This window comes from Ruegeria sp. AN11 (assembly GCF_056536005.1).
Window position 1 is genome coordinate 3,442,501 of sequence record NZ_JBQFJD010000001.1, and the last position, 57,671, is coordinate 3,500,171.

The 57,671-nt window shown below is 58.1% G+C and carries 44 protein-coding genes, 1 tRNA gene and 2 rRNA genes (2 of these 47 only partly in view); 19 read left to right on the forward strand and 28 right to left on the reverse strand.

Features of this window, described 5'->3' with window-relative positions:
* From ACR3EQ_RS17125 to ACR3EQ_RS17135, 3 genes are all read left to right on the forward strand, one after another.
* Positions 1–1,789, forward strand: a 23S ribosomal RNA gene (locus ACR3EQ_RS17125); it begins 1,052 nt to the left of the window's first position.
* A gap of 198 nt (positions 1,790–1,987) precedes the next feature.
* Positions 1,988–2,102 (forward strand): 5S ribosomal RNA (gene rrf, locus ACR3EQ_RS17130).
* A gap of 119 nt (positions 2,103–2,221) precedes the next feature.
* Positions 2,222–2,298: transfer RNA gene (locus ACR3EQ_RS17135), tRNA-Met, on the forward strand.
* Here the strand turns inward: ACR3EQ_RS17135 and ACR3EQ_RS17140 are convergent.
* On the reverse strand, positions 2,255–3,040 hold the full coding sequence (locus tag ACR3EQ_RS17140; RefSeq protein WP_480491797.1) for a recombinase zinc ribbon domain-containing protein: 786 nt from the start codon (positions 3,038–3,040) through the stop codon (positions 2,255–2,257). The genes ACR3EQ_RS17135 and ACR3EQ_RS17140 overlap by 44 nt on opposite strands.
* A gap of 91 nt (positions 3,041–3,131) precedes the next feature.
* On the opposite strand from ACR3EQ_RS17140, the gene ACR3EQ_RS17145 reads away from it, so the two are divergent.
* Positions 3,132–5,075, forward strand: a complete 1,944-nt coding sequence (locus ACR3EQ_RS17145) for a DUF3604 domain-containing protein (RefSeq protein ID WP_170615785.1) — start codon at positions 3,132–3,134, stop codon at positions 5,073–5,075.
* A gap of 306 nt (positions 5,076–5,381) precedes the next feature.
* Here the strand turns inward: ACR3EQ_RS17145 and ACR3EQ_RS17150 are convergent, their stop codons facing one another.
* Positions 5,382–6,416 carry a LacI family DNA-binding transcriptional regulator gene (locus tag ACR3EQ_RS17150; protein ID WP_480441787.1) on the reverse strand — a complete coding sequence of 345 codons (1,035 nt, stop codon included), beginning with the start codon at positions 6,414–6,416 and terminating at the stop codon, positions 5,382–5,384.
* Positions 6,417–6,623: 207 nt separating this feature from the next.
* On the opposite strand from ACR3EQ_RS17150, the gene ACR3EQ_RS17155 reads away from it, so the two are divergent.
* From ACR3EQ_RS17155 to ACR3EQ_RS17175, 5 genes are all read left to right on the forward strand, one after another.
* Positions 6,624–8,846 carry a DUF1989 domain-containing protein gene (locus ACR3EQ_RS17155; RefSeq protein WP_480491328.1) on the forward strand — a complete coding sequence of 741 codons (2,223 nt, stop codon included), beginning with the start codon at positions 6,624–6,626 and terminating at the stop codon, positions 8,844–8,846.
* A 36-nt stretch (positions 8,847–8,882) separates the two neighbouring features.
* A complete protein-coding gene (locus ACR3EQ_RS17160; protein WP_480491330.1) occupies positions 8,883–9,854 on the forward strand; it encodes an ABC transporter substrate-binding protein in 972 nt (323 codons plus the stop codon).
* 65 nt (positions 9,855–9,919) lie between these two features.
* Complete coding sequence (locus ACR3EQ_RS17165; RefSeq protein ID WP_170615791.1) at positions 9,920–10,969, forward strand: betaine/proline/choline family ABC transporter ATP-binding protein; 1,050 nt, start codon at positions 9,920–9,922, stop codon at positions 10,967–10,969.
* Positions 10,970–10,979: 10 nt separating this feature from the next.
* The gene (locus ACR3EQ_RS17170; protein ID WP_170615793.1) at positions 10,980–12,497 is read left to right on the forward strand and encodes an ABC transporter permease subunit; all 1,518 of its coding nucleotides are present in this window, start codon (positions 10,980–10,982) and stop codon (positions 12,495–12,497) included.
* Positions 12,498–12,897: 400 nt separating this feature from the next.
* Complete coding sequence (locus ACR3EQ_RS17175; protein WP_480491332.1) at positions 12,898–14,583, forward strand: caspase family protein; 1,686 nt, start codon at positions 12,898–12,900, stop codon at positions 14,581–14,583.
* A 110-nt stretch (positions 14,584–14,693) separates the two neighbouring features.
* Here ACR3EQ_RS17175 and ACR3EQ_RS17180 read toward each other — a convergent pair whose 3' ends face one another.
* The 8 genes from ACR3EQ_RS17180 to ACR3EQ_RS17215 all read right to left on the reverse strand — a co-directional run bounded on the left by ACR3EQ_RS17180 (position 14,694) and on the right by ACR3EQ_RS17215 (position 19,496).
* Positions 14,694–15,314, reverse strand: coding sequence for a 2OG-Fe(II) oxygenase family protein (locus ACR3EQ_RS17180; RefSeq protein ID WP_170615798.1), 621 nt, complete (start codon positions 15,312–15,314; stop codon positions 14,694–14,696).
* A 51-nt stretch (positions 15,315–15,365) separates the two neighbouring features.
* Positions 15,366–15,914, reverse strand: a complete 549-nt coding sequence (locus ACR3EQ_RS17185) for an amino acid synthesis family protein (RefSeq protein ID WP_170615800.1) — start codon at positions 15,912–15,914, stop codon at positions 15,366–15,368.
* 159 nt (positions 15,915–16,073) lie between these two features.
* Positions 16,074–16,487 carry a 50S ribosomal protein L16 gene (gene rplP / locus ACR3EQ_RS17190; protein WP_170615802.1) on the reverse strand — a complete coding sequence of 138 codons (414 nt, stop codon included), beginning with the start codon at positions 16,485–16,487 and terminating at the stop codon, positions 16,074–16,076.
* Positions 16,488–16,499: 12 nt separating this feature from the next.
* Positions 16,500–17,210, reverse strand: coding sequence for a 30S ribosomal protein S3 (rpsC, locus tag ACR3EQ_RS17195; protein WP_008758042.1), 711 nt, complete (start codon positions 17,208–17,210; stop codon positions 16,500–16,502).
* Positions 17,210–17,590, reverse strand: a complete 381-nt coding sequence (gene rplV / locus ACR3EQ_RS17200; RefSeq protein WP_039538267.1) for a 50S ribosomal protein L22 — start codon at positions 17,588–17,590, stop codon at positions 17,210–17,212. The genes rpsC and rplV overlap by 1 nt, the downstream gene beginning before the upstream one ends.
* A gap of 3 nt (positions 17,591–17,593) precedes the next feature.
* Positions 17,594–17,872 carry a 30S ribosomal protein S19 gene (gene rpsS / locus ACR3EQ_RS17205; protein WP_005980699.1) on the reverse strand — a complete coding sequence of 93 codons (279 nt, stop codon included), beginning with the start codon at positions 17,870–17,872 and terminating at the stop codon, positions 17,594–17,596.
* A gap of 3 nt (positions 17,873–17,875) precedes the next feature.
* Entirely contained in the window at positions 17,876–18,718 is an 843-nt protein-coding gene (gene rplB, locus ACR3EQ_RS17210) for a 50S ribosomal protein L2 (RefSeq protein ID WP_170356688.1), read from the reverse strand.
* Positions 18,719–18,995: 277 nt separating this feature from the next.
* Positions 18,996–19,496 (reverse strand): DUF6647 family protein, encoded by a 501-nt coding sequence (locus tag ACR3EQ_RS17215; protein WP_480491334.1) that lies wholly within the window; start codon positions 19,494–19,496, stop codon positions 18,996–18,998.
* A 103-nt stretch (positions 19,497–19,599) separates the two neighbouring features.
* Between ACR3EQ_RS17215 and ACR3EQ_RS17220 the strand changes: the two genes are divergently transcribed.
* Complete coding sequence (locus tag ACR3EQ_RS17220; RefSeq protein ID WP_480441780.1) at positions 19,600–20,517, forward strand: LysR substrate-binding domain-containing protein; 918 nt, start codon at positions 19,600–19,602, stop codon at positions 20,515–20,517.
* A 253-nt stretch (positions 20,518–20,770) separates the two neighbouring features.
* Here the strand turns inward: ACR3EQ_RS17220 and ACR3EQ_RS17225 are convergent, their stop codons facing one another.
* The 5 genes from ACR3EQ_RS17225 to rpsJ form a co-directional block, all read right to left on the reverse strand.
* Positions 20,771–21,805 (reverse strand): fatty acid desaturase, encoded by a 1,035-nt coding sequence (locus ACR3EQ_RS17225; RefSeq protein WP_170615808.1) that lies wholly within the window; start codon positions 21,803–21,805, stop codon positions 20,771–20,773.
* A gap of 170 nt (positions 21,806–21,975) precedes the next feature.
* Entirely contained in the window at positions 21,976–22,272 is a 297-nt protein-coding gene (locus ACR3EQ_RS17230; RefSeq protein ID WP_170615810.1) for a 50S ribosomal protein L23, read from the reverse strand.
* On the reverse strand, positions 22,269–22,886 hold the full coding sequence (gene rplD / locus ACR3EQ_RS17235) for a 50S ribosomal protein L4 (RefSeq protein ID WP_170334382.1): 618 nt from the start codon (positions 22,884–22,886) through the stop codon (positions 22,269–22,271). The genes ACR3EQ_RS17230 and rplD overlap by 4 nt, the downstream gene beginning before the upstream one ends.
* Positions 22,883–23,608: a 50S ribosomal protein L3 gene (rplC, locus tag ACR3EQ_RS17240; RefSeq protein ID WP_170615812.1), complete on the reverse strand. Its 726-nt coding sequence runs from the start codon at positions 23,606–23,608 to the stop codon at positions 22,883–22,885. The genes rplD and rplC overlap by 4 nt, the downstream gene beginning before the upstream one ends.
* Before the next feature lie 15 nt (positions 23,609–23,623).
* The gene (gene rpsJ / locus ACR3EQ_RS17245) at positions 23,624–23,938 is read right to left on the reverse strand and encodes a 30S ribosomal protein S10 (RefSeq protein ID WP_008756422.1); all 315 of its coding nucleotides are present in this window, start codon (positions 23,936–23,938) and stop codon (positions 23,624–23,626) included.
* Between the two features lie 278 nt (positions 23,939–24,216).
* Between rpsJ and ACR3EQ_RS17250 the strand changes: the two genes are divergently transcribed.
* On the forward strand, positions 24,217–25,938 hold the full coding sequence (locus tag ACR3EQ_RS17250) for an amidohydrolase (protein ID WP_480491337.1): 1,722 nt from the start codon (positions 24,217–24,219) through the stop codon (positions 25,936–25,938).
* A gap of 196 nt (positions 25,939–26,134) precedes the next feature.
* Here the strand turns inward: ACR3EQ_RS17250 and ACR3EQ_RS17255 are convergent, their stop codons facing one another.
* The gene (locus tag ACR3EQ_RS17255; protein ID WP_480491339.1) at positions 26,135–26,797 is read right to left on the reverse strand and encodes a hypothetical protein; all 663 of its coding nucleotides are present in this window, start codon (positions 26,795–26,797) and stop codon (positions 26,135–26,137) included.
* Positions 26,798–26,962: 165 nt separating this feature from the next.
* On the opposite strand from ACR3EQ_RS17255, the gene ACR3EQ_RS17260 reads away from it, so the two are divergent.
* A complete protein-coding gene (locus tag ACR3EQ_RS17260; RefSeq protein WP_480491341.1) occupies positions 26,963–27,865 on the forward strand; it encodes a hypothetical protein in 903 nt (300 codons plus the stop codon).
* On the opposite strand, the gene ACR3EQ_RS17265 is transcribed toward ACR3EQ_RS17260, so the two are convergent.
* The 9 genes from ACR3EQ_RS17265 to ACR3EQ_RS17305 form a co-directional block, all read right to left on the reverse strand.
* Positions 27,866–29,068, reverse strand: a complete 1,203-nt coding sequence (locus ACR3EQ_RS17265) for an ABC transporter permease (RefSeq protein WP_170615820.1) — start codon at positions 29,066–29,068, stop codon at positions 27,866–27,868.
* On the reverse strand, positions 29,065–29,817 hold the full coding sequence (locus ACR3EQ_RS17270) for an ATP-binding cassette domain-containing protein (protein ID WP_170615822.1): 753 nt from the start codon (positions 29,815–29,817) through the stop codon (positions 29,065–29,067). The genes ACR3EQ_RS17265 and ACR3EQ_RS17270 overlap by 4 nt, the downstream gene beginning before the upstream one ends.
* 3 nt (positions 29,818–29,820) lie before the next feature.
* Positions 29,821–31,776, reverse strand: coding sequence for a vWA domain-containing protein (locus tag ACR3EQ_RS17275; RefSeq protein ID WP_480491343.1), 1,956 nt, complete (start codon positions 31,774–31,776; stop codon positions 29,821–29,823).
* Positions 31,773–32,837, reverse strand: coding sequence for an SEL1-like repeat protein (locus ACR3EQ_RS17280; RefSeq protein WP_170615824.1), 1,065 nt, complete (start codon positions 32,835–32,837; stop codon positions 31,773–31,775). The genes ACR3EQ_RS17275 and ACR3EQ_RS17280 overlap by 4 nt, the downstream gene beginning before the upstream one ends.
* Positions 32,834–35,557, reverse strand: a complete 2,724-nt coding sequence (locus ACR3EQ_RS17285) for a virulence factor SrfC family protein (protein WP_170615826.1) — start codon at positions 35,555–35,557, stop codon at positions 32,834–32,836. Before ACR3EQ_RS17285 ends, ACR3EQ_RS17280 begins: the two co-directional genes overlap by 4 nt.
* Before the next feature lie 27 nt (positions 35,558–35,584).
* Positions 35,585–38,653, reverse strand: a complete 3,069-nt coding sequence (locus tag ACR3EQ_RS17290; RefSeq protein ID WP_480491345.1) for a virulence factor SrfB — start codon at positions 38,651–38,653, stop codon at positions 35,585–35,587.
* A gap of 83 nt (positions 38,654–38,736) precedes the next feature.
* Positions 38,737–40,023, reverse strand: a complete 1,287-nt coding sequence (locus ACR3EQ_RS17295; RefSeq protein ID WP_170615830.1) for a hypothetical protein — start codon at positions 40,021–40,023, stop codon at positions 38,737–38,739.
* Between the two features lie 9 nt (positions 40,024–40,032).
* Complete coding sequence (locus ACR3EQ_RS17300) at positions 40,033–41,889, reverse strand: S1C family serine protease (RefSeq protein WP_480491347.1); 1,857 nt, start codon at positions 41,887–41,889, stop codon at positions 40,033–40,035.
* The gene (locus ACR3EQ_RS17305) at positions 41,889–42,548 is read right to left on the reverse strand and encodes a hypothetical protein (protein ID WP_170615832.1); all 660 of its coding nucleotides are present in this window, start codon (positions 42,546–42,548) and stop codon (positions 41,889–41,891) included. Before ACR3EQ_RS17305 ends, ACR3EQ_RS17300 begins: the two co-directional genes overlap by 1 nt.
* A gap of 225 nt (positions 42,549–42,773) precedes the next feature.
* On the opposite strand from ACR3EQ_RS17305, the gene ACR3EQ_RS17310 reads away from it, so the two are divergent.
* From ACR3EQ_RS17310 to ACR3EQ_RS17340, 7 genes are read left to right on the forward strand one after another with little or no spacing between them, the layout of a single operon-like run.
* Entirely contained in the window at positions 42,774–43,823 is a 1,050-nt protein-coding gene (locus ACR3EQ_RS17310; protein WP_170615834.1) for a patatin-like phospholipase family protein, read from the forward strand.
* A 55-nt stretch (positions 43,824–43,878) separates the two neighbouring features.
* Positions 43,879–44,946 carry a response regulator transcription factor gene (locus ACR3EQ_RS17315; protein WP_170615836.1) on the forward strand — a complete coding sequence of 356 codons (1,068 nt, stop codon included), beginning with the start codon at positions 43,879–43,881 and terminating at the stop codon, positions 44,944–44,946.
* Positions 44,943–46,352 (forward strand): sensor histidine kinase, encoded by a 1,410-nt coding sequence (locus tag ACR3EQ_RS17320; protein ID WP_480491349.1) that lies wholly within the window; start codon positions 44,943–44,945, stop codon positions 46,350–46,352. The genes ACR3EQ_RS17315 and ACR3EQ_RS17320 overlap by 4 nt, the downstream gene beginning before the upstream one ends.
* A gap of 3 nt (positions 46,353–46,355) precedes the next feature.
* A complete protein-coding gene (locus ACR3EQ_RS17325; protein ID WP_170615840.1) occupies positions 46,356–46,913 on the forward strand; it encodes a hypothetical protein in 558 nt (185 codons plus the stop codon).
* On the forward strand, positions 46,910–49,021 hold the full coding sequence (locus ACR3EQ_RS17330; RefSeq protein ID WP_480491351.1) for a caspase family protein: 2,112 nt from the start codon (positions 46,910–46,912) through the stop codon (positions 49,019–49,021). Before ACR3EQ_RS17325 ends, ACR3EQ_RS17330 begins: the two co-directional genes overlap by 4 nt.
* Entirely contained in the window at positions 49,011–49,649 is a 639-nt protein-coding gene (locus tag ACR3EQ_RS17335; protein WP_170615844.1) for a hypothetical protein, read from the forward strand. Before ACR3EQ_RS17330 ends, ACR3EQ_RS17335 begins: the two co-directional genes overlap by 11 nt.
* Entirely contained in the window at positions 49,646–53,020 is a 3,375-nt protein-coding gene (locus ACR3EQ_RS17340) for a CHAT domain-containing tetratricopeptide repeat protein (RefSeq protein WP_480491353.1), read from the forward strand. The genes ACR3EQ_RS17335 and ACR3EQ_RS17340 overlap by 4 nt, the downstream gene beginning before the upstream one ends.
* 74 nt (positions 53,021–53,094) lie before the next feature.
* On the opposite strand, the gene ACR3EQ_RS17345 is transcribed toward ACR3EQ_RS17340, so the two are convergent.
* The 3 genes from ACR3EQ_RS17345 to ACR3EQ_RS17355 form a co-directional block, all read right to left on the reverse strand.
* Positions 53,095–54,543, reverse strand: a complete 1,449-nt coding sequence (locus tag ACR3EQ_RS17345; RefSeq protein ID WP_170615848.1) for a peptidoglycan-binding domain-containing protein — start codon at positions 54,541–54,543, stop codon at positions 53,095–53,097.
* Positions 54,544–54,757: 214 nt separating this feature from the next.
* Positions 54,758–56,047, reverse strand: a complete 1,290-nt coding sequence (locus tag ACR3EQ_RS17350; protein ID WP_170615850.1) for a peptidoglycan-binding domain-containing protein — start codon at positions 56,045–56,047, stop codon at positions 54,758–54,760.
* A gap of 304 nt (positions 56,048–56,351) precedes the next feature.
* Positions 56,352–57,671: the 3' portion of an SUMF1/EgtB/PvdO family nonheme iron enzyme gene (locus ACR3EQ_RS17355; protein ID WP_170615852.1), read on the reverse strand. It continues 216 nt past the right edge of the window; the window shows 1,320 of its 1,536 coding nt (coding positions 217–1,536); the start codon falls outside the window, past its right edge — the gene reads right to left on this strand; the stop codon is at positions 56,352–56,354.

Sequence of the window (57,671 nt, forward strand, 5' to 3'; positions counted from 1 at the left end):
GGTGGGACGACCAAAACAACCAGGAGGTTGGCTTAGAAGCAGCCATCCTTTAAAGATAGCGTAACAGCTCACTGGTCTAAATAAGTTGTCCTGCGGCGAAGATGTAACGGGGCTCAAGCCATGAGCCGAAGCTTAGGATGCCGTAAGGCATGGTAGCAGAGCGTAGTGTGACATAGAACTCATCCGTATTTGCATCCACCTGTGAAATATCAGCGGGTGTAATGACGGATCGAGTTCTTTCGATGAAGCCGGCCTGTGAGGGATCCGGTGGAGAGATCACTAGTGAGAATGATGACATGAGTAGCGACAAAGAGTGTGAGAGACACTCTCGCCGAAAGTCCAAGGGTTCCTGCTTAAAGCTAATCTGAGCAGGGTAAGCCGGCCCCTAAGCCGAGGCCGAAAGGCGTAGGCGATGGGAACTAGGTTAATATTCCTAGGCCAGGAGGATGTGACGGATCACAGGTGTAGTTCAATCTTATCGGATTGATTGGGCTGCTGAGTGGTTCCGGAAATAGCCCTCCATCAGACCGTACCCTAAACCGACACAGGTGGACTGGTAGAGCATACCAAGGCGCTTGAGAGAACGATGTTGAAGGAACTCGGCAAAATACCTCCGTAAGTTCGCGAGAAGGAGGCCCGGTTCCTAGGCAACTAGGGGCTGGGGGCACAAACCAGGGGGTGGCGACTGTTTATTAAAAACACAGGGCTCTGCGAAGTCGCAAGACGACGTATAGGGTCTGACGCCTGCCCGGTGCCTGAAGGTTAAAAGGAGAGGTGAGAGCCTTGAATTGAAGCCCAGGTAAACGGCGGCCGTAACTATAACGGTCCTAAGGTAGCGAAATTCCTTGTCGGGTAAGTTCCGACCTGCACGAATGGCGTAACGACTTCCCCGCTGTCTCCAACATCGACTCAGCGAAATTGAATTGCCTGTCAAGATGCAGGCTTCCCGCGGTTAGACGGAAAGACCCCGTGCACCTTTACTACAGCTTCGCACTGGCATCAGGATTGTGATGTGCAGGATAGGTGGTAGGCTTTGAAGCAGGAACGCAAGTACCTGTGGAGCCTCCCTTGAGATACCACCCTTCGCACTCTTGATGTCTAACCGCGGTCCGTTATCCGGATCCGGGACCCTGCGTGGCGGGTAGTTTGACTGGGGCGGTCGCCTCCTAAAGCGTAACGGAGGCGCGCGAAGGTTGGCTCAGAGCGGTCGGAAATCGCTCGTTGAGTGCAATGGCAGAAGCCAGCCTGACTGCAAGACTGACAAGTCGAGCAGAGTCGAAAGACGGCCATAGTGATCCGGTGGTCCCGAGTGGAAGGGCCATCGCTCAACGGATAAAAGGTACGCCGGGGATAACAGGCTGATACTGCCCAAGAGTCCATATCGACGGCAGTGTTTGGCACCTCGATGTCGGCTCATCTCATCCTGGGGCTGGAGCAGGTCCCAAGGGTACGGCTGTTCGCCGTTTAAAGAGGTACGTGAGCTGGGTTTAGAACGTCGTGAGACAGTTCGGTCCCTATCTGCCGTGGGTGTAGGAGACTTGAGAGGAGTTGCCCCTAGTACGAGAGGACCGGGGTGAACGATCCACTGGTGGACCAGTTGTCGTGCCAACGGCAGTGCTGGGTAGCTATGATCGGACAGGATAACCGCTGAAGGCATCTAAGCGGGAAGCCCCCCTCAAAACAAGGTCTCCCTGAGGGCCGTGGAAGACCACCACGTCAATAGGCCGGAGATGTAAGCGCAGTAATGCGTTCAGTTGACCGGTACTAATCGCCCGATAGGCTTGATTTGATCCAGTAATGGAAAGACAAAATCAAACCAGAAGCATACACCGACCTTGAGTTGGACAATGACGTGACAATCCGCAAAGCGGATTGCACGGTGTTGATTGACATAACAACTGTGCAGGAACGCGCATCCGCTTCGCGAATACGCTGCCTCCTGCGCGTCGCCTTTGCTTGGCAAAAGAGCGACGGGGATTTTCCTCGGTTTGGTGGTCATAGCGCAAGTGAAACACCCGGTCCCATCCCGAACCCGGAAGTTAAGCACTGCCGCGCCAATGGTACTTGGGCTTAAGCCCCGGGAGAGTAGGTCACCGCCAAACCTAGCAAAATCCCCCTTCTCTCTGACGATGAAAAAACACTACCCGGTCTCAAGTAGCCGAATAGGCGGTAGGCCAACACAAGACCTCAAGTAGCGTAAGCGCTAGGTCATCAAAAGTGTCGCGGGATGGAGCAGCCCGGTAGCTCGTCAGGCTCATAACCTGAAGGTCGCAGGTTCAAATCCTGCTCCCGCAACCACTTTTACCGAACCAGCCGCCGCAAGGCGGCTTTTGTCGTTCTGGACCAACCCAATCATCGCTGCCAGGGCACCCTCCAAATCAATCTGCACGCCATCCCGTTCATGTTGGATCGTAACACGTTCGATCAAGCCCCGGATAATCTCCAAGGCCCCCGTGCGGATCGCCGGGTCTGATAGTGCCTGTGCCAGATCGGCGACCTTTGAGCGATAGAGTTCCGACAGGTTCGGGTGTAGGCGCACCGGTGAGGGCACAGGCTCGGAGAGCTTTGCGTCAAGACCGGCGATCTGCGCTTCGAGTTCTTCGAGCCGCGTTTGAAGCCCTGGGGTGCGAATGCCTTCTGCAATCGCGTCATAAAAACCACTCAGTTTGCGCGCCGCTTTGTCCCGCTCGGATTGCAGGCGGGTCCGGGTTGTCTCCACTGCGCCTGCTTCTGCGTTAGCGGCTTCGCTGAAGGATTTGACAAATGTGGCCACAGCGTCGGGCTGCATCAGACGTCGGCGCAGCAAATCCAACACGGCGTCTTCCAGTATATGGCGGCGAATGGATTGCTTATGGGAACAAGTACAGAGTTTGCGAGCGGCAGAGCAGGCGAGGTAGTCGCGCCCGACAGTGGCGAGTGGTCCTCCGCAGGTGCCGCAGAATGCAAGACCGGTCAGATGAGGCTGCTCAATTTGCTGAAACTTGTTTTGATGCCCACACAAAGGGCAGAACGGACCACGGCTCCCATAGTAGGCGCTCATGTCTCACTATTAAATTTTGCTTGTCCTCCTTGACGGATCACTGCGCCAAATGCTGCCATGGGCAGGCATTCAGCTGGCCTGGGAGGCTTCAATGAGATTTTTTCTGACATCGACAGCAATTGTTTCTGTCGCATTATGTGCGACCTCTTCCAAAGCTCAGGAGTCCGCGCAAGGTGGGCAGGTCGGGGAGATGACCATATCGGTAGACGATATGCGCGAACCCGCTCCCGCAGATTTCTCGCCTTATGCCGGGCGCGACTTTCCGACTCGTCCCCTGTGGGGCGATACCCACCTGCACACGTCCAATTCGCTGGATGCGCGTGGATTTGGGGTCATCCTGAGCCCGGATGACGCTTATCGATTTGCACGGGGTGAGGAGGTCACGACATCACACGGCCTCCGCGTACAACTGTCGCGTCCGCTCGACTGGCTTGTTGTTTCCGATCATTCGGATGCCATGGGGGCAATGAATGAAATCATTGCGGGAAACTCAACGCTGATGCGTGATCCAACGCTTCGAGATTGGAGCGAACGACTTAATGCAGGTGGAGACGTTGCTCTCGGTGCGACTATGGAGGTCATTGAGACATTTGCCGGGATTACCGGGGAAGCCCTTCCCGAGGCTGTGTCGGATCGCAGGTTCGTGCAGTCCGTTTGGGACGAGTTCACGCAAACCGCCGATCATCACGATGACCCCGGTACGTTTACTGCGTTCATCGGATACGAATGGACATCCACCGAAGCCGGCAACAACCTCCATCGCAACGTGATTTACCGTGATGATGCCATTCGCGCACGGCAAATGCTGCCCTTCACGACCGCAGAAACCTTTAATCCGGAAAAGCTGTGGGACTGGATGGAAACATATGAAATGGAAACCGGCGGTCGTGTTCTGGCCCTTGCCCACAACGGCAACGTTTCCAACGGCCTTATGTTTCCTGTCGAGACCAATCCGGAAACGGGTGAGCCTTTGACGGCGGACTACGCTGAACGGCGCGCGAAATGGGAGCCAATGTACGAGATCACCCAGATCAAGGGTGATGGGGAAACCCATCCGTTCCTAAGCCCGAACGATGAATTCGCGGACTATGAAACCTGGGATAAATCCAATCTTGGCCCGACGCCCAAAGAAGATTGGATGCTTCAGTACGAATATGCCCGCGAGGCTCTGAAGAACGGTCTCAAGCTGGAAGCGCAACTTGGCACCAATCCGTACAAATTCGGTGTTGTGGGTTCGACCGACAGCCATACCGCGTTGGCGACGGCGGAAGAGGACAACTTCTTTGGCAAGCACTCAGGCGTCGAGCCGGAGCCCGGTCGATGGCAGCATGTCGTAGGTGAATTTGACGCGTTGAGGATCCTCGGCTGGGAAATGGCAGCCTCTGGCTACGCGGCGGTTTGGGCCGAAGACAACACGCGCGAAGCCATATTCGACGCCATGGAGCGCAAAGAAGTTTATGGAACAACCGGTAGCCGCATAACGGTTCGTTTCTTTGGTGGCTGGGACTTCACAGAGGAGGACGCGCGATCACGTCTGCCTGCCGAAATAGGATATGACAAAGGCGTTCCCATGGGCGGCGACCTCTCTGAAGTGCCCGAGGGCGCGGATGCACCGACATTCCTTATTGCTGCTCTCAAGGACCCGTATTCCGGCAATCTCGACCGTGTTCAAGTTGTGAAGGGTTGGGTAAATGCCAACGGCGACACGGAAGAGCAGGTGTATGACGTGGCGTGGTCGGGAGACAGGCAACCGGATGCCGATGGCAATCTACCCGCAGTGGGTAACACCGTGGATGTCGCAACGGGTACGTTCACCAACTCAATCGGTTCTCCGGAGCTGTTGACGGTTTGGAAGGATCCCGACTTCGATCCTTCATTGCGGGCATTCTACTACGTTCGTGTTCTGGAAATTCCGACGCCCAGGTGGACAGTTTACGATGCCGTTCGGTTCGGGGACGAACTGCCCGCAGATGTGCCTACCTCAACACAGGAGCGCGCGTACACTTCGCCAATCTGGTATACTCCAGAAGGCTGAGATGTCCGGCAACCGAGGTTGACTGTGACCGAAGTCCCTTAGCTTCCAAGGCAGCGTCACAAAGCGAAATCCGTCCTTTCAGGCGGTTACTTGGGGCTCGAAGTTGATTGTGGATTGAGCTGCTTTCGGCCAAGACGGTCAGACACAAAGACCGGAGGTGCGAGAAAGGCTCAATCAGCCTCTCTCGGTGGATTGTATCGCGTGTAGGAATAAGTCCAATGCCACCAACCTCGAACTTCGTCAGGTTTCGTATTCAGAGCGTTGCGGAGGCCAGCGAATGGGTATTCGCGGACGGTTTTTCGAAAGTCAGCCGTATTCGTCGAAAGCGCGCTTTCGAATCGTCGAACTTCTTTCAACCAGGTCTGCCTCTAACCTTTCAGGCTCAGGTCTCTCCTGAGTGGAAATCCAACGCGCCAATGCGATCGCTGCCCTTTCACCCATTGTTGAAACTGGAAGATGAACTGTTGTGATGGAAGGTACAGCCACGGCAGAGCTTGGCAGGTCATCCAGGCCCATTAAAGACACCTCGTCCGGGACACTGATGCCGTTGGATTGAAGACCAAACAAAACCCCTAGTGCCACAACGTCCGACAGACACAGGATCGCATCTGGTTTGACCGACCTGTTGACGATGCGTGCAGTAGCTTCGGCGCCGCCCCGGAGGTTTATTTCGGTTTCAACTGTCGTTATCTCGCCATCCCAATTCAGCTCGTGCAGCCCGGAAAGTCGGGCCTGTGTTCGGTCATTGTTGTGAACAGGGCCGTGAATAACTGCAATCCGCCGGTGTCCAAGCTTAATCAGATGCCGTAGGGCCAATTGTGCCGCGGCCTTGTTATCGTATCCAATCGTTGGAAAAGGGTTGGAGACGTCAAAGTATGATGTGACGATCGTGGGGATTCTTGTGCGCTCGATCAGGTCGTGAAATTCAGCGGCGTGTGTTGCGCCAGTAATGATCAGCCCTTCAGCCCCGATATCAACCAGCCCCTTCGCCTTTTCGGCTTCAACCTCCAGGTCTGACTCAGTTGTGGCTACGATCAGTGAAAGCCCATCTTGGGACAGTCTGCGTTCGAGCGCAGCAAGAAACCGAGCGAAAATGGCATTGTCCAACGTTGGTACCAGCGCACCCACGAAACGGGTCCGACCAGAGTTGATTGCTCTGGCGGCCGCGCTGGGGACGAATCGAAGATCCGCAATTGCTTTCTGAACTTTCTCCAGAGTTTCCTTTTTCACAACACCCGGTTCGTTCAGCACCCGGGATACGGTTGCGACCGATACGCCCGCTGCTTTCGCAACATCTCTGAGATTTGCGCGTTTTTTCAACGTCGGGTCTTTCTGTGTCACGTGGTATCGCGCCTATTTTTTCAACCTTTAACGAAAGTGTTGACATATGTAACTAGTTTCATCAACCTCTGTAACTAGTTTCATAAATGAGAATCCTACGGCAACATGCATGGTTCAGCTGTCCTACACGAGTTCACGAATGCCGGGTTTGTTAGTCCGGGACGCAGATTCCCGGGCTTTCCGAAGGCCTCGGGTGTCCGAGAATATGTGCTGGCGCCACGCGACGCGCACCGTGTTGAAGCCGCCGAGGGCGACCTGCTGTCATTTGAGGCGACATCGCAGGGTTATCCGCTGGACATTGTTGCGTTTGCCGATGGGAGGCCTGCACTTGCTCGACTGAAACTGCAAGCGAACGGAGCGGTTGATCAGGGTGCATTCAACAGCGACCCTTATACGGGTTGGATTGGTACAAATGGCGGAGATCCAAGGCAGGAAGTCGCGTGTTTCAGGCTAATGGCCTCATCAGAACCGCTGGTGTTGCGTGTCGAAAAACGCGTGACAGTTTGGTTGATCAGGCCAGCGCTCATTTCTGGCTTGGTTGAGGGAACCGATACCGGATGCGTTACGGTCTCCCATCAATGTGCAGCCTCAAACCAGCCTCAGCTGCCGCCACTTTTGGGAGATGTCCGGGACGAGTTTACTGTACCGCGAGGAACGGCGCTGGCTTACGAATTGAAAGCGGGCGAATTCGTTCAGATCATCGACGTGGAAGGGCAGCAGTGCTCGGACTTCATGGTGCTTCGTTCCGATGAGCTGCAACATGGAGTCGAATGGATGATCGACTCGACGGCGACGCGATCAATGGTGCGACGCGCCTATCCTGGCCCGGGGTTGCTGGACAAGTTCTACGATCGTGAGATGCGACCACTTCTCAATGTGGTGCAGGACACCTGTGGGCGCCACGACACTTTCGGTCTGGCTTGCACCGCCCGAGGTTATGAAGAGCGCGGCTTTCCCGGCCACGTGAACTGTTCCGATAACATGTCCAATGCGCTGGCGCCTTACGGTGTCGCGCGTCGTTCGGCCTGGCCCGCGATCAATTTTTTCTGGAACACATGGGTTGATCCGGCGACGCATCACATTCTGACCGAGGAGTCCTATTCCCGCCCCGGTGACTATGTCGCCATGCGCGCTATGGAGGACCTGGTGTGCGTTTCGACCGCTTGCCCGGACGATATTGACCCGATCAATGGCTGGAACCCGACGGATGTGCACGTCCGCATTTACCGCCCAGAAACGCCGATCCGCCGTGCGGTTGCCTATCGTGAAAAGGAAGATGCCCCGATGTCGATCAGTCAGGAATCCGCATTTCATGATCGGCTGGCCCCGTTGACTCAACAATTCGTGCCTGCACGTGATCTATGGGCGCCAGTCAGCTTTCCGGCGCACGGCACCTTGGGTGAATACTGGGCCTGTCGTGAGGCCGTGACAGTTCAGGACATGAGCGGGTTGCGCAAATTCGATATTGTTGGCCCGGACGCCGAGAAACTGCTGCAGCAGGCAACAACTCGCAACGTGGCGAAGCTGCCGGTCTGGCGTGGGTCTTACACGTTGATGTGTGACGAAAGCGGCTCGGTTATCGATGACGGCACGCTTTTCCGTCTTGCGCCCGAAATCTTCCGTTGGTGCTGCGGATCCGAGGAAAGTGGTCGTTCGCTGCAGGCATTGGCGACGGATATGGGCCTGCAGGTTCGGGTGCACGCGATGCGGAACGCGATGCCAAACCTTGCCATTCAGGGGCCAAAATCCCGCGATTTACTGCGCAAGATCGCCTTCACTCAGCCACACGTGCCTTCGCTGGACCACCTGAAGTGGTTCGGGGTCACAATTGCCCGGCTCAATGATCGCGATGGTGCGCCATTCATGCTCTCACGCTCGGGTTATACCGGGGAACTGGGTTACGAAGTCTTCTGTTCCAAGACCGACGCGCTAGCGATCTGGGATGCGGTGATGGAGGCGGGTGAAGAGTTTGGGATCACACCCATGGGCTCGGCTGCGCTGGACATCATCCGGATCGAAGCCGGATTGGCCGCGGCAAATGCCGAGTTTGCGCCGGGCGTCGACGCGTTCGAGGCCGGTTTGGACTTCGCGGTCGATCTGAACAAGGCGAGCTTTACGGGCAAATCTGCGCTTGAGCGAAACGCGCGAGAGCCGCGCCGCGTGCTCAAGGGATTGTTGATCGGGTGCGATGATGTGCCTGCTCATGGCGCTTCGGTCTTTGCTGGCGAACGGCAGGTGGGCGTGGTCACTTCGGCCATCCGATCACCGATGCTTGAACACGCGATCGCCATGGCGCGGCTGTCGGTCGAGCATGCCGAGAACGGCACGCAACTTGAAATTGGGCAACTCGACGGGCGGATGAAACGCCTGGGGGCAACGGTATCGGACATTCCATTCATAGACCCGCAACGCAAGCGGGCGCGCGTCTGATGGCGCATCCAACACAACGCAACGGGAGAATTTGATATGAAGAAACTGACAACACTCACGGCAACACTGGCTTTCGCCTTGGGTGCTACTTCAGCGTTGGCGCAAGACAAGGTCATGGTGGGCGAACCCAGCTGGCCCGGCGCCAAAATCATGAGCCGCGTCATCGGGCAGGTTATCGAAACGCGTTTGGGCGGAGAGGTGGGCTATGCGCCGGGCGCCAACGCCGTGATTTTTGCCGCAATGGATGGCGGGCGAGGGGACATTGATGTACACCCCGATGTCTGGTTGCCGAACCAGTCTTCCTTCACCGATGAATACGTCGACCAGAAAGGCACCGTCGCGCTGTCTTCAGGCAGCTACGAGGGTCGGGCGGGGATTTGTGTTCCCAACTACATGGTCGATGATCACAGCATCAAATCGATCTATGATCTGGCCACACCTATGGCCCAGGAATTGTTCGACTCTGACGGCGATGGCATGGGCGAAGTTTGGGTTGGCGCGTCGGGCTGGGCCTCAACCAACACCTTTAAGGTGCGTGTGCGCGACTATGGTATCGAAACGTTCCTGACTCCGACAACCGAAGATGAGACGGTGTTCTATTCCCGTCTCAAGGATCAAATCGACCAGAAAAAAGGCGCCGCTTTCTACTGCTACGCGCCGCATTATGTGCACGCGCTGTATGATGTGACAATCCTTGAAGAGCCCGCACACGACGCGGCCACATACAAGATGCTTCAGCCGGATCAGGACGCGGATTGGTACAACAAATCTCATGTCAGCACAGGCGAGCCTGTGAAAACCGTGACGGTTGCCCACTCCAAATCTCTGGAGCAGCGCAATCCGGCCGCCGCTTCTTTTCTGAGCAACATCAACATGAATGCCGATCAACTCAGCGGCCTAACCTACGAAGTTGTCGTTAAAGGGCGCGAAACGGATGAAGTTGTGGCCGAATGGATCGCCGCGAACGGCGATACCGTCGACAGCTGGCTGGGCCTGAAAACCAACTGATACCCAGCGCCCCCGGCCAGGTTGTCGGGGGCACATTCTGAAAGCTAGACCAAGGTGGGGCCAGTATGACAGCGGATATCGCAATCGATGCACGCGGCGTGTGGAAAGTGTTCGGAGCACGCGCGCGGGACGCACTGAAGGCCATTCACAGTGAAGGGTTGAGCAAGGCCGAGGTGCTGGAGCAGTTCAACTGCGTTGTCGGCGTCGCTGATGCCAGCTTTGAGATCGAGCGCGGTGAGCTGTTTTGCGTCATGGGCCTGTCCGGGTCCGGTAAATCGACCCTTGTGCGCCACGTGAACCGTCTACTGGAACCTACCGACGGCCATATCTACCTGGACGGCGATGACGTGATGGGCCTGAAAGACGACGGGCTTCGCGATTTGCGGAACCGCCGCGTCGCCATGGTGTTCCAGAACTTTGGCCTGATGCCCCACCGCACTGTACGCGACAACGTGGCCATGCCTCTGGAAATTCGCGGTACGGGCAAGGCGCGCCGCTGGGAAGAGGCAGATCGCGTTCTCGAACTGGTAGAGCTCAATGGCTGGGAAGACAAATACGCACATGAGTTGTCCGGTGGCATGCAGCAGCGTGTCGGCCTTGCCCGGGCGATCGCTGCAGACCCCGAAATCCTGCTGATGGACGAACCATTCTCGGCCCTCGATCCGCTGATCAGGAAGCAATTGCAAGACCAGTTCATGGAACTCAGCCACAAGCTCAACAAGACCACGATGTTTATCACCCATGACCTTGATGAGGCGATCCGTATCGGCCACCGCATCGCGATCATGAAGGATGGGCGCATCGTTCAGATCGGCACGCCGGAAGAAATCATCCTCAATCCCGCCGACGATTACGTCGCCGATTTCGTCGCCGGGATTTCCAAGCTCAACATGATCTTTGCGCACTCGGTGATGAAACCGGTCGACGAATTCGAGGCCCATCACGGCGAAGTTCCCAATGACGCCAAAGAGGCCCATCCCGACATGGATCTGTCCGACCTGATGAACCTTTGTGTCGAAGGGCACGGAGTGGTCGCAGTCACCCAAGACGGCAAGACCGTGGGCGTGATCAACCGCGCAGGGCTTATCCGCGCCATTCAGAACAGTCAGGCCTAAGGGGACAACGATGAAACACGTTGATGCACAGCAGGTCAAACCCGAAACTGCCGACCGTCTGGAAGGTTTGATCGCTGATTTTGTCGGGCAAAGCCAAGCGTATTATCAAAAGACCTTTGCCTATATGATGCAGGCGCCGGGTTATCGGTTCACCCTGAACAAGGCTGCCGCCGTTCTCGGCCCGATCTGGTTCGGCGCGCGAGGCCTCTGGTCCTGGTTCCTGGGCTTTCTGGTGCTTGAAACACTGGCTTACATTCAGGTCGGCTTGGGTCTATTCGGTGATCTGGGGCGGGAGTTTCGCGAACGGGCCGATCAGATTGAACAGACTCTGGCGCTGCGTCGACAGCAGATCGAGGCGGCGGAACAATCCGGCGCTGCGTCGCTGGATTCCCTAAAACGCGCGGCAGAGTCGCTGGAAGGCGCCCTGGCCGGAGCGCAGGAAGCCGCACAGAGCGCAGACTCCACCGGTATCACCTATCTGGCGGTCGGGCTTTTCCTGCTGCTAGCGGTCAAACTCCTCGCGGCGTCGTTGGCCAACTGGACGCTGGAAGGTCAGTTCGCGCGCTGGCGATCAGATTCCAGCGTGGCTCATGGATGGTCTGTGCCCCGGATGATCGTCGCGTCCGTGCTGACCCTGGTTGTCGTTGTTCTCTCTGCCATCAAGTTTGCGCAACCTGATGCGCTGTCTGTTCTAAAGACCTTTCCGACAAACCGGGATTGGCGGCTCAACGTGGGTGACGGCGTACAGGCCGTATTCGAGTGGACCAAAACAGCCGGACGCGGTTTCTTCGATGGGCTGACCTACGGAATGCGCACCCTTCTGGACTGGATCGAAGTGGTTCTGGTCGACACCCCTTGGCCGGTCGTGGGACTGGTCATAATCATGCTGGCTTACCTTTCCGCTGGCCCGCGCGTGGCAATTTTCACCGGTGCGGCATTGGCTTATCTCGGCCTGCTGGATTTCTGGGAGAAGGCGATGACAACTATTGCCCTGCTGGGAGCCGCTGCGTTGATCTCGATCACGCTGGGTATTCCGCTTGGCATTTACTGTGCACGCCGCCCCCGCGCGTTTGCCATCGTGCGGCCAATCCTGGACTTCATGCAATCGATGCCGTCCTTCGTGTATCTGATCCCAGTTGTCGCCTTCATCGGGTCTGGCAAACCTGCCGGAGTCGTTGCGACAATGATCTTTGGAAGCCCACCGGTGATCCGCTTTACCGTCCTGGGTCTGCAGCAAGTGCCGGAAACCGTGCGCGAGGCTGCCCTCGCATTTGGCGCAACGCCGCGCTATCTGCTGTGGAAAGTAGATCTGCCGCTGGCGCACAAGACCATCATGGCTGGCGTCAACCAGACCATACTTATGTCACTTGCCATGGTCGTTGTTGCATCACTGATCGGTGCGAAAGGCCTGGGCGAAGATGTGCTGGAGGCTCTGCAATATGCTGCCGCTGGGCAAGGCATACTGGCGGGTCTGGCAATCCTCTTCTGTGCTCTCATTCTGGACCGCATTGTGGCAGGCAAGAAATGACCACGGCTTTCCGGTAGCACTGGTTTGGCTGCTTCCAGTTTTCGGATCTGGTGGTTCGGCATGTAGGAACAGTGATCGGTTCAGGCATTCACGGCAAGATGCTTGGTCAAGTGAAAACGGACCGGTCACCGATGAGCGGCAAAATATTGATTTGTCGTTGATGTTTTCTGTTATTCGTCAAAACCAAAAGCCGTGAAATCCCTCTAAGTACCGCGTGCGCCAGCTTGACGTCGCGGGGCAGACCAGGGTGTGATAGAGTATACTCAGGTTAAAAAATCTGCTTTTACTTATGTTTAGATGCCAAACTCATCAATTCCGTCGGGGCTTGCGGATGGTTCTTTGCTTTTTCTGGGGCCTGGTACTTTGCCTGAGTATTGCGACATCAGCCGAGGCAAAGCGCGTGGCGCTTGTAATCGGCAACGCACAGTATGACCATGTTTCGGACATTCCCAACTCGGCCAATGACGCCAGGGACGTAGCCGCCGCGCTTGGGCGGATCGGGTTTGTTGTCACCCAAAAATACAACCTCGATTACCGAGACATGCGGCTTACCCTTCGGGATTTTTCCGAGGAAACAGACGACGCAGATATGGTGCTGGTCTACTTTGCGGGCCACGGAATCGAAATCGACAATACAAACTATCTGATACCCACAAACGCGGAACTCAGAAGTGACAAGGATGTAGAGTTCGAGGCCATCCGGTTGGAGACAATGCTGAATTCAGTTTCAACGGCCAAAGGCTTGAAACTGGTTCTTGTGGACGCCTGCCGGAACAACCCGTTCGTGTCGCAAATGGTCCGAACCACGGCGACCCGGTCGATTGGCCGGGGATTGGGGCGTATCGACCCGGGCGGCGTGCTTGTCGGGTATTCCGCGCGCAGTGGGACGCTGGCATTGGATGGCGTGGGCCGCAACAGCCCTTACGCGCAGGCTTTGCTGGAGCATATCGAAGTGCCCGGTCTGGAATTGGGAAAGCTCTTCCGCAAAGTGCGGGACACAGTTTTTGACCTGACCGAGGGCTATCAGGAGCCGTTCACCTATGGCTCACTGCCTGGGCGCGACATCTTCCTTGTCCCCGCAGCAGTCAAGGCTCCTAAAGCCGAATTAGAGCAAAGCTCTGCGACCACAGAGCCCCTCCCTGCTGACGAGCGCGAAGACGCGGCTCAACGCGTCCTGCGCGAAGCACTGAAGCTGGAAGATGACAGTGTGAAAAACGGCGCATTGGAAATGATCGCGCAACTCTACCCGAACACGAGGGCCGGACAGTACGCTGGCGAGGTCGCTGGCGCGATTGGCAATCAGGCTCAGCCAAAAACGAAGGCCTCGGATGACCAAAGGAATGCAGGCGACCTGTCCTTGATGTCGAAGAATACAGCCGACCAGGGGGTTCGGGAGAATGCGCTACAAGACATGGCGCTGGAAACCGAAACTGCGTTGAACTTAAGCCGAAGCGACTATCGAAGTATTCAGCGCGGTCTGAATGCTCTGGGCTATTCCGCCGGGCCAGTTGACGGGATATTCGGTGCGCGGTCTCGCACGGCCTTGCGTCGATTTCAGGGGCAAAGCGGTTCAGAGGGAACGGGATACCTGACCGAGAAAAGCTATGCTGTTCTAAAAAACATCGCGAAACCCGAACCGCCACTTGATAGCAATGTGCAGCCTGACAGCCGCGTTTCAGTGGCGTTGCCAAATCCCCGTGCCGAGGCGTCCAGCCCGCTATATGGGGATTATGTCATCGATATCAGCCGACGGGCGAACCCCAATGGCAAAGACGCGGGTTCAGGCACAAAGCTGGTCTTGCGATTACACTACCGCAAGTCCGCCAACGGGTTTCAGTTGATCAGTGCTCAGGAATTCGCCAAGGGCGGAGCGTCGCGGCCCAAGAGTTATAGCGCATCGCTTTCTGATAGCGGTCAATTGCGCGTGTCCGGCCGCACGAATTACTTGTTCAAGAGTTCGATTGTTGTCGGATTCTCGATAAGTCAGAATCTGCCGCCAGATTTTTCGGCGGGAAGGTCGCTGAGCAGTACACAGGGCCGATTTGACAAAAACTGGTTTGTGGACGTCAGGATTACGAAAAGATAATGCTCATCATGGCTGGTCGACTTTATTGGCCTGCACTGTCGGAAGACGTATGCAACCGCAGTTGATACGCGGACGGGAAGGCTTTGGTGACCCCGCAATGACCTGGTTTGTTAATCCCAACGGTAATTGAAGCTGACGCTGATCCGTTCGTCCTCGGCCATGTTCATCGGAACCTCATGGCGCAGCCAGCTTTCCCACAGCAACACGTCCCCCACCTTCGGCTTTACATAGATGAACGGCTGCAAGTCGCGCCGACCACCCTTGAGGCGTGTGGGGGCGGCCATCATGCGGCCGGACCGAGGGTCTTCTAGTTTCAGCGCGCTGGCGCCTTCTGGCATCGCGACGTACGTTGTTCCTGAGATCACGCTGTGAGGGTGCAGGTGGCTGGAATGCATCCCGCCTTCGGGCAGGATGTTGATCCACAGATCCTCAAGCTTCAGTTCTCCTTCGCCCAAGTCAAACTCAAGATCCTTGGCAAACGCGGCCACGTGCTGATCCAAAACCTTGACCAGATCGGCAAATATTGGGAACCGCCATGGCAGATCGGTCAGGGAGGCGTAGCTGGTATAACCGGGATAGCCGTTTTCCTCACACCAGTCCTGTCCGGCTTCATCATCCTCGGCGATGACCAAGCAGGAATTTTCCAGCTCTTCCGGGTCGATCTTCGGATCGAATTCAGAAAGGGCAGCGCGGTAGAGGCGGGTGACGAAGAGTGAATCAATCTGTGGCATGGGCCGGGCATAACCCAGCCCTTGCAGCAAGGCCAGTTAATGTTTCCTGGGTTACGTCTTAAGGGGCCCTTTGCCACAGCGCGGGATAGGGCGGCCACCATCCGCATAGGCAAGGCACAATACAATCTCGTCCGGTTTCGGCGCATCGGGTACATTCAGTGTCATCGTGTCGAAATGATCGAATGACCACGGGTTGTCCTTGTGTCCCAGCGGCAGATCGATCGCGCAACCTGGTGCACCCAGTTTTGCATTTGATGGGATCACAGCCTCGCCCCCGCCAGCCGCCGTGCGCATTGGGGCACCTAGCTTGGGGTGAATCACAGCCCCGCCTTGTTCAAGATCTCCGTTTATGCCGATGATGGTCGCCTTGCCGTATGAAACCGGATCTCCGTCCAGCTGCCCAATTGCTTCGGCAGCCAGATCGGCACCAAGCGCTCCGCCGATCTCGAACAAGTCCGATAAGTCTTCTGTAAACTTGCCTGCCAGTGGGTTTTGAAAGACGGCCATAGCTGCCACGCGAACGATGGGTGGGCATGGCTGGCCCAGTTGATCAGTGGTGATCACTTCTTTGATAAGCACTTTCTTGCGCAACTGAACCATGGGAACCTCCGGCTAACTGACTGACAGCCTAGGGGTGCCTTCGTATTTCGTCGAATCCAATCACGCGACCGCGAATGCAGTGCATCGTTGAAACAGAAAACCCCCGCCGGTGTCCCGGCGGGGGTCTTTTCAGTCACGAACGGGATTGCCCCCAATCGCTTACCAGTCTTCGCGAACCACGACGCGGGTCTTGATCGGCAGCTTCATCGCGGCCAGGCGCAGGGCCTCGCGGGCGATGTCGTCATTGACGCCGTCGATCTCGAACATCACGCGACCGGGCTTGACCTTGCAAACCCAACGGTCCACGGAACCTTTACCTTTACCCATACGAACTTCGATCGGCTTTGCAGTGACCGGAGTGTCGGGGAAGATGCGGATCCAGACACGGCCCTGACGCTTCATGTGACGGGTCATGGCACGACGCGCAGCTTCGATCTGACGTGCAGTCACACGCTCAGGCTCGATGGCTTTCAGGCCGTAGGTGCCAAAGTTCAGATCAGAGCCGCCCTTGGCTTCGCCCTTGATCCGGCCTTTGTGCATCTTGCGGAATTTTGTACGCTTTGGTTGAAGCATATCTTTCCCTCCTTAGCGACGACCGCCACCAGCACCACGAGGTGCAGGGCCGTCCTGGAGTTCCTGTGCTTTACGGTCACGTGCCTGCGGATCGTGCTCCATGATCTCACCTTTGAAGATCCAGACCTTGATCCCGATGATCCCGTAAGGAGTCATCGCTTCGGCATGTGCGTAATCGATGTCGGCACGCAGGGTGTGCAGAGGCACGCGGCCTTCGCGGTACCACTCGGTCCGTGCGATTTCGGCGCCGCCCAGACGACCAGCGACGTTCACCCGGATACCCAGGGCGCCCATGCGCATGGCGTTCTGAACCGACCGCTTCATCGCGCGACGGAACGAGACGCGGCGCTCCAGCTGCTGAGCGATGGACTCGGCAACCAACTGCGCGTCAAGCTCGGGCTTGCGCACTTCGACGATGTTCAGGTGCAGTTCGCTGTCGGTCATGCGAGCAAGCTTTTTGCGCAGAACTTCGATGTCTGCACCTTTCTTGCCGATGATGACACCGGGGCGTGCAGTGTGGATCGTGACGCGGCACTTCTTGTGCGGACGTTCGATGATCACACGGGCAACACCGGCCTGCTTGCACTCTTTGTTGATGAACTCACGGATTTTGAGGTCTTCCAGCAGAAGATCACCGTAGTCCTTGGTGTCGGCGTACCAGCGGCTGTCCCAGGTGCGGTTGACCTGCAGGCGCATGCCGATCGGATTGACTTTATGACCCATTAGGCTTGCTCCTCAACTTGACGCACCTTGATGGTGATCTCCGAGAACGGCTTCATGATCTTGCCGAAACGGCCACGGGCACGCGGGCGACCGCGCTTCATGACCAGGTTCTTGCCAACCCATGCTTCGGCGACGATCAGCTCGTCAACATCCAGGTTGTGGTTGTTTTCGGCATTCGCGATTGCGGACTGCAGGCACTTCTTGACGTCCTGCGCGACGCGCTTGTTCGAGAAAGTCAGGTCGGTCAGAGCCTTCTCAACTTTCTTGCCGCGGATCATTTGCGCAACCAGGTTCAGTTTCTGCGGGCTGGTGCGAAGCATGCGCGTTTTCGCCATTGCTTCGTTTTCAGCCACGCGGCGGGGGTTCTTTTCCTTGCCCATGACTTACTTCCGCTTCGCTTTTTTGTCTGCGGCGTGGCCATAATAGGTACGGGTCGGCGAGTATTCACCGAACTTCTGACCGATCATGTCTTCCGAGACGTTGACGGGGATATGCTTCTGGCCGTTGTACACACCAAAGGTCAGACCCACGAACTGGGGCAGAATGGTGGAACGACGCGACCAGATCTTGATGACTTCGTTGCGGCCCGACTCGCGCGCTGCTTCGGCTTTTTTCAGCACGTAAGCATCGACGAAAGGACCCTTCCAAACAGAGCGAGACATAGATTAACGTCCCTTCTTCTTGGCGTGCCGCGAGCGGATGATCAGCTTCTGGGACGCTTTGTTCTTGTTGCGGGTACGCTTACCCTTGGTGTCCTTACCCCACGGTGTAACCGGCGTACGGCCACCCGAGGTACGACCTTCACCACCACCGTGCGGGTGATCGATCGGGTTCATTGCAACACCACGAACCGACGGACGAACGCCTTTGTGGCGCATACGACCGGCTTTACCGAGGTTCTGGTTCGAGTTGTCGGGGTTGGACACGGCACCAACGGTGGCCATGCATTCCTGACGGACCATGCGCAGCTCGCCCGAGCTCAGACGGATCTGAGCGTAGCCGCCATCGCGACCAACGAACTGAGCGTAAGTACCGGCCGCACGTGCGATCTGACCGCCTTTGCCAGGCTTCATCTCGATGTTGTGGACGATGGTACCAATGGGCATGCCCGAGAACGGCATTGCGTTGCCCGGCTTGATGTCAGCTTTTGCCGACGCGATGACTTTGTCACCAACAGCCAGACGCTGCGGAGCCAGGATATATGCCTGCTCGCCGTCTTCGTATTTTACCAGTGCGATGAATGCGGTCCGGTTCGGGTCATATTCGATCCGCTCGACGGTTGCCGCGACATCAAATTTGTTCCGTTTGAAGTCAACGATCCGGTAGAGACGCTTTGCGCCACCGCCGCGGCGGCGTGAAGTGATCCGTCCGGTGTTGTTCCGGCCGCCCGATTTGGTCAAACCCTCTGTAAGAGACTTGACCGGACGTCCTTTCCAAAGCTCCGAACGGTCGATCAGCACCAGCCCGCGCTGGCCCGGCGTCGTCGGCTTGTACGACTTAAGTGCCATGCTTTCTGTCTTCCGTTTAGCAAGTGCAGGGGGTTTCCCTGCTATGTGATAGGCCCCCGTAGGTGCCAAGGGTGTAGGGCCCCGAAGGTCCCCGGTTACAAATATCAGAGGCCCCGGAACGAATCCGAGGCCGTAAGATTGGGTGCATGTAGCAGTGTTGGGGGTAGGTGTCTATAGGGCCCTGCTGATTTTCTGGCACTCGAATTCGGAACCAACTCAGCAGTCAGGGGGCACAGTAAAAACGACGCGGTTGTTTCGCGAGACCAACAATCTCTCGTTATGGATGAATGTCGCGTGCCGTACAACTTGAAGCTAGGACAACCGCGATCCAATTGACGTCCAGCGAAAGGTCGCGCTCGGCCAGCCAGGCCTGCAGCAAACCATAGGCGACCTGTTCCTTGGCGGCCTCACAGTAATAATGCTCACCCTCCTGACGATGATGAATAAGTTCGTGCAGCAGGACAAAAATGTCCTGCGGGTCTTCTGCGCTCCAAGGAAGGACCAGCGTTATCCTCCTCGTTTCAGGATCATAGATCCCGCGGGGCGTGCCGCCAATCATCGAAGCCATCTCACTCGGTTCAGCCAAATCCTTGGTATCAGCAAAAAAGATGCTTGCTGGTGAAGGCGTCCTTGGGAGGTCCGTGGCAGTATCTATCCAGCGGTGAAGCTCTTCCGTCAAATCGTCTGGAACCGTCGGGGTCTCTGCCGCAACCGCGTAGGAAAAGGCAAAAAGAAACTGTGCGGCCACGGCGAGCGTGACACGTCTGAGGAACAGCATTGTTCCCTCCTTCCGACAGTTGAGGAATTGCCCCGAGCCTAGCCGACAGGTATTATCGACCGCAAAAGATCGTTTTTCATTGCTTGATGAGGGAAATTCACGCGTGAAGAAACGGCAATTACCCCCGTTTTCGGCCGTGAAAGCATTTGAGGCCGCAGCCCGGCATCTGAGCTTCAAAGATGCTGCGGACGAACTTTGCTTAAGCCCTTCAGCAATTTCGCACCAAATCCGCGCATTGGAGGATTATCTCGCAACTGCTCTTTTTCGCCGGGAAGGTAACAGGATCAGTTTGACCGGCACCGGTCGAGACTACGCAGGCCGGCTGACGCAATTGCTGGACAACCTCGAAGACGGCACCAGCGCGGCGAAGGCTGACGCACATGGTCAAACATTGCGGGTCTTGTCCACTCCGGGATTTGCCGCCCGATGGCTTGTGCCACGGATGGGGCGATTTGAGCACGCGAAAGCGGTCAGGCTGCGCATTGCCGAGGGCGCGCCCTCCACAGATTTTGCAACCAACGATGCCGATGTCGTAATCAAGTGGCGCGATGACCCCGAGGTAGGTGTCGATGTCGTGCCATTCCTGAACTCGGCGCGCTACCCGGTCGCTTCACCATCGCTGTTGGAACGCGAAAACATCTCTCATCCAAGGGACCTGTTGCGCTTGACGCTGTTTCGTGACGAAGTTGACGACCAGTGGGCTGAATGGTTCCGTGCCGCAGGCGTTGTTGCCGAGCTTCCGCATGGTGACCCGATTTATCCAAACTGCGAATATGCTTCCACTGCGGCAGAGGCTGGTCTGGGTGTATCGCTTGCCTATGAAGCCGTCATAGGCAGTTCGGTCAACGATGGTCGCCTCGTACGATTGTTCGAGGCCACAACGATTCCATTCACCATCTATGCAATCGCAACGCAACAGGAAAAGCGCGACGACCCACTCGTCAACAGTTTCCGCGAATGGCTGCTCTCTGAGGCCAGGGAAAACGTCGCAAGATCACAACCGATCGAAGCTGCTGAGTAAGAAACCGAGCTCAAGACTTTTTCATTTATTCAGCGTTTTGTCCCATTGTGCAAATTCACAAAAATGACTGCAGCTCTGCCAACTTCCCGTAAACCAGAAAACAATACCCCCGCTTTGGCGGGGGCTTTCATCACTCTGCAAAAACCGGTTCGATCAGAGACCGGAGGACACGACGATGGTGTTACCTATTTCCAGGGTCACGCAGGCTATTTTAAGTCTTTCCGCTTGCCCAACTTTCCGCGGTAACTACCGCTCACCCATACAGCGCCCGCGCCTCCGCAAAGGACAACAGGCGACGGCTCTTTTCATCCCACAAATGCAGACGCGCGTTGGCGAGGCTCTCACGGATGGTCATCCGGTTGCTATTTGCCAGTTCATCATGGTCGCGCAGCACTTCGGTCAGACGGTAGAACGGGATGCGGCTGTACAGGTGGTGGACGTGGTGGATGCCAATATTGGCCGTGAACCACTGCAATATGGATGGCAGGATGTAATGCGAACTGCCGTGCAGGGCGGCCTCGTGCAATTGCCAGTCCTTGTCGGGATCCCATTGCGTCTCTTCAAACTGGTGCTGGACGTAAAAAAGCCAGACGCCAGCCGCGGCGGCAACCAGCGTTGACGGCAGAAAGATCAGCACCATAGGCATCAGGCCACCAAAATAGTAGATCGCCCCCAGCACGGTCAGAATGGCAAGGTTTGTCACCATCGCGCTGACCCAGAATTTCGGAATTCCTGTCAGGCCTAGCGGCAGGCGGTTCTGCAACAGGAACAGATAGCCGGGACCAAAGCCAAACAGGGTGATCGGATGACGATACACGCGGTACCAAAACTGGCTCATCGGCTTCAGTGCGCGGTATTCGTCCACCGTCAGCGTATGGACGTCGCCCATCCCGCGCTTGTCCAGATTACCGGAAGAGTTGTGATGCGTGGAATGCGTACGACGCCAGACGTCATAGGGTGTCAGGGTCAGCACGCCGATCCCCCGCCCGACCCAGTCACTGACCGTCCGGTTCGTGAAAAACGCCCCGTGCCCGCAATCATGCTGTATGGCAAACAGGCGTAGCAGGAACGCCGCATTTATAACCGAGATTGCAAAAGCCAGCCAATAGCTGACCGACAAAGACGCCCACGCCAACGCCCAAAGCGCGATGAAAGGGATTATGGTGGCTCCAAGCTCGAACCAACTGCGCGGCTGGCTCGGTTCCCGATATTTTGCCAGTGTCGACACCCAATCCCGCGCAACGGTCATATCCGGGTTGTCCCGGGTCGAGAAAGAGGATTGGGTCATGCGCCTGCCATATCTTTTGTTTGTTGCATCCCAGATAGACGACCCTACAGGCATAGCAATCCATTTCTTGTCGAGACGCTGGGTTTGGCGCTCAATTTTTGGTGTCGCCACCTAAAGAAAAACCCCCGCTTTCGCGGGGGTCTTATTGGTTTGTCCAAAGACAGTTCCGATCAGAGACCGGTAGAGATATCGATGGTGTTGCCCTCTTCCAGGGTCACGTATGCTTTCTTGACGTCTTTCCGACGGCCCAGCTGGCCGCGGAACCGCTTGACCTTGCCTTTGGTCACGGTGGTGTTCACCGCCTTGACCTTCACACCAAACAGCGCCTCGACGGCCTCTTTGATCTGCGGCTTGTTGCTGTCGATCGCCACTTCAAAGACAACCGCGCCGTTTTCGGACGCCATGGTCGACTTTTCGGTGATGACCGGCTTGCGGATCACGTCGTAGTGTTCTGCCTTCGCGCTCATTTCAGACGAGCCTCCAGTGCTTCGACAGCCGCTTTGGTGAGCACCAGGGTGTCACGCTTGAGGATGTCATAAACGTTTGCACCCATCGACGGCAGGATATCCAGACCTTCGATGTTGCGCGACGCCTTCAGGAAACCTTCGTTCACGGTCGCGCCGTCGATGACCAGAGCGCGTTTCCAGCCCAGGTTTGCAACCTGTTTGGCCAGAGCGGCGGTCTTGCCTTCGGCTTCGGCGTTCTCGATCACAACCAGTTCACCTGCCTTGGCTTTGGCCGACAGAGCGTGGCGCAGGCCAAGCTTGCGGAACTTTTTCGGCAGGTCGTGGCCGTGCGAACGAGGGGTCGGGCCCTTGTAGATACCACCCTTGCGGAAGATCGGCGCGTTGCGGTCACCATGGCGTGCGCCACCGGTGCCCTTCTGGCGATAGATCTTCTTGGTCGAGTAGCTGGTTTCCGAGCGGGTCTTCACCTTGTGGGTGCCGGCCTGCGCGTTGTTGCGCTGCCAACGGACCACACGGTGCAGGATGTCCGCGCGCGGCTCCAGGCCGAACAGGTCTGCATCCAGCTCGATGTTACCGGCTTTGCCGCCGTCCAGTTTGATTACATCAAGTTTCATGCTTCACCACCTTCCGCGGGAGCTTCTTCCGCAGGTGCTTCGGTTGCAGCCGATTTCACAGCAGCCGGGAAAGGCAGGCCTTCCGGTGCTTTCTTCTTGACGGCGTCCTTGACGGTGACCCAGCCCGATTTCGGTCCGGGAACGGCGCCTTTGATGAAGACCAGACCACGGTCGGCGTCGGTTTTGACGACTTCCAGGTTCTGGGTGGTTACACGGGCAGCACCCATGTGACCGGCCATCTTCTTGCCTTTGAACACCTTGCCCGGGTCCTGACACTGACCGGTCGAACCGTGCGAACGGTGGCTGATCGAAACACCGTGCGAGGCGCGCAGACCACCGAAGTTGTGGCGCTTCATCGCACCGGCAAAGCCTTTACCGATCGAGGTACCCGAAACGTCAACCTTCTGACCTGCCAGGAAGTGTTCTGCCGAAATCTCGGCACCTACTTCGATCAGGCCACCTTCAGAGACGCGGAACTCGGCCAGCTTACGCTTGGGCTCGACCTTGGCAGCGGCATAGTGACCGCGCATGGCTTTCGAGGTGCGTTTTGCCTTGGCAGCACCTGCGCCCAGCTGAACGGCGGTGTAGCCGTCTTTGTCAGCGGTACGCTGTGCAACGACCTGCAGGTTGTCCAGGTGAAGAACGGTCACAGGGATCTGCTTGCCGTCTTCCATGAACAGGCGGGTCATGCCAACTTTTTTTGCGATAATACCAGAGCGCATTCTCATACCCTCCGATTACGACTGCAGCTTGATCTCGACGTCCACACCAGCAGCCAGGTCGAGCTTCATCAGCGCGTCCACGGTCTGGGGGGTCGGATCAACGATGTCCAAGAGACGCTTGTGCGTGCGGATCTCGAACTGGTCGCGGGATTTCTTGTCAACGTGAGGGCCACGGAGAACCGTGAACTTCTCGATCTTGTTCGGCAGCGGGATCGGGCCGCGCACGTTCGCGCCGGTCCGCTTGGCAGTGTTGACGATCTCTTGCGTGCTGGCATCCAGAACGCGATAGTCAAATGCCTTCAGCCGAATACGGATGTTTTGGCTTTGCATATTAACAGCCTTTTATCAGGCGTTGAGGTTGAGAGGAGGACAGACGCGCATCGCCAACCCTCATCGAACCCAAAAGGCGGGAATCACCCCGCCTTGATGTTCTTGTCGAGAACTCGCGCGATCTACAGGGGTGTGAGGAGTTTGGCAAGGGTGAATTGATATCGGCTTGGATTTGGCCTTGCCTACTTCGTCGCACGACCAGCAATCAGCCGTAAAGGTCGTTTTTTGGGATTGGTACACTATGATCATATTCGAATTATTCGTTTGGAGAGGTTGCAATGACCAGACTACTTGTTTCGGCTATCGCCATTTTTGCCAGTACATCCCCCGCATTCGCACAGTCCAATCGAAGTAACCCAACTGCCGATTACGCTCTGATCAACGGAGAGGTCCATACGATGGATGCAAGCAGAAGCATTGCAACCGCCGTGGGAATAGAAGGCGATGAAATTGTCTATGTGGGCGATGCGGCTGGATTGAAGGACGTCATCGGCATCGGTACCGAAGTCATCGACCTCAAGGGTAGAATGGCCCTTCCGGGTTTCGTTGATGGGCATATACATGCGGCCGCAGGCGGGTTGATCATGCTTGGCGTGGATCTGCAGACAGATGACAAGGACGAGCTGTTTTCCCGTATCCGCCAGGAAGCCGAAACCAACGACAACGACATAATTCTGGGCTACGGGGTCCGTTTCAACCCATGGACAGACGGAAATCCGACGGCCGCCATGCTCGATGAAATTGAACCTGACCGACCTGTGTTTTTGTGGGCAATCGACGGCCACGCGGCTTGGGTGAATTCCAAGGCGTTGGAAATGGCCGGTGTCGACAAGGACACGCCTGACACAGCGCCGGGTTTTTCGTTTTTTGAACGTGACACCGACGGCAACCCAACCGGGTGGATCGTCGAGGTGCCAGCCCAGATGCAGGTTCTGACATCGCTGATAGACATCAACCCCGAGTTCTTGGCGGACGGTGTTTCGAACTGGCTACAGCGCTTCGCTGCTGCCGGGATCACCGCAGTTCATGACCACGGCATTCAGGGGATGAGCCAGGAAGAAGGCTTTCAGATGATGGCCGATTTCGAGAAAAACGGAGATCTGCCAATACGCTTCATCGGCTCATTCTACTGGAACGACGGGACGATTGACCCCCTTCCCGGCACACAGGAGCTCAGCGACAAGTTCGACTCCGAATTGGTCAAGGCTCGCTATCTGAAGATCAATATTGATGGTGGGGACGACAAATGGAATGCGCTCTATGTGGATCCATATGCCGACAAACCCGAACTTGAGGTCGACCCGATTATTCCGATCAGATTGGTCAAAGACGCGGTGATCCGCGCCGACGCCGCAGGCTTCAACGTCACGTGTCACTGCTTTGGAGATCTGGCGGTACGAACTCTTCTGGACGCCATTGAAGCCGCAATCGAAGTGAACCCTGACCGTGAACGTGCACACAAGATAACGCATGGCACCCTGGTTCATCCCGAGGATTACGCCCGGTTCGGAGAGCTGGGCGTCATATATGACACGACCGGCGCGTGGATGACCTTTGACCCGCTCATGCAGTCCATTTCAACGTCCAGACTGGGTGAAGAGCGCGTGCAGGCGATGTTTCCGGTGAACAGGGTCGCGGACGAGGGTGGCATATTCTCATTCGGTTCGGACTGGCCTGTGTCCGGGTACGTATCCGAGTATCGTCCGCTTGCAGCCATTGAGGCAGGGGTAACACGCCAATTGCGCGGTCGCGCGGATGTTCCGCCGCTGGGCGGAGAAGAGGCCAAAATACCACTGCAACTGGCATTGGAAGCACATACGATCAACGCCGCAAAAGGTATGGCAATGGACGGCGAGATCGGAAGCCTCGAAGTCGGAAAGAAGGCCGATATTGTAGTGCTTGGGGAAAACCTGTTCGAAGTCGAATCATCAGCCATCTCGGATGTCGAAGTTGTCTACACGATCATGGGTGGCGCACTGACGCACCAGAAATCGGATTGAACCGGAGACTTCCTGAACTGCCTGAATTTCGACGACACGTAGCGGGCCGCCCCATTTGGGGCGGATGCTTCAGCTTGACGATGTGCCGAGTTCAAGCCCGGACTGTCTTTGGTCTTCGGAGAAATTCTGCCAAACGCGGGTGCCGACAGCGTGACCATCATCGCGCTTGGCGACGCACGAAAACTATCCTCAAACTTCAAGCCGGCGCACGTTCGAACCCGACCGTGGCCTCGCCTCCGGTTTCGGGCTGCAAGGTCTCGCAACTCGCCTTGCCGTTTTCCGCCAGGGCGCAACTGATCTGGCGCTGATGGATGTAGCCGTTGTCCTGGCAGGCAAGATTTCCAGGCTCGATCAGGTTCAGCTGACCTTGCGCGAATTGCGCCTGAACCGGGCCTTCGCATGTGATCCCATCGTTCGACCGCATGACCTGCTTGCCGTTGCCATTGGTGTCGAAACACATCTGCCAGTCCCGATAGGTGCGAATTTCACCGGAATCGACGTCACGGGTGCGATAGGTGGTGTCCAGCGACCAGCAGCCGTAGAGCATTCCCAGATCCGCCTCGTTCCACCCCTCATCGTGCAGCGGTCCGGTGGCATCGGGTGGGGCCTTGACGCATTGCAGCGCGGCCAGTTCTCTCTCCAACTGAAAGATACGGCGTTCCAGCTCCAGACCGGCTGCTTTCGACACACTCAGTTGCTCCTGCGCGACCAGTTGCGTTTGCGGCTTACAGCCTGTCAGGTCCCGCAGTATCGGGATCTGCAACGCACATGCCTGCAGGATCAGTGCCGCAGAAACACCGGCGAGGCCGACGATGCCGACACTGGCAATCATGACTGGCAGGGTTGATCTGACCGGCATATTCCTTAGCGATACCTAATAATTATCTCAAAAACTCCACTGGCAGAGTTGCGGATATTAGGCCGTTGGTCAATCCGCCCCCTGCCTGAGCAGAATGACAGTTTTCGTTATTTTGCGGGGCGGGGAAGTCGGATAAACTGAAACCTGTATTGGTGGAGTTCGGTCGTGACTGTTTTGAGCCGTCTATTTCGAATTTGGTTTGTCTTGTTTCTTTTTGTCGGCACTATGGCCCACGCCCAGCATCAGGGGCACAACACAACCCGCAGCGTATTGTGGTTCAACGCGATGCCCGATTACAGCCCCGAGGTTGTATCGCGGCACCGTCAGCAAATGGCCCAGTTCCTCGATCAGTATCGCGAAGGCAAGGTTTTCAATGTCACATACGAACGGAACCTGCAGGGTGGTGGCCTGGCGGCGGCTTTGCGGGGCGGGCAATACGATATTCTGATCCTGGACACAGCCAATCAACGCAAGCGGATGAATGCTGAAGACGTGCAGGCCCTGCAGCAGTTTTACGGGGCAGGGCGCCGAACGCTGATGCTGGACGGGTCTTTCGCGATCCGGAACATCAATCATAACCCGACCACGAAGTTTCCGGGCCGGAACGGATCAAGCGGGGCCATTCTGATCAATCAGCTGTCGGCGCTGGCCGAGCGGGGCGGCGGCGTTCTGATCGGGACGGACCATAATATCTGGCAGGTCAACGCCAACGCGGCGCTGGGCGCACTGGTGCCGGGCGCGCGCTTCAAGGGAACCACCAACCCGTCAACGGACGGCGATTTCATCGGCACAACGCTGATCGGTGGGCGCGAGTCCGTGAAGGCACTGGATTTGCTGCGGCATTGGGAATCCGTGCCCAATCAGGGTGAGGCCCCGGTCGGCACGTTTCAGGACTTCAGCGGGCAGCAGATCGTGCTGTATTCGCTTGTCGAAACAGCTGACAAACCCGGTGGCGGGCGCAAGCGGCCTTATATCTCGGCCAGCTATTACCCCGGCGACAACCGTATCCCGATCGACAGCGACGAAGAGATTTTCGACAACCTGCCTACACACAAAAGCGGCAGTTGATCAGGTCGCCCCTTCGCGCAGCACTTCAGCGGGGTCCACACGCGCAGCACTGTGAGCCGCAAAAAAGGCGGCGGCCATCACAAACACCAGTGTCAGAACGATGATGACCAGGCTTTGAAGCAACCCCAGAACGACAAGACCGTTTTCTGCGGTCAGACCGCTGTCAAACAAACGCTCGGCCAGATTGCCCGCGATCCAGAACAGTGCGAAACTGACCAGCAAGCCGATCAATCCGCTGACAAATGCCTGAACGACGGGGAACATCCACAGCTTGCGGGGACCGATCCCCAACAAGGCCAACGAGGCGAGGGTCTGACGCTTGCGCGCGACCTCACCCCAGAACCCGAAGACCAGCGCGGCGGCCAGACCCAGACTGGCAACCCCGGCTGTCAGCAGCAGTGCCAGATTCAGATTGCGTCCCAGGCTGAGGACGCCGCTGACCTCGGCCGTGCGGGCTTCGGTCTGCACGCCAAACCGCTGTTCCAGCCTTGATTGCAGGGCCGCCAGTTCGGTGATGTCGCGGGCAAAGACGCGCATTCCTTCGAATTCGGGCTTGCGTGCAGCGATGTCGCGCCCTTCGGTTATTCCATGCTCGGGCAGGGCGTATTCGTCATAAAAGGCTTCGACCAGATCCAGCACCTCGATATTGGCCAGAACGGACCGGCCGGACAGCGCGGAATCCGGAAGGATCACGACAAGTTCCAGCGGCAGCATCAATTGCCGTTTTCGTTCTGTAGCCTGCGTGAAAATCTGCACAGTGTCGCCCACAGTGAACTCGAGCTGGCGCGCCAGACTGGCGCTGAGGACCACCTGGTCTGCGCCCAGCTCAAGGCCCTTTGGCAAGGTCGGGTCACCTGTGCCCGACGGAACCAGAACAGCGTCCCGCTTGGCGACGGCCCCTTCCTTTCGGACATTGACGAAATCAAAGATCGATCGGGTTTTGGCCGTGGCAAAGGCCGTCTGTTCCCAGCCCGCCACCTCGGCTACGTCGCTTTCAACAAACGCGCTGTTTCCGGTGGTTTCGATCCGCAAGGTCGCCGGGTCGTTCAACAGCCGCCCGATCAGTGCGTCATAAACCCCGTTCTTGACGCCGAAGATCACCATGAGCGGCACCAGGACCCCGGCAAGAATTGCGACATTGCAGATCAAATGTACGCGTTGGCGCAACAGGTCGCGCAGGGCCAGCTCGATCATCAATCTCATGCCGCGTCCCCCGCTGTCGCCACTCCGGTCTGGCCGTGTAGTTGGCTGATGACGTTGGACTGGTTCGCCGGATCCACCAATCCAAGGGCGATCCGGCGGAGCGAAAACTGGTCCAGAAGGTCCAGATCATGGGACGAGATGATTACACCGGCCCCGCCCGAAATGGCCATATCGATCAGCAACCCCATCGCGGTCGAGGCCGCCCCGGGGTCCAGCGCTGCGGTGGGTTCGTCCGCGATCACAAAGGCAGGGCGATGCGCCAGCGCACGGCAGATGGCAACACGCTGACGCTGACCGATAGACAACGCGCCGGGATAGAGCGCGGAAATTTCCGAGATGCCCAATCTTTGCAGCAACTCGCTGCACCATCCCGGATCATCCATACCGACAATCTTTTGCGACAGCGCAACATTGTCAGCCACGGTCAGAAACGGCAAAAGGCCGCCGCTTTGTGGAACGAACCCAAACATCGTCCCGCGAATTTCCGCGGGCGACATGCTGGGATTGTTCCAGATGCCGCCAAAATCCAGCCCATCCTCACCAACTCCGATCAGAAATTTCTTCGCCGTTGATGGACGCCGCAGCAACCCGAGTGTCTCAAGCAACAGGGTCTTGCCCGTGCCGCTGGGGCCGGTCAGGCCTATCGCTTCTCCCGAGGTCAGGCTTAGACCCGGAACATCCAGCGTAAACCGACGTTCCTGATCGCTCAGGCTGACCGAGACACCTTCAAGAAGCAGCTGAGCCGACACGGGTCAGGGCAACACGTCAAAGGGCATGGCAAAGACATGCTCGCCGTCAGGCGCGCCCTCGTAAAGTGCAGTCCAGACGGTGCTGTCAAACAGCCACTTCCGATATTGGGTCAGTTTCTGGCGCATGCCATCGATCACGCTGCGGCGGAACATGGCGCTTTCGGCCCAGCGTTGCTCGCTCATGCCCAGAACCTGGCTTTGATAGGGCAGACGGTCCAGAAACTCCATCGCGCCGCCCAGCGTGTCGGCGTTTGCGTTGACCAGCAGGTCCGGGTTCTGCGCCATATCCGCGATCAGGCCCCGAACCTGCGAGAAGAAATCAAGCGACTGTTCCGAGCTTTGCGCGGTTTCGCCAAAGCGAACCAGATTGTCCAGAAACTCGGCCATGCTGGCCATCTCGTTCTTGGTCACCAGCAGGCGCGGTTCGATGGCAAGCCGGTCGGGTGCTTCGACAGCGCGATTGGACAGCCAGCCCTTGATCACGTCAGGGGCTTGCGTGCCTTTCTGTTCGCCCAGCCAGGCCAGTTGCATGGCGCGGCCCAGTTCGACCAGGCCTTCGCCAGCCTCTTCCGGGTTGAGCACTGTTTTTTCGCCCCGGACGATACGGACATGGTCGGTCAGTGCGGTCACCAGCCGGGTGACGACGCCTTCGAATGCCTGTTCCGAGCCGCCTTCGATGGGGAAATAGTACTCCCGTCCGGCAAAGCGCGAAAGCTCACGGTATTTGGCGGCGGCATAAGCGTGATTGCCCTGCCCGTTGGGGGTTTTGAGGTGCAGCGTCATGACGACGATATTGCGGCCTTCGGCGTCTTTCTGCAGTTCGACGGTTCCGATCTCGGACCGCGCGTTCGGATCCCGCGGGTCCTTCGGCCCAGCGTCGGTCACCAGAATGACATAGCGCGCATCGATCTTGTCGCCGTCACCCTTGGACAATTCCCAATCAATCGTATCAATCGCATCCTCGACGCCAGCAAGGCTGTCTTCGTTGAAACCGGGTGAATTGGCGCGGGCCACATAGGTTGCCTCGCCAATCGCAGACAGAACCGGGCTCTGATCCTGACGCCGTTCCACATCCATCAGAGTTTTGGTGCGGTATTCCAGCTCTGGTACAGCTTCGGTGTTGTCGCGAAATCCGATCACTCCGAAATTGACCAGCTTGCCGATTTCTGTGCCCTCAATCTGACGCACTGTGTTCTGCAGAACGCGCTGTGTGGCCGCGATGTAAGGTTCCATCGACTGTGTCGTGTCCAGAACAAAGACGATGCCCACATCAAAGGCCGCCGGATCGCCCTGCAGTTCCTGTGCGCCAGCCGTATCCTCTTGTTTCGGGACCGAGGCCACCTGCATCAGCAGGACCTCGTCATAGGTCAGCGGATGCAACGCTTCGGTGAAATCGAGGATCGGCATCAGATACAGTTCGTCGCGGATATTGACGAATTCCTGTGGTTCGACCGAGACGACACCATTCTGACCGTCAACAACACCGGCCGAGGCTTCGGCGACCAGACGCTCCTGCACATCGCGCAGCGCTTCGTGGTTCATCAGCCAATCCAAGTTTTGCTGCGTATCGAACAGCAGTTGACGGCTGCGACCGGCGGAGTTGGTAAAGGCACCGACAATGTTCTGCTTCCAGGGTACGGTACCGGGCTCCTGCACCCAGCCTTCGGGCGCGATATTCGGGCTTGGGCCAACTTCAAGCCAACCGTCTTGCCGTGCAAAGACATAAAGCGGCTGAAAGGCCGGATAGGTCGATTGCGCAGGGCCGTTTGCCGACGGGTGAAGTGTGGTACCGGGGCGGGTCAGGACCCGTTCATAGATTGTTTGGGTCCCTTCAAGCAGCAGGGGTTTGCGTTGCTGTGCCTCCGCACCAGCCGCCCCAAACGCCCAGAGCAATGCAAAGACGGCAACGAACCGGAGTATCAGGGCAGGGTGCATGGTTTTCAGGGTCCTCTGGGTCACTGGCAATAATCTTCAAACGCGCTTTTCGACAGGGAATCGGACTTGATCCGCAAACGTGTACAGACCGCTGCCAGGCGATCCGCTGCTTCCTGGGAGCCGGCCTTGACGGCCCTGTCGTAATACTCCGCCGCCAGGGACGGCTTATCAGGGAATGTCAGGCCGATCTGACCTTCGATAACGTCATCCGTGACGCCGCTGTCGTAAATTGAGCCGAACATGGCAAGCGCCTGGGCATCTCCGGCAAGGGCCGCTTTTTCGACAAGACCCAGTGCGTCATCGGCCGACAAACTGCCACCGCATTCGCGCATTTTGCCTGCCACCGCGTCGAAACCTTGCGACGAAAGTTCGGCAAACTGAGACATGGCGCAGGCATTCTGTACCGGGTCCGGTTCAGGTTCGGGCGCGGGTTCCGGCTCAGTCACTTCGACCGGGTCATCTTCCGGCGTGGTGCCCGGCATCAGGAACAGATAGGCAAGCGCGGCAAGGACCGCTGCCACCACGACCCCGCCGATAATCAATCCGGACTTGCTGGATTTTCCTTCGGATTCTTCCTCTGACGTACCTGACGGGGCGACGCTGCCCTTGCCTTCCAGATTGCTTTCAGGTGACTTTGCGTCCCCATCATCGCCCACGTCGACACCACTTTCGGCATCGTCTGTCTGCGGTTGCGCCACCATTACGGTTGGTGCCTTGACTTCGGGTGCCGTGCCGGTGCCGCCGATGCCACCAATGACGGCCTCGTCCGGGCCTGCATTGATATCGTCAGGCCAATAGGTGTCCCAACTGCCGCCGCCCACTTCGATCCGAACGGGTGTATCTTCTTCGATGTGGTTTACAACCTCGGGTCCGACGACCAGTCGCAGCGAGTCGCCGCCCTGTTCGGCGGTGCGCGCCGGGATACTCGCTCGGTTCGGCTGCCAGCCATCCGCGCCCAGCCATTTCTGCTGATAGCTGTTGAACACCGCAACGCTGACCGGATCATCATCGGCGGTCGCACCGGATATGGTGATTTCGGCAAAGCCACCGCGAGGATGTTTGGGATCTGGTTTGATCTCGATCACGAGGGTTGCTCCGCGTTGACTGTCAGCTCGTTGAGGACGCCGCCCAGTTTGATGTTCTGTTCAATATTTACCGTGCCGGCATCACCGTCCTTGGCGTTTTCTACAAACAGCGCGTCCAATGCGAATACCCAATCCGTCCAGGTATCTGTCGCGGCTGCGCGCGGCACTTCCGGCAGGCTTTCGGCAGTATCTGCGCCCTTGTGTTTTTCGAACGCTTTCCTGCTTGCTCCTTCGCCAAGATCAATGTCCAGACCCTGTCCATTAAACATGTCGCGGGCGCCAAGCGTAGTGACAAAATTATTAATTCGTTCCGAGCAGACAATGGCGGCAGACGGCGCCTGCTTGTCGACGGTCAGGCTGTAAGAAATGCTTCGCAGCAGTTCCATAATGCCGCTCTGGACATTGGTGCGCGAGAAACCGTGCACCATTTCATTCACCAGATCGCCGGCTTTTTCCGGCGTCAGTTGGAAGATGGCCAGCCGTTCTTCATCCTCACGGAACCGGTTAAGGCCCTCGACCCAGACGGAAATCGCGGTATCTGCCTGAAAGGTTTCGGGTGTCATGGTGCGGATTGACTTTGTCTTTGGCTTGTCATCCTCGGCCTCGGGCGTTTCAGGCGGTGCTGCATTGGCCTGCGAGGTCGGGGCCGATGGTCTGGCCGGTGCGCCGGGACGTAACGGTGCGCCGGGGCGCGCCGGGCTTGCTGCGCTGGTCGCGGCCGCCGGCGTTACTGCGGCAGGTTTGTGCGCTTCGTTTGCAACCGCGTTCGTGATGCGGATTGACGAAGGCACCCGCGAAATCCGGTCCTGCACCGCATCCTGATCCACCGACAACGCATTCAGGAAGGCACCGAACCGGTGGTTGGACAAGGTCAGTTCAAGACTGTCGATGATACCGGCGGCGGCCAGTCTCTTTTCCTCGATCCGTTTTTCGACGTCATCGGAGATGTAGAACTGGGCCAGTTCCTGATGCAGATTGGCGGCGACCGCTTCGATCTGATTGCTGATCTGGCGCAGTTTGCTTTCGGGTTTGCAGACTTTCGTCAGTTCTTCGATCAGATAGCTGACGCCACCATCGTTCAGGCCCAGGGCCGCTTCCCATGCCCGTTCGGGATCCTTGAAGTGCTTTTGCACCGGTTCCGCCTGAAGGCAGCCCGCCTTGAGTTCGGCCAGGCGGTTGACCTTGTCGGGGATGATCTCGACCTCGCGCTCATCCTCGTATTTGATCAGCGCTTCGATCGGATAATAGGGGTTTCGCAACCAGTAGCAGTTGGTGAACGGTTCGGTCCCGGCCCATTTGTGAACCCAAGACGTTGGCACCTTGCCGAACCCTTTCAGCAAGGACGCATCCATGCGCCGCTCGAACCGCTCGTAATCCTCGGCGCCCGAGGCGCTGTCGATCAGGTGTTTGTCGAACTTGGTCATGACGAAGAACAGAATACAGTCGTTCTTTGCCCGTTCATCCGGGGTCGCGCCGTGGGTCAGCTCGATCCACTGCTCGACCAGTCCCGGCAAGCTGAGCGTTTCCATGTTGCTGTCAGGCACACACAGCAGCATCGAGGTGATTTCCTGGTTCGAAACGTAGCGGTCGAACAGATAGGCCACCTTGCCGCGCAACAGCATGTTGGTCACGGCTTCTTCGGGATTGCGAAGGGTGACTGACAGCGGTGCCTCAAACCGGTTGCGGGCCCCGGGAAAGTCCAGCAGATCGGTTTCGGCAAACAGGGGTGATGGCTGTTCTTCCATCGGAAAGACCAGTTCCGCCGCCAGCGCGGTTGTCACCGCCCGGTTCAGCTGACCGTTTTGCCCGGCGGCGGTCTGGATATTCAGCATATCCTCGCCCTCCGGTCCAAACAAACCCGACAGGGTGTTGACGTCGATGATTGAGGTCTCGCGCGGCTGCAGCGAATCCAGCGAGGCGTAGATCACCTCGGCATGGTTGATCGTCGCCAGCGCTTTAGACAGTTTGATGTACAGGTTGGTCAGCGGCTCGTACCCGCCCCACAGAATTGACAGGAACTGACCCCGGTCTTCGGGTGTCAGGCGCGGTGCCAGTTCGGCCGCTTCGTCCCAGAACCCGCCCAGATTGAAGGCGTATGACGATTTGCTGACCCATTTCTGGACGTAATCGGCAATCTCGTAGACTTCTTCATAGTCGATCCCGCCGGTGGGTGCTGGCTGCGCCTTGCCCGAATGAGTCGAAAAATGAGCCCCCAGCGATTCCGGTGTCGGCGGCTCTTCGGACAGGTCGCCATCCTCGTAGAAGCTGTTGATCAGCGTGCGCGCGATGTCGGCTTCCGTCAGCAGGTTGAGCTGGATCGGATACCCGTCCGGCGTCGGGGCCTTGGTCATGGTGAACCGCGTCACCAGCCCGGTGGACTCGCCGTCGCCTGCCGGATTCACCTGGCTGATATAGTCAAGCTTGCCGCCCGGGCCGTTGAAATCGGCCACCAGACGCCCCTCGTTCGGGCGGGCCAGAACCGAGACCAGAAAGGACTTGCCGGCCTGCGAGGGACCGAAAACACTGACGCTCATCTTGGTTTGCGAAGCGCGCCCCAGTCGTTCGGCCCGCCTTGCAGCTTTGCGCAGAACCTTGGGCAGATGGGCGACGCGGCCCTCGACGGTCTGCGCGTTCTCGGGATCATTGATCCATTCCAGCGCGGCGCGGGACAGGCGGGCGACATCGGTGCAGCGGTTGGTAAGGGCGTCTTGTTGGCTCATATCATCGTCTCACATCTTCAAACCGGTTCAGACCTGGAACACGCCAGTGTCGATCCAGTATTCATCTTCGAACCCAAGGGTGTGCAGGCGCAGTATGACATCACTTGATTTCATCGCGCCGCCTTCGCCGTCTTCGACCTGATCGATCTCGAAGGCCTCGCGCATGGATTCCCGGCGCAGCTTGTCTTCGCTGGTTTCCCCATCGCTGTCGTCAAAGTCCGTCTTGCGCAGTTCGACCCGGATCGGCAGCGGGCGCGACTGGTTGCCGGTATCCGCAAAATCCAGCCGGAACAGCGGCGTGGTTGTCCAGCGGTCCAACGGCAACTGCCGTGATCCGATGTAGACTGGCGAATAGAGGTTCACGGTCGCGGTGTCATTGCTGGACCCATCCGTGTCCAGATCGACATCCGAGAACAGGATGCGTTCGTCCGGGATCTGGCCGTTGATGTCCATCTCACCGACAAACCGCGCGGTCGAGCGCATCTGGAACGCGCCGGTCGTGACCTTGAAATTCGGGATACGGTTTTCCGACAGCGCAATCAGCATACCGCCGACCGCAACGGTCGATTTCGGATCGCCGATCTTTTGCGAAACCGGATCCCGGAACGGGTACCAGCGCCCGGTCTTGTACTGGTGCATCGAGATCAGCCGGTGCGGTGACACAACCAGCATTTCCTCGACGATCGAGCGGATGGCCGGCAGGCGCGAGGGCCGTCCGGTCAGCAGCACGACGTCAACGCCCAGATGGTCGATCACCTCGCACATGTTGCCCAGAACGCGCTGGAACACCTCGCGGCTGATCGCGTCCACATCTTCGCGCGAGCTGGTCAGGACCAGATCGGCCAGCTTCCAGTCGCGTGCACCAAGGGCCGCCGCCGCGTCTTCGACATATGACAGGATGTCAGAGCCGACCTCGCGGCCGCCATTCGCATCGGGTGTCGGCTCGGTTGTTGGTGCTTCCGCTACCTCTTCTTCACCGTCAGGCCGATCTTCGGGATCAACCGGCTCGGGCATACCCAGAATGCGCGCCACGGGCAGGTCGAACCGGTCGAACTCTTCCGAGGTTTCGCAGTGGGCCAGAGTTGCCTCGGCCAGGGGCACAAGCACGCGCAGCGAGAATTGCCGGCGTCGCTGAACGGCCTGCTGATCCTGTCCGCCGATGTCGCCGCCGAACAGCTCGCGCAGCTTCTCGGCCACGTAGACGCCGCCTGCGGCTTCGATGGATTCTTGAATGCGTGGAATAATGATGGCGCTGACCACTCGGTGAACCAGGTCATCACCTGCGATGCGGAACCCTTCGCGGAATGTCTGCTCGGGGTGCAGAACCCGGTTGGCTTCGTTCCGGTAAGTGGTGATCATCAGGTCGGTTGTGCCACCACCCACATCAATGCTGGCCAGCCTCAACGACGGTTCCTCGGCCCCCGATGGAGACATGCGGGGCTTGCCCTTGAGGTTGATGAACGTATCGATGCGCCCGTCGAATTTCTGTGTCAGCTCGCTGTAAAGGTAAACAAGCTGGGTACACGACGCTTCGTCCCAGTCCACCATCACCTCGGGCTTGGTCGAATAGGGCTTCTGAGCACTGTCCAAACCCAATTGCTGCCAGATCAGGCCAAGCGCGCCTTGCGTGCGCGACCGGATGATAGCCTGTTCCTTGATCGGCGTGGCGGTTGGCAGGCTCAGGATGATGCGGTTCAGACGGCGTGGCAGATCCGATTGCGCCCGGCGGGATCGCCCGGCGGGATCGTTGATCTGGATCAGCGCGTGCGCAATGATCTCGCCCATCATGAACCCGAACAGCGAACTGCGCGAGAAGCGTGGCCGGATGGCCGGAGTGCTGGGTGTTTCGCCCCGGCGGCGCAGGCGTTGTTCTTCCTCGTACCGGACCTGCTTCATCACATCGCCCGCCTCATTGAGGTGGCGCATGGCAGATCGCACCGCCTTGGGCAGGTTGTTTGGGTCCATGTGATTGTGGAACCGCCAGTCCTGCTGCACGGCGGCGCTGTCCCATAGGTATCGTTTCGGTGACGAGAGACCGGACAGGGTTTCCGTCCCTTCCTCGCCCTGAACCAGCCGCACCGCTTCGGGGCCGATGCGCACAAAGCTGGGCCACAGGAACGCGTTGCGCCGCCCCGAACGACTGGCATAGCGATCATCGCCGAACCGGACATCGGAAAACTCGACCCGGCTGGGGAACAGACCGCTGTAGTAGAATTCCGGTTTGCTGAGATCGCGGATTTCCAGCGGGAAGGACCGCGCCAGATCGACACGTGTTTCACCCGGAAACTGCTCGATCAGAATGCCGCAGGTCCGGCTGTTGCCGACGTCCAGAACCAGATCGACATTCACCGGTGTAACAGCATCCCGCTCGCTGACGGTATTGGCAAAACGGACGGTCGGCGGGTTCGCGGTATTCTGTACGACCTGCAGATAAGCCAGGTATCGTGCCCAATGTTCGAACCGGTGCGGCAGGTCCTCTTCCGCGAAGCGGCGTCCGGGCCGTTCAGCGCGCTTGAAGTTGATGAATAGCTCCTTAAGCCACTCCGACACCCAGCGCTGATGATCCAGCATGTTGCCGTCTTCGTCCGTTTCGGGACGGCGCAGGAACCATCTCATGTCGTTGGGTTCGGTCACCAGTTTGAAATCGCGGGCCTTTTCGGCATCCGATTTCTCAGGCGCGATGTAATTCATGTCCTGCTGATGATCCACCAACGTGGTGTCCAGCGCGATCTGGATCCTGTGGGTATGCCCGGTTTCGGCGTCCGGTTCGGCCAGTTCGACGGTTCGCATACGCGCCCAGCTGGACGGGCCGGGGTCGAACTGCAATTCACCGGCATGGCCGCGCTGGCTTTTCTGGCGCAGGAAAGGCACCGGCACCCATTTGTCCAGAAACGGGTCCAGCGCCGCAGTTGGCCGAACCGAATATTCGTCGTCATCGTCTCGCCGCGCGTCCAGGATTTCGGCGTCGCGCGTGTCATCGCCGGACAGCGGGAACAGGGTCAGAATGTTCTCACCATCCTGCTCGCCCGTGACCCTTTCAATATATCGCAGAGGGCGCATTTCGAGCTTGGAAATGTCAAAGCCGAAATCCAGCATTTGAATTCCCGAAAACGGAATCAGAGTGATTTCCTCGCGCAAATTCGCGAGTTTGCGAATTTGTGGTTTCCGATCCCTGAGCATCAGTTTCCCTTTCCAACTTCGTATTGTTTGGTCCATGCGGGTTGGCCGCTTGTGACGGAACCATTGAATATTTTGGTCTCGACCCCGTCCTTGATACGCAATCGGAAGGATTGCGTGGTGCTTTGGCCGTGGGGGTCAAACAACGAGACTGCGATATTGTACGGTCCATTGGCCGGGGCGTCGAAATACATGCTTTCGATTGCGTTGGGCACGGCCGTACGAATGTCGTGATTACCGCCGATATCCAGGTTGCCACCGCAAGCCGCGCGGTTGTCGTAATTGATGATCTGATTGCCCGGGCACCGCACATCCATATGTAAGTCCGCAACCGAGTCCCACAGCAACGAAATCGTCAGTTTTCCTTCGCGTGCACCGCGTTCAGCCAGTCTTTCGCTGTCGATATCCGGAACCAGTTGCGCCCGGTCTTTCGGGTCGGGGATCGGCGCTGTTGCCTTGTCAGGCTGACAGGCGCGGTCGGCAATGCCGATGTCTTTCTCGAGGCTGGCGATCCGGTCGCGCAGCCAAAGTGTTCTGCGTTCTTCTTCGGATGCCTCCACACCCGGCGGCGGGCAGTAACTGGGCAAACCCGGAATGCGCAGGGCGCAGGCTTCGACCATCAGATACAGGATGGCTGCGATCATCAGCATCAGCAGCAGCCAGCCAAACCACATCAGCCACCACAGGTTTAACGGACCACGATCAGCCGCCGTGGCCTGCGCTTCTCCGGCGGATGCCGGTGCCGCTGCAGCAGTGGCCGCAGCAACCGCTGCCGCCTTTTCCGTGGCTTTCTTCTGTGCTCTTGCAGCCCCCTCCTTGCCACTCAGGTCGCCTGCAACTGCAGCCTGATTGTCCGAGACCCAAGCCCAGTTCAACAGCACGGGCTGACGTGTTTCGCCATCCGTCAGCACGTAGACGCAATCGTCATCGGGATAACGTGTTGCGTTGGACAGGGCTTCGCCAAGCCGCTGCTGGTCTGGGTCGTTGCTGTCCAGCAGGGATTGGCCCAATTCGCGGATGTCCGACAACAGGCCCTGAAGGTCCGCGTCGATGGCGGCGCGCTCCTCCTCTTCGAATGTGTCCAGCCTGTTGGGTTTGCCGCCCGTCACGGCATACCAGTCGAACCGATCCCCGTACTGGGTCGCCACCGGTTCGGCAAACAGGGCGGCGTGACGTTCGCCCAATTTGTCCCGAACTGTGCCCGAAATCAGTTCGAATGACCGCTGCGGTGCCGTTCCCAGTGGGGAAAGCCCTTGCGTCGACGTATTTGCGAGGAAAGCTTCAAACATCGTTGCGGCTCACTCGGATTTGGGCGTCAGCGCCGGCAGTTTCGGAAGCGCGTTGGTTTCCGGGGCGGGGCTTTCAGGTGCCGCCCCCGACGCCTGTGCGGTTTCCGGCGGCAGCGGGCGCTGAACCTGCGGGGCGCAGGTTTGTGTCACAACGGCGGGAAGCGCGCCTGTGTCGGCAAGAAAACGCATCAGGTCGCCGGTAGACAGCGCGAAATTCAGGCTGCGCATCGGGCCGACTTTGACAAAGGTATTCACGCCAACCAACCGGCCGCACATATCAACCAGCGGACCGCCCGAATTACCCTTGGAAATCGGCGCTGAATGCACAACCACTTTGGTTTGCGGTGGCAGTGTCTGTTCGGCCGATACAGTGCCGTCTGTGACTGCCAATTCCGGAACGGCGGTTCTGTCACCGGACCGGAGTTGTTGGAAATTCGCGTCACTTTGCAGCAGATCACCCGGGTAGCCTGCGGCTATAACGGATTGCAGGCGCAGCGATTCCGCGGAATCCAGCACGTTGAACGAAGGCTGTTGTGCGCCTTGAACACGCAGCAGCGCAAAATCGCCACCCGTGGACTGGAACGGGCCAAATGTCTTGAGAACCTGCGCTTCTCTCAGTGAACCCAGCGCATTGTTGGTTACATAAATCGTCGCACCCGGAGATGCGATAACGTGGTGATTGGTGACCAGAAGGTCCGGGCCCACAAAGAAACCTGTCCCGCTGCCCAACCCTTCCGGGGACGGGGCGAGGACCATGGCTGTCCGCTCCTCGATATAGGCAAGCAGCGATTTGGTGTCCTTGGGGTTATCGGAATCCTGAATTTTCACGCGCTCCGGATTGGGGGGAAGAATAGAGGTTCTGTCAGCGGGGCGCACTGCGCCGGGTATGTCGGCGCGGTCATTCGGATCGGGCGGCAGCAACCCTTCGATCGTGCGACCGTTGGGCATCAGCAAGGTGCCATCCGCTTCGCAAACCGCGCCATCCAGCGCAAACTGCAGGTCTGCCAGACGCTGTTCCAGCGACTTGTTGGTGCTAAGAACCGCCGCAAGTGCAGCCTCGTCAGTGACCGCGCGGTCTTTGGCAAGGTCCGGGAAAATGCGATTTCCGGGGATCAGCAGCCAGATCAGGACGCCGCTGGCCAGCAGAAACAGCAACAGTAACGGCAGCCAGGCCCAAAGCGGCACCCGCTGCGGTGTTGCCGATGCCTGAGAAGGCGGAGGCGGCGGTGTTGGATCGGCCGTTGCGGCTGCTGCTGCGACAGGAGCCGCCGTGGCTGCCGCTGCCGCCGCGTCTGGCGCAGGAGTTGCTGGGGCAACAGCCTGTTTCTGCGCGGCCATTTCCTGCGCTTCGCCTGACGACAAAGGCGGTGCAGAAGGCAGGGGAAGAAAACGCCCCAGAGTTTGCGCATAGTGTTTCGCGCGGGTCTCGGTCTCGCGGCTGGCTCCGGCGGGCAACATGCCCCAGTTGATGATGACCGGTGTTCCGTCCACGGACCAGACATCGTTCATGTCAGGGATATGAAGGGCGCTGCCAATCAGGCTTCCGGTCTGCTCGTTGCCCAAGGCGGCCTGAAGTGGCGCCAGCCTGCGGGTCAGCTCCTGCCCCAGCGCGTTCTGCGCGGCGTCATCCAGACGATTGAACGGCGTCGCATTTCCCTTGATGTCGGTATACCACGACACCGACGGAGCCACCTGATCGTTTCCCCGGCTGAGCAGCGGTTCGGCAAATAGGTGCGCCGTTTCCTCACCCCCATGCGCGGTGAGCGCGTCCAGCAGAGCCGGATAGGCCTCAATCGCAAGCTCGTCTCCAGCCTCAAGGCACTGGCCCAGTTCGATTTGCGTCTTAGTCAGAAAGTGTTCAGCCATCAGTTGCCCCTTGCGGGTCGGCGGAATTCGACGGTTGTCGAACTGCCGACTTCTGGTTGCGTCACGACACAGCTGGCCGTGCCGGATTCATTCAGTTTACAGCTGCTGTTCAGGCGGTAGATGTATCCGCCGTCGCTGCATTGCAGGTTGCCGGGTTCGTCGATAATCAGCGATCCATCAGCTGCGAACGCGCCGGTCACCGGTCCGGCGCAGCTGTTGCCGTTATCGGCGCGCATTTCTTCGCGCCCATTGCCACTGGCGTCGAAACACATGGTCCACTGGTTGTAATCAGTCTTCACGCCGGTCCGTCTGTTGGTGGTCACAAACCGGGAATCCAGTTCCCAGCACCCTTCCAGCAATCCGATACGCTGATTGTCCCAGTCCTGAGGGTCGATCTTGTCGGGTATCGGGGCCAAATCGGGCAGCGCGGCCTGTTGCGGGGCCTTGGGTTCGCACTGCAACAATGCAAGCTCGCGTTCGTGCCGCAAAATGCGATCGACCAGTTCCTGATTTTGTCGTTCGAGTGCCGCCAGCCTCTGTTCAGCCTGCTCGGCCTTGTTAACCGGGCACCAATCCAGCCAGGTTCCTGCGACCCGATCATTTGCGCCGCATGCAGGAACAAGCGCGGCGGCAGACCAGGCAACAATCGCGATCAACACACCAGTCGTCAAAAATGCCAACACAGCCCGAAACAAAAGAAAAATAGCCCCCTACAAATTGAAGATAAGTAAACGTGACTCATAACTCATGGTCAACGCAAATCTCAGAATTTGACCAGTTACAGAACTTGTCACACAGCCACGCTTACAAAAGCTGTCATTTCAAACTTCTAACCGCAGAGCCTACCATTTTAGGCAATGGTAAAATCGTCCGGAGAATTCGAGATGTTTGACTTTGAAAACACAGCAGGACCAGTTACCGAAAGTTCACTGTTGTCCGTTTCCGGAGGCGGTTTGCTGGGCGTTATCCCGGCCGCCATGTTGCTGCGTATCGAGGCCCTGGGGAAAGAGAAATATGGCCCCCATTATCGCCTGTCCGACAGCTTCGATTCCGTGTCCGGATCCTCGACGGGGGCAGTGATTGCCGCCGGCATCGCTCTGGGCCTTTCCGCTCGGGATATCGCGGATTTTTATTTGCAGGATGTGCCGCGCGGTTTCAAACGGCGCAAGCGGGCTGTACCGCTCTTGCAGGACATCTTCGACGGCGATCTGCTGCACAGCTTCTTCGAACAGCGCACGCAGGGGCGGCTGCTGGACCGCAACGATCTGGAATGCGACCTGACATTGCTGGCCAAAGACCTGCAGCGCGGGAATTCGATCGCGTTTACAACGATTGACTACGGTGTGGACCGTGTATTGTCCGCCGAAATCCGATGCGAAAAACTGCCTCTGTCCGACCTCTTGCGCGCAAGCACTGCAGCCCCGGGTCTGTTCTCGCCGGTGTCCATGACATTGCGCGGCGTGGGCGAGACCCGTCTGGTGGATGGCGGCTTTAGCCTGTTCAATGATCCGTCTTACCTGCTGACCCGTCTGACCCGGGCTCGTGGTGTGCAGCGCATTGCATTGACCTCATTGGGTACGGGCAGTTCGCGCCCTGTTTATTCGGGCAATTCCCTGACAGACAAAGTGTCAGTCTTCAGGGCCTTCCGTGGCCTCTTCGGCCTGATCAAGGATGGCGAGGCGCTGTCTCGGGAGCTGATGCGCGATATGGCAGACATGTTAGGTTCGGGATTGCAGCACACCCATTACGACATGAGCCTGACCCGCGACACCTTCGATGCGCTTGGTTTTAAACTTGAGCCCGGTGAACTGCGTAACATGCGTAAAATCGCGGATTTTTCGGGGAAGGAAAGGCTATTTGAAGCAGCGCAACTGTTGGCCGAAGCAACGATTGTTGAGCCTCTGCCGTTGGTTGGAAACCTGCAGGCAGCCTAGGGAATTGACAGTTCAAATCATATCGTCCCCAATCGGAGAAAACGGATAGTACATCATGAATACTGTAGATGTTTCATATTTGGACGGTGTTCCGGAAAAGAAAGCTTCACGCATTGCCATTCTGGATGCGCAAAAGCTGATCATCGGCGACGAGGGTGCGACAGTCACTGTTCTGGACGTTGAAACCCTGACGGATGACCAGGCGAATGAGCGTCTGACACAGGTTGCACAGAACGCGGCACGGGTTCTGGTTCTTTTTTCTCTGTCCCACGGGGTCAGTTTTCGCAATCGCCGGGACGAGCTGATTGCGCTTGGCGCGGACGACGTCATGTCGGCCACCGGGGCGGATGATGAGTTCCTGACACGGGTGCAGGCGCTTCGGCATCAGGCGCAGCCTCCGCGCGTACTGATTGTGGAAGATGAAGAGGAAATCGGAGACTGGGCGGTGGATGTCCTGCGCGAGGCCGGTATGGACGCCATGCGTGTACGCACCCTGAAGGATGCGCAGAACAGGTTCGAAGCTGGACCGGTTGACGCGCTGGTCGTGGACCGCGGCCTGCCGGATGGGGACGGGCTGACCTTCATCTCGCGTTTGCGTGACCTCGGCATCCGAATTCCGGCCCTGTTGTTCACCGCACTGGATTCCATCGAAGAACGTATCCGCGGGCTCGAGACCGCGCGGGCAGATGACTACATCTGCAAGCCGGTTCACGAGGGCGAGTTGCGCGCACGCGTTCAGGTGCTTTTGCGTCCCTTGGTCTCGGAAGAAACGATGGTGTTTGGCCCGCTTGAGATCAGCCGCAAGGACAGGATCGTCCGGTGGCGCGGCGCGCGTGTCGAACTGCGGCCGAAAGAATGTGAAATGCTGATCTACCTGGCCGAGCGCGACGGCCTGCCGATCCCCAAGCGGATGATCTATCTGGACGTTTGGCAAAAGACGTTCATGGATGTCGGCTCGAACCCGGTGACGGCGGCCCGGCACCGGCTGGTGCGCGATTTCAAGTCCGCCCTGGATTCGCGCGGCGAAACGTACCCGGAATTCCTGGAAACCGATGGGGATGCCTACGTTTTCCGGTCCGAGGCATTGCTGCGCATTCCCGCTGATGAAAGCCCGGATCAGTGATCCACCTGATCGGAGAAAACCCGAAACTGTCCCGCATGGTAACGGGACAAGGGCTGTTTTACGCGGCGCTTGGTGTTTTCCTGACATTGGCGGCAATATTCTGTCTATCCGTATTCTCGGCGGCAGACAGGGCGGACCGGCAGACCCTAAAAAGCGTCGAAGCGCAGATGCTGCGTATTCTCGAAGACAGTGGCGTCAGTGGGCTGGCCACCGCGTTCGATCGGTCACGCAACATAGTTCTGCCGGGCACCGACCGGCTGGAACTGGCGATCTGGCAGATCAGCGGAGATCGCAGGCGCGTTCTGCTGGAAACAACACCGGGCGCAGCCAGCGCCCTTGAGCACGGGCAGGGACATGCGTCGCTGGATGGGGCCGACTTTGAAACCAGATCGGTTGATGTTGCAGCGGCCTCACAGGACTGGGCGCTGCCCGTTGGGGATGTGGCGCTTGTCTTTGGAATTGAATCGCCCAGTTTCGAAACCCAACGCGCACGTTGGCTGGCGCTTGCCATTGCCGGTGTCTCACTTGTCGTGTGCGGTTTGATGATCCTGTTGCAGATCGCCCATTGGCAACGGTACCGACGCAGTCTGCAACGGGTGAACCGGTTGCTTGAGCGGTATTCTTCGGGCGAGACCGGCATTCGGTTTGAAGATGAAACGCCCGCGCCGGAATTGCGCGAGCTGGGGCGCCAGTTGAACGAAGCGCTGCCCAAGATTGACGGGCTGTTCGCAGATTTGCGTGCCCTGTCCGCCCATCTGGCGCATGAGTTGCGGACACCGCTTCAGAATATTCGCAGCGGCATGCGGAAGCTGCTGAATGCACAAAACGCGCAGGATAGGCAGATGCACGCACAGCGTATCGACATGGGAATAGATGCCGCTGACGCCCGCCTGCAATCCATCATGCAATTGTTCCGGCTTCAGGCCGATGCGGATATCCGGCTGGAACCTGACGTCCCGTTGGGGGATCTGCTGGAAGACCTTGTTTACGATTTCGAAGAAGACCTGCAGGCAAACGGGCGAAGTCTGGTTCAGCACATAGACAAGTCGCTACGTGTCACCGGCAACTCGCATCTTCTGGAACTCATGCTGTCGAACCTCTTGTCCAACGCCGTAAAATACGCTGCCGCAAACAGCGAAATCCGGGTCGAGCTGACCGGGGATGCGAAACGGTTCGACCTGAAAATTTCCAATGCCGGGGCCTTGTCGCAAGGCTTTACCGAGCACGCGTTCGAGCGTTTCGCGCAAGGTCCCGAGCATTCCGGTATTACCGGGTATGGGTTGGGTCTGGGGTTGGTGAAGGCGATTGTGCAGAAACATGGTTTTTCGGCCAGCCTTGTGGAAGATGCAGAAGGCGGGCGGGTCGTTGCATCGGTATCCGGCGCGGCATCGGGCGGGGGAGGGTAGGCCATGATGAAGGCAAAAGTGTTTTCAGCCTTTCTTGTGATCGTCCTGCCAACGGGAATGCAGGCACAACCAGACAGTGCGGCGGCCCGGGTCTCTGCCGGTCTGGTTCTTGCCGACTGGGCCGTATCAACTGAAAACGCGCCCCTGTTGCTAACCGCGCTCGAGATTGTTTCCGCACACGCCCCCAAAGGCGAAACCGCAACGCAACTGCAAAACCGCTATCAGGCCGAGGCGCGGTTTTTGATGCGAGGGGACAAAGAACTGGGTGAGCGGTTTGATCGTTTGATTAGCAATACCTCGCCTGAGTCTTTGCGAAACACGGTTTGGATTGTCCCAGGCGGCAGTCGGTTCGCCCCCCCACAGGGGCAGGGTGTTGCGTCCTTTGCTTCCGCAACAGGCGTCTCAGCGCGGCAGGTGTTTGGTCTGTCGGGGGCGTCCTGCCGACGTGAGGCGCAGAACTGGAACTGTGTGCCTGCAGGCCTGCAAGGTGAGATACACATCAATCATGTGCCGGGTGGCCCTGACTGGGTCGTCATTGAAACCCGGCCTGTAGACCCATGATCCGCGTTTTTCTGTTAGCGGGATGTATTCTGTCGGCCGGTGCGGCCGTCGCTAATCCCGACCGCAAAGCGCTGTTGATTGGCGTGATGAATTACACTGCTGATCTGGCCCGCCTGGGTGGAGCCCTGACCGGACCGGGCCCGGACGTGGCGCTGATGACGCAGGTTTTTGCTGGCAAAGGTGTTCCAATAGAAAAGATTTCAGTGCTGTCGGATTCTCCGGAACTGACTGAAACTGAGGGTGTTTCTATCGAAACTCCAACGCGCGCCAATATTCTGGCCGCGCTGGATCGGTTGGCAGCAGAGGCGCAGGCGGGCGACAAGATAGCGATCTACATGGCGGGCCACGGTGCGCAGATTGCGTCCGGTTCGGACACATCCGAGGTGGACGGGCTGGATGAGGTTTTCTTGCCCTCGGATTTTGCATTTGATGCCGATGACGCGCCGGTCAATGTTGTCCGGGACGATGAGATCGGGGCCAGAATAGACCGGATGATCGCCGCCGGGGCGAATGTGTGGCTGATTGCGGATACCTGTCATTCCGGCAGCTTTCGGCGGGGTGAGACAGCCGTTGCGCGCTTTGTCGATCTGAGGCCCGTCAAGACAGTCAGCCCGGTTGCCGAACCACTCGTGGACCTGTCGAAAGCCAGTACTCTCGCACCCGGTCACTTTACCGGCTTCTATGCTGCCGAGGCTGGATCATTGGCCTACGAGTTGAAACCGCCGGGTTCGCCAACGGTTCATGGTCTGCTGACATGGGCGCTGGCCAGTGCGTTGCGAAGTGCCGAAGCCCCCACATATTCAGAACTGGCCAGACAGGTTTCCGCGACGCTCTGGGATATTGGCTGGGGGCGTGCAGACCCCCGGTTTGAAGGGGCTTTGGGTACAAAGCCCATGCTTTCTGAGGGTATCGGAGTGTCGGACCGGTTTGCCGTCTCCATTTTGGACCTCGTTGTTGTCGAGGCTGGTGTCATCGATGGCGTTACGACAGATACGGTGTTTTCAGTCGAGGACAGCGATGGCGCCTTGCTGTTCGATGTGTCGCCAACCGAAGTGACGCTGACCCAAGCCACTGCCCCGCTTCCGGAAACCACCCGCGCCACACTGGATGAGAAGATCAAAGCCGAGGGTCTGGACCCCGAACAGTTCCGAATGCGCTGGCTTCAGCACCGCGCGCCCCGCCTGGCCGCAAAGGTTTCTTCGCGCCCGACAGATCTTTCGCTGGCAGTAGGGCTGTCGCTGCTATCTGCTGGCTCGCAATTTGAGGAGCAGATTGCTCAGATTATCTCGGACCTGCAGCCACGGTTGCGCCTTGATCAGAACGATCCGGACATTCAAATCGTCGCCAATAAGGACCGGCTGGTGCTGCACCCCGTTCCCGACGGTGCGCGCGATGCGCTGTCTGTTCCGTTTGATGCGACCCAATTGCCTCTGCTGGAGCAGATGTTGCAGCAGGCCGCAAAGTCGCGCGCGTTGATCTCGGTTGCGGCGATATTGCAGACCAGCCCCTTGTCGCACGGGATCACCGCCAGTGCCCGTCGCATCCCCGGTGAAGCAGACGAAGAATTTGTATGTCAGGAGGCTTTGGCGGTTCAGGTTGAGCCGAAGTTCGCACCTCAGGGCATCCTGCAGGTTGGCCACTGTGACACAGTGTTGGTCTCCGTTCACAATCGCAATCCCTGGCCGGTTGATCTGACGCCCCTTTATGTCGCGCCGGACAATAAGGTGTATTTCCTGTCGGGATACAGGGATGCCGAAAAAGGCGGCTGGCGCATAGGGGCAGGAGAGACCGATACCCTGCGCTATACCGAAGCCACGCGTGGGCCGGATGGGGCAGTGCTGGCTACTGGTCAGATGCATGTTTTGATCCTGGCCGAACGCGGCAAACCTGGGTCGGACCCGGTTGACTTTCGTTATTTACAGGACGAACGCGCACCGCCCGCAACCCGATCTGCGCCTGCCAACTCGCTATCCTCGCTTTTGACCGAAGCCGGATTCGGGCTGGCCAAAACCCGTTCCGTCGGTGAAACTGTTATCAAGCAAAGCGGTGCCGTTATTATTCCGCTGAAAACCGTTGCAGAGGTGGGGGCCGAACGCGGTGCGCAGTAAAGTCAACATTGCGGTTCTGACTGTTTTGAGCCTGATGTTCCTTGGTCAGGGTGGATCGGCCGAGGCGGCCGACCTGCGCAAAAGCGCCCTGGTTGTGGCAGAATGGGCCGTTGAAGCAAACGAACCGCAGGCCCTTGCCAGCAGTCTGGCTGTGTTGCTTGAGGAAGGCGGCACTCTGGACCAGGACGATCCGTTCTCGGTCTTGCCTTTAGCCGACGCGCTGCGTGACATGCCCGGAGGAGCGGATTTGCTGGACGCGGTTCTCGAAACCGGATCCCGGGGTCAGCTTGGTGGCGCCGCCCGTCTGGACCTGTTGCTTGCGCCAGGGGAAACTCATGAAACGGACGTTTTTCTTGTCGGCTCGGAAGTAACGTGGATCGAGGCTCGCTTGTGGCGCGGGTCTGGTGGGGCTGATATCGACGTTGAACTCGTGGGCTCGGACGGAACCAGCATCGCCGCAGACATCAGCCCGCAGACCGGCATTGAAGGGATTGCGGCGCTGGTGGATGTCTGGATTGACAGTTGCGTCAACGCGACGTTGCGGATCACGAATGCCGGCGGCAGTCAGGGGCGCGTCGCGTTGTTTGTTCCACAGTCGCCCCATCAAGATTGCGAGGCGCCGGGTTGATCGGCATCCGCCTGCCCGGCGCTGTTTTCGCGCTATTGCTGGCTCTGGCCCTGCCGGTCGTCGCCCAGAACCAGAACTCTGCCGAATTGGAAGCGCTGCAAAACCGAGCCGGTCAGGCCTTCGTTGCACAGGATCATGCCACGGTCCGGGAACTTGTCAGGCAGATGGAACCCATGATCGACCGGGGCCTGCGCACCGAAGGACGGAACGGGGTCGCGCAATATGGGATACTAGGAGAAATCCTGTTCGGCATCGGCGACAGGGAAGACGCATTGCACGCCTACACCAAATCGGTCGACGCAGCCCGGATTGAGGGTCTGTGGCTTCAGCGAGACGGGCTGTATGTCCGCTATGAATACGGAAGTCTTCTGCAACTGCTCGGACACCACGAAAAAGCGCTGAGTGTCAGCTCAGAGCTGCTGCGGGATCTTGAACAACTGGGTTTGTTAAACAGCGCTGCAGGTTTGGATACCGGTATTCTGGTTGGCGCAATTCTTCTGGATACAAACCAGCTGGATGGCGCCCGGCAAATGTTTGAAAACATGGTCGGGATCGCGCGGGAACACGACACGGAAGGCCGCAAGCTGCAAGTGGCATTGAACGGTTTGGCCAATACCCTGAACGCGATGGAAGCCTATGAAGCAGCGCTTGAACCTACACGTGAAGCGTCTGAACTGGGCAAAAGATTAAACGCGGTTGACAGCGAGTCCCACCTTTACGCGCGGCTGCGATACGGAATTGCGCTGGAGCGTGTTGGCAGACTGGATGAGGCGCGATCCGTTACTGAGGACGTTCTTGCCTCGGCGCAGGGCAAACTGCCTCAGGGGCACGAGATTATTCAATGGGCGCGCCGAACGCTGGAGGATATCGAACGCGCGGAGGGGCGGAAGTTCGCAGCCCGCGAGTTGAACCGGCAAATTGCGGATGATGCCTTGTCCAGCGAGGATCCTGCTCAGCGTCTTGCTGCGCTGCTGGCGCTGGCCGGACATGATTTGGCTAATCTCGAGTTCGAGAGTTATGAGGCCAAAATGATGGCGGCGCTTGAACTGATCGTCTCGGACCCGGGTGCGGTCCCTGAACGGCAGCAGGCCCAAGTCTATTTCGCAGTGGCCGATCACCTGGTGAATTTCCGCCAGAACTTCAAAGGGGCCAAGCCGCTATATGCCCGATCCATCGATATCCTGACGCGTGAACTGGGACCGGATCACCGCGAAACCCTGCAAGTCCAGGCCCGCAGGTTGCAGGCCAAGGACAAGGAAATTCAGGCCAACGTCGCCTTGGACCGGCCCAAGGAGGAGCTTGCGTTCTGGGATGGAACAGAGGCGGGAAAGAAACCCACGGCCTCGGATCTGGAAATGCTGCGCCGACTGGCCGCCGCAGAGGAGGCGCAAGGCAAGCGGCTTGAGGCTTATGCATCACAACTCAACTATGCCTTTTTCCTGCAAGAAGCCGGACAAATTGAAACCGCGCTGGCAGTCATAAGAAACCAGATCGAAAAGCGGGAAGGAGAACAGCGGACGGGTTCCATACCCGATCTGGACATCAACTACCGATTGGTGGACGCGCATGGGTCGGCACTGCTCAAAGGCGGGCAATTCTCTGCTGCGGCAGCCGTCTTCCAGAATGGAACAGTCGACCTGTTGAACTATCTGCGCGGGTTTCAATGGCTGGAAGGGATAGCGGGCGGGGCAAAAGTATACCTGATTGGCCAGGTGTATGGTGAGTTGTTCGCCTCATCAGCGCTCAAGGCTGCCGAAACCGGCAGTGAGCAGGAGAAGAACCTCTATGTTCAGATGGCCTTTGAGGCCATGCAACTGGCGGGTTACGGCCCCGCCTCTGTCGCTGTGGCCCGTGCGGCGATCCGGGACAAGGCGCAAAACCCCGATCTGGTTCAACTTGCGGCGCAATGGCAGAAAGCGACTTTGGCCCAGCGGGTCGGGAACGATGTTCAGAATTCGGATCTGGACCGTCTGCGGTCCCGGATGTCGGCACAGTTTTCCGAGTACTTCGAATGGCAAATCCCTGCGCCGCTGACGATGGGCCATATCCAGCGCGAGGTAATCGCGCCGGATGAGGCTGTGATCATGATCCTGACAGCCACAACCCAGAGCGCGCATAAGAAAGGGATCAAAGGGCTGGTTCTTGCCGTGACCCGGGACGGCGCGGCGATGGTTGAATTGCCTCAGAAGTGGAACGTTCTGGTGCAGGACATACTTGATCTCCAGCGTACGCTTGACCCGAAGTCGCCAGAGCATATGGCCCAATTGCGGGCGCCGCTTGCCAACGTGCAGGGCGCGTCGGGCGCCGCAGCGACGCGGTATGCCGCCCCGTTTGCTTTCGATGCCGCAGAACGACTGCACAAGACGTTTTTCGGATCGCCGGAAATAGCTGATCTGATTGGTTCCAAGTCGACCTGGACGTTGGTCCCCTACGGTGAAACGCTGAGCATACCTTTCGCGGCCCTGATCGTGGATGACCCGGGCCGACATTTGCAGGACCGTCGCACCGCAAAGGACCTGCGCGAAATACGCTGGTTGGGGCATGAGCGCGCGCTGCGGGTTGTGCCGTCCGTCGCGGCCCTTGAAAACCTGCGAAAACGTCCCCGGGTCCCCGAGCAACCAGCCTCCAGGCTGGCATATGTCGGATTTGGCGACCCTGCGTTTCAGGGGGCGGAACTGGCGGCCTTGCCTCAGACAGACATCGTTATGCGCGGATCGGTCTCGCAACGAGCAACCGCAGTACGCGCGCTTCCGCGTTTGCCGGGCACCCGGCGCGAAGTTGAAACGCTGGCAGGGTTGTTCGGAGAGACCCGCAGCGACATTCGGTTGGGTTCCTCAGCAAGCGAAGCGGAAATCGTTGCGCTCAACAACCAAGGCAAACTGGCGCAGGCGCAAATTCTGCATTTTGCGACGCATGGGTTGTTGTCGGGCGCGTTCGAAGGGTTGGCCGAACCCGCATTGGCGCTGACGCCAGACGCGACTGCCCCGGCGCAAGGAAGTTTCACTGGCGATGGCCTGTTGACCGCCTCCGAGGCCGCGCAGCTCGATATTGGTGCCGACTGGGTCATTCTGTCGGCCTGCGACACGGCAGGGGAAGATTCGATCGGCGGCGAAGGTCTGGGGGGGTTGGTTCAGGGCTTTTTCTCAGCTGGCGTGCGCAATATGCTTGTTTCGCATTGGCGCGTAGATGATCGCGCCGCCGAGGCGCTGATTACCCGCACCGTGACCGCCTCGCAAAATCAGACCAGCAAGGCCGAGTCGCTGAGGCAGTCGATGAAATCTCTTTTTGACGACACGAGCCGCGATCAGACCCAACTGCCGAATTCCCACCCGTCGATCTGGGCCCCGTTCCTGATGATTGGCGCAGGCTGACGGTTGACCTGCGCCACAAAAGCAAACGGGCCACCTGATCAGGCGGCCCGTTTGCTTTTTTTGGCAGTTGTAGCTTAGTCCTTGGGCGTCAGTAGCGGCAGCGTATTTGCAACCGGAACCACCCTGGGCAAGCTTTGCCCGTTGTTTCCTGCACGCTGGTTCTGTACCTGCAGTGCAGAACGGATGACCTGAACCCGTTCGGTTGTCGTGCTGGGGACGAAAACAGGCGTTGCACCGCTTTCCAGTGAATCCATCGCGTTCACATACCACGGAACCGCTGCCGCAGGGGTCGCCGGCACACCGAACCCTTCACGCAGGTGGTGCCCAATCAGCTCTCCGTAAGGAGCCTGACCCGCAGCCATCATTGTCAATGCGCCAGCCAGAGCCATTTCGGCATCATCCAGACGATAACCGATGCCCAGGCAGATCTGGCCATAGACGCCCATTGTTGCGGCGTCGCTCAGACCCAACTGGGTGGCGGTCGATTGCACCGCCGGCATGACCTGTGCCTGATCCGTTGTGGGCAGGCCGGACATGACGTCGGAGTACCCGCCTGCAATCTGGCTGCACAGCTCCGTCATCTCGTTTTCGGACACCGCGTATTGCGACGCGAGCGATCCACCTTGCGTGATGGCAAATCCACGTGCTTCGCAGAACTTTTCGCTTAGTGCCTGGTTCGGATCTGTCATGTTCGACGCCTGAACCACACCGCCCTGAATGCGCGTTGTCTGGTCAACCAGTTCACACCGCGCAGCGGCGGATACAGTGGGCTGACCAACCGGCTTCAGGGGCTTGAGCTTTGGCACCGTGCCGCCATTGCCGATAACCTGACCGCCACCCTGCTGGGGCTGGTCGGGAATGACCGCCTGCGGGACCTGCTGGCGTGGTACCTGGTTCAGGGGCTGCGCAGCTGCGGCCTGAGTGCCATTGTTGGCCCACGGGTCAACAATGCCGTTGTTGTTGGTGCCATAATTGGGAGTATTTGCACCGTAGTTCGGCCCGGCATTGTCGCCATAACGTGCGGCATAATTGGGGTCACGACCGATGTTCAGCAATCCGCGCGGGCCTTCAGCAGCCATCGTACGGGGATAAGCGCCACCGGCACCTGACTGATACTGCCGCCATCCATTGACCAGGTTCTGACGTTCCCAATCCGAAAGCTGGCCGGTCTGGGGGTATCCCATGTAACCCTGATAATCACGGATCGCAGCGCGGCTGCGGTTTCCCATCACGCCGTCGACCGTTCCCGCATTCCAGCCGAAGCCGTTCAGCGCGCTCTGAACCTCACGGTTTTGCTGCCGCTGGGCAGAATTCACCGTCGAGCGGCGCGTTGTCGTCGTTTGGCTGCGTTTTTTGTTTTTGTTGCAGTTGATTGCGCCTGTAGCGCACCCAAGGATCACAGCGGCACCGCCGCCGATAATCACATCTGCCAAATCTGCACTTGCGCGGCTGACGCCCGTGGTAATCATCAGGGAGACCAGCAATGCGCCGCCGACGGAATTATTTAAAATATGACGTGGCATCTTTAAGTCACCTCCTTACCCAAAATCTATATCGCTATTCTTACTTAAACATGTGATTCAGTGCATGTTACAAAAAATGTCACCTGTTTGCACCCATGCAATTGAGCATTGAAAACAAATAATTTTAGGACGCCGAGGGTGGGGATGGCGCCCTAAAACTTCGACAATTCAGGCGTAATGACCCTTAATGTCGAAACAGTATCTCGATAAATCGTCAATTACCTGCCGACCATTGGGCATTTACGGGAACACCGTGAAGTGCAGCCTGCGTTTCCGCGATTTGCATTGCCTTGCGGATTACGCTGATGCGATCCTGTGTGGCGCTGGCCATGAAAACGGCCGGCGCACCATTTTCCAGTGCCGTCATCGCGTTCGCATACCACTCGACCGACGCCTTCGGAGCTTCGGCCGTGCCGAAACCTTCCCGCAGGTGGTGGCCAACCAGTTCGCCATATGCAGCGTGGCCGGATGCGGTCAGTGAAAGGGCACCGGCCAGCGCCATCTCTGCGTCGTCCATGCGATACCCCATTCCTGTGCAGATCTCGCCATAGTCCCGGGCAATCTGGGGCATATTCAGCCCAAGCGTAGCATTCGCATTCCGCGCGCTGTCCAGGGTGGACTGCACCGGCGTTCCGGGAAGAGCACTGATTGTGCCCGAGAATGTGGCTTTGATGTGATTGCAGATTTCCGTCATTTCGGTTTCGGAAACTGCGAAATGGGACTGCGAGGACTGTCCCAAAGTAATGACAAGCCCGCGTGCCTCGCACAGTTTTTCACTCAGCGCCTGATGATGATCGGTCACATTGTCCGCGTGGATCAGTCCGCCCTGGATTTTCGAGGTGGCATCCACCAGTTCGCAACGCGCGGCCACAGATTTGACGGGTGTGCCTATGCGTTTGGGCAGTTCGCCGATGATGGGTGGCGGGGACGATTTGTTCGGATCGACAATACCACCGTCTAAGGGTTGTGGCGATGGGTATGGCTGCGGCTGCTGCCCGTCGCCATAATGCCCAGCATAGCCGGGGTTGCGTTCAAGCTTCAGCAGGCCACGTGGGCCTTCGGCGGCCATTAGACGGGGATATGCGTTGCCCGCGCCAGCCTGATACTTGCGCCATGCGTTGATCAATGTATCCCGTTCCCACTGAGACAGGCGTCCGTTGGCGGGATCGCCCATGAAGTATTGATAATCGCGGATGGCTGCGCGGCTCCGGCGGCCCAATACTCCGTCAGCGTTTCCGACCGGAAAGCCGAATGTGTTCAAGGCGTTTTGCACGTCGCGGTTTTGTTGACGTTCTTCCTCGCTTAGAACGGGCGTTGGGACCGGCTTTCTGCCGGGAGGTCTTGGTTTGTTTCTTGGGCAGATGTTTGGATTGGCGAGACATAACAGCATCGCTGTACCGATCACTTCCTTCGCGCCCGCGTTTGCGCGTTCAACCGATGCTGTCATCAACATGGATGCGGCCAATGCGCCGCCCAGCGTGTGTTTGAAAATACTGCGTGCCATTGTCGACCCCCTAAGCAAAAAACTATCTGGGACCAACGCTAGCCAGCGCCGTTCAAAATAGCCCGTTACAAAAAATGTTATCGCTCAGGATCGGAGGGAAGTTCGAGCTTTGCGGTTTCTTTTCAAAGAGTTGGTTTTATTCTTCGGTTTTTTGGCCTCAAGTCTGACCCATAGCGCAAACATGCATTAGGGCACCAAGGGACGGAGCGTGCCCGGATTTTTTGCCCGAAACAGCTTTTTGTCATTCAGATTTGCGGGGGCCGCTCAGCCAAATGAATGGGTCCACAAACCGCACAGGTTCACCCTACTGAATAGCGATCAGCAGCAGTTGATCTTTCTCCATGTCCGGTTCTTCAAGATAAAGCCCCATATCCGTCCAGAACCGGTTGAGCATTGCCAAAAGCTGCGCCTGTTCCGCCTGGGCCAGATCCTGCGCCAGCCCTTCATAGGCGCGTTCACGGATTTCTGCTTCGACGTCGGAACCCAAGGTCTCAAGCGTTGCCCGGTAAGACAGCAAGTACGTATCCCGGCTTGCCCGCAAGGCATCCAGCCGGTCGAGGTTCAGGTTCAATGTCTGCATCAGTTGGGTGCGTTGATTGCCGACCGTGACCTTGATCGTGTCCAGCAGGCGCAGGCTGTCCCGTTCCAGTTGCTGAATTTCGCGGCTGCCTTCGATCAAGGTCTCCACGAAAGCTGCCCCGCTCAGAAGTGTGGATTTTGCGGCTTGAAACAGGGATTCCGCAGCCTGTTCCCGCGCGATGCGAAATTCCAGCTGAAGATCGCCCAAGGCAGATTTGCGGCGGGGGTCCACTTCCTCTTCCAGCAGCGCGTTCAGGGTCGCCAGTGGGTCAGATTGCTCTTCCGAGGACCGATCAGCCTCTTGCGTCCAGCCATCACGGATCGCGTCATAGCGGTCTTCGGATACCACGGCGGCACTGATGACCAGCCTGACACCAAAGTATTCGCCGGCCAGAGCCTGTCCATTCAGGCTGCTGTACATCGGGTATTCATTACGGCGCGCGGTGTAGATTTGCGCGTCTTCCTGATCGACCGAACCGCCACGCGTGACCAGTCCGCCAGACTGGCCGTGACTGCGCCCGATGGCATTCAGGCGGAACGGTTCAAGCATCAACTCCTCAACATTGCCATAGATATCCAAAAGGCCCAGCGGGTTGGGTTTCCGTCGCGCTCCGATGATGCTGAGCTTGGTGCTGCCGCTGCCAGGCGCCAGATAGGCGGCGTAATCGGACAACGTCCCTTCGGAAAAGAACCTGCGGGCGGCAAAAACCGAGGCGTCTGCTTTGGCACCGCCACGGGCGGCGTATTCCCATTCAGGTTCAGTTGGTAGCCGAAGAAAGCCGGTGCGGTCACCCTGCCGGGGCAGGCTGTCGCGGGCGTTCTGCATCAGCCATTCGGAATAGGCGCGCGAGAGATCCACGGCTTCGAACCAGCTTAATCCGCCTTTGGCCCGGGCTTCGACCGGCTTGAAGCCGCCGTCGCAATTCATGTTGATGGCGCGGTACTGGGCCTCATTCAATTCGTACCGGGCAATATAATAGTAGCTGACACTGTTTTCGGGGTCGTCGAATGCCCCGCGCAGATAGGTGGGCTTGAGGTAGTCCGA

Excerpts from the sequence above, each read along its gene's own strand:
- ACR3EQ_RS17140 (WP_480491797.1), bottom strand. The coding sequence starts at position 3,040 with ATGAGCGCCTACTATGGGAGCCGTGGTCCGTTCTGCCCTTTGTGTGGG.
- ACR3EQ_RS17145 (WP_170615785.1), top strand. The coding sequence starts at position 3,132 with ATGAGATTTTTTCTGACATCGACAGCAATTGTTTCTGTCGCATTATGT.
- ACR3EQ_RS17160 (WP_480491330.1), top strand. The coding sequence starts at position 8,883 with ATGAAGAAACTGACAACACTCACGGCAACACTGGCTTTCGCCTTGGGT.
- ACR3EQ_RS17165 (WP_170615791.1), top strand. The coding sequence starts at position 9,920 with ATGACAGCGGATATCGCAATCGATGCACGCGGCGTGTGGAAAGTGTTC.
- ACR3EQ_RS17170 (WP_170615793.1), top strand. The coding sequence starts at position 10,980 with ATGAAACACGTTGATGCACAGCAGGTCAAACCCGAAACTGCCGACCGT.
- ACR3EQ_RS17180 (WP_170615798.1), bottom strand. The coding sequence starts at position 15,314 with ATGCCACAGATTGATTCACTCTTCGTCACCCGCCTCTACCGCGCTGCC.
- ACR3EQ_RS17185 (WP_170615800.1), bottom strand. The coding sequence starts at position 15,914 with ATGGTTCAGTTGCGCAAGAAAGTGCTTATCAAAGAAGTGATCACCACT.
- rplP (WP_170615802.1), bottom strand. The coding sequence starts at position 16,487 with ATGCTTCAACCAAAGCGTACAAAATTCCGCAAGATGCACAAAGGCCGG.
- rpsC (WP_008758042.1), bottom strand. The coding sequence starts at position 17,210 with ATGGGTCATAAAGTCAATCCGATCGGCATGCGCCTGCAGGTCAACCGC.
- rplV (WP_039538267.1), bottom strand. The coding sequence starts at position 17,590 with ATGGGCAAGGAAAAGAACCCCCGCCGCGTGGCTGAAAACGAAGCAATG.
- rpsS (WP_005980699.1), bottom strand. The coding sequence starts at position 17,872 with ATGTCTCGCTCTGTTTGGAAGGGTCCTTTCGTCGATGCTTACGTGCTG.
- rplB (WP_170356688.1), bottom strand. The coding sequence starts at position 18,718 with ATGGCACTTAAGTCGTACAAGCCGACGACGCCGGGCCAGCGCGGGCTG.
- ACR3EQ_RS17215 (WP_480491334.1), bottom strand. The coding sequence starts at position 19,496 with ATGCTGTTCCTCAGACGTGTCACGCTCGCCGTGGCCGCACAGTTTCTT.
- ACR3EQ_RS17225 (WP_170615808.1), bottom strand. The coding sequence starts at position 21,805 with ATGACCCAATCCTCTTTCTCGACCCGGGACAACCCGGATATGACCGTT.
- ACR3EQ_RS17230 (WP_170615810.1), bottom strand. The coding sequence starts at position 22,272 with ATGAGCGCGAAGGCAGAACACTACGACGTGATCCGCAAGCCGGTCATC.
- rplD (WP_170334382.1), bottom strand. The coding sequence starts at position 22,886 with ATGAAACTTGATGTAATCAAACTGGACGGCGGCAAAGCCGGTAACATC.
- rplC (WP_170615812.1), bottom strand. The coding sequence starts at position 23,608 with ATGCGCTCTGGTATTATCGCAAAAAAAGTTGGCATGACCCGCCTGTTC.
- rpsJ (WP_008756422.1), bottom strand. The coding sequence starts at position 23,938 with ATGCAAAGCCAAAACATCCGTATTCGGCTGAAGGCATTTGACTATCGC.
- ACR3EQ_RS17250 (WP_480491337.1), top strand. The coding sequence starts at position 24,217 with ATGACCAGACTACTTGTTTCGGCTATCGCCATTTTTGCCAGTACATCC.
- ACR3EQ_RS17255 (WP_480491339.1), bottom strand. The coding sequence starts at position 26,797 with ATGCCGGTCAGATCAACCCTGCCAGTCATGATTGCCAGTGTCGGCATC.
- ACR3EQ_RS17265 (WP_170615820.1), bottom strand. The coding sequence starts at position 29,068 with ATGAGATTGATGATCGAGCTGGCCCTGCGCGACCTGTTGCGCCAACGC.
- ACR3EQ_RS17285 (WP_170615826.1), bottom strand. The coding sequence starts at position 35,557 with ATGAGCCAACAAGACGCCCTTACCAACCGCTGCACCGATGTCGCCCGC.
- ACR3EQ_RS17290 (WP_480491345.1), bottom strand. The coding sequence starts at position 38,653 with ATGCTGGATTTCGGCTTTGACATTTCCAAGCTCGAAATGCGCCCTCTG.
- ACR3EQ_RS17295 (WP_170615830.1), bottom strand. The coding sequence starts at position 40,023 with ATGTTTGAAGCTTTCCTCGCAAATACGTCGACGCAAGGGCTTTCCCCA.
- ACR3EQ_RS17300 (WP_480491347.1), bottom strand. The coding sequence starts at position 41,889 with ATGGCTGAACACTTTCTGACTAAGACGCAAATCGAACTGGGCCAGTGC.
- ACR3EQ_RS17310 (WP_170615834.1), top strand. The coding sequence starts at position 42,774 with ATGTTTGACTTTGAAAACACAGCAGGACCAGTTACCGAAAGTTCACTG.
- ACR3EQ_RS17315 (WP_170615836.1), top strand. The coding sequence starts at position 43,879 with ATGAATACTGTAGATGTTTCATATTTGGACGGTGTTCCGGAAAAGAAA.
- ACR3EQ_RS17325 (WP_170615840.1), top strand. The coding sequence starts at position 46,356 with ATGATGAAGGCAAAAGTGTTTTCAGCCTTTCTTGTGATCGTCCTGCCA.
- ACR3EQ_RS17330 (WP_480491351.1), top strand. The coding sequence starts at position 46,910 with ATGATCCGCGTTTTTCTGTTAGCGGGATGTATTCTGTCGGCCGGTGCG.
- ACR3EQ_RS17345 (WP_170615848.1), bottom strand. The coding sequence starts at position 54,543 with ATGCCACGTCATATTTTAAATAATTCCGTCGGCGGCGCATTGCTGGTC.
- ACR3EQ_RS17350 (WP_170615850.1), bottom strand. The coding sequence starts at position 56,047 with ATGGCACGCAGTATTTTCAAACACACGCTGGGCGGCGCATTGGCCGCA.